43 protein-coding genes (2 of these 43 only partly in view) are annotated in these 57671 nt (G+C 46.3%); 33 read left to right on the top strand and 10 right to left on the bottom strand.

Annotated features, from left to right (window positions below; genetic code table 11):
- The 9 genes from JUB15_RS16865 to JUB15_RS16825 form a co-directional block, all read left to right on the top strand.
- Nucleotides 1-539 carry the end of a glycoside hydrolase family 88 protein gene (locus tag JUB15_RS16865; protein WP_242696384.1) on the top strand. It extends 760 nt beyond the left edge of the window, so only the last 539 of its 1299 coding nucleotides appear in the window; its start codon lies beyond the left edge, outside the window; it ends in the stop codon at nucleotides 537-539.
- Nucleotides 540-668: 129 nt separating this feature from the next.
- Nucleotides 669-2669 (top strand): polysaccharide lyase family 8 super-sandwich domain-containing protein, encoded by a 2001-nt coding sequence (locus JUB15_RS16860; RefSeq protein WP_207513667.1) that lies wholly within the window; start codon nucleotides 669-671, stop codon nucleotides 2667-2669.
- Nucleotides 2670-2857: 188 nt separating this feature from the next.
- Nucleotides 2858-5968 (top strand): SusC/RagA family TonB-linked outer membrane protein, encoded by a 3111-nt coding sequence (locus JUB15_RS16855; protein ID WP_207513666.1) that lies wholly within the window; start codon nucleotides 2858-2860, stop codon nucleotides 5966-5968.
- Nucleotides 5969-5996: 28 nt separating this feature from the next.
- Nucleotides 5997-7592: a RagB/SusD family nutrient uptake outer membrane protein gene (locus tag JUB15_RS16850; protein ID WP_207513665.1), complete on the top strand. Its 1596-nt coding sequence runs from the start codon at nucleotides 5997-5999 to the stop codon at nucleotides 7590-7592.
- A 289-nt stretch (nucleotides 7593-7881) separates the two neighbouring features.
- The gene (locus JUB15_RS16845; protein ID WP_207513664.1) at nucleotides 7882-9537 is read left to right on the top strand and encodes a glycoside hydrolase; all 1656 of its coding nucleotides are present in this window, start codon (nucleotides 7882-7884) and stop codon (nucleotides 9535-9537) included.
- A gap of 140 nt (nucleotides 9538-9677) precedes the next feature.
- Nucleotides 9678-12539, top strand: coding sequence for a DUF8487 domain-containing protein (locus JUB15_RS16840; protein WP_207513663.1), 2862 nt, complete (start codon nucleotides 9678-9680; stop codon nucleotides 12537-12539).
- A gap of 188 nt (nucleotides 12540-12727) precedes the next feature.
- Complete coding sequence (locus JUB15_RS16835; RefSeq protein WP_207513662.1) at nucleotides 12728-16069, top strand: DUF5107 domain-containing protein; 3342 nt, start codon at nucleotides 12728-12730, stop codon at nucleotides 16067-16069.
- Nucleotides 16070-16107: 38 nt separating this feature from the next.
- Entirely contained in the window at nucleotides 16108-18873 is a 2766-nt protein-coding gene (locus JUB15_RS16830; protein WP_207513661.1) for a DUF8487 domain-containing protein, read from the top strand.
- 238 nt (nucleotides 18874-19111) lie between these two features.
- Nucleotides 19112-20323 (top strand): glycoside hydrolase family 88 protein, encoded by a 1212-nt coding sequence (locus JUB15_RS16825; protein WP_207513660.1) that lies wholly within the window; start codon nucleotides 19112-19114, stop codon nucleotides 20321-20323.
- A gap of 122 nt (nucleotides 20324-20445) precedes the next feature.
- Here JUB15_RS16825 and JUB15_RS16820 read toward each other — a convergent pair whose 3' ends face one another.
- Nucleotides 20446-21552 (bottom strand): 3-keto-alpha-glucoside-1,2-lyase-like domain-containing protein, encoded by a 1107-nt coding sequence (locus JUB15_RS16820; RefSeq protein ID WP_207513659.1) that lies wholly within the window; start codon nucleotides 21550-21552, stop codon nucleotides 20446-20448.
- Between the two features lie 119 nt (nucleotides 21553-21671).
- Between JUB15_RS16820 and JUB15_RS16815 the strand changes: the two genes are divergently transcribed.
- Together JUB15_RS16815 and JUB15_RS16810 are read left to right on the top strand one after the other, a co-directional pair.
- Nucleotides 21672-22988 carry a hypothetical protein gene (locus tag JUB15_RS16815; protein ID WP_207513658.1) on the top strand — a complete coding sequence of 439 codons (1317 nt, stop codon included), beginning with the start codon at nucleotides 21672-21674 and terminating at the stop codon, nucleotides 22986-22988.
- Nucleotides 22989-23026: 38 nt separating this feature from the next.
- On the top strand, nucleotides 23027-23530 hold the full coding sequence (locus JUB15_RS16810) for an endonuclease V (RefSeq protein WP_207513657.1): 504 nt from the start codon (nucleotides 23027-23029) through the stop codon (nucleotides 23528-23530).
- A 9-nt stretch (nucleotides 23531-23539) separates the two neighbouring features.
- On the opposite strand, the gene JUB15_RS16805 is transcribed toward JUB15_RS16810, so the two are convergent.
- Entirely contained in the window at nucleotides 23540-23764 is a 225-nt protein-coding gene (locus JUB15_RS16805) for a hypothetical protein (RefSeq protein ID WP_207513656.1), read from the bottom strand.
- 252 nt (nucleotides 23765-24016) lie between these two features.
- Here JUB15_RS16805 and JUB15_RS16800 point away from each other — a divergent pair, with 252 nt between their 5' ends.
- Complete coding sequence (locus JUB15_RS16800) at nucleotides 24017-24775, top strand: superoxide dismutase (RefSeq protein ID WP_242696382.1); 759 nt, start codon at nucleotides 24017-24019, stop codon at nucleotides 24773-24775.
- Here the strand turns inward: JUB15_RS16800 and JUB15_RS16795 are convergent, their stop codons facing one another.
- From JUB15_RS16795 to JUB15_RS16780, 4 genes are all read right to left on the bottom strand, one after another.
- Nucleotides 24776-25690: a DUF4249 family protein gene (locus tag JUB15_RS16795; protein WP_207513655.1), complete on the bottom strand. Its 915-nt coding sequence runs from the start codon at nucleotides 25688-25690 to the stop codon at nucleotides 24776-24778.
- A gap of 4 nt (nucleotides 25691-25694) precedes the next feature.
- Nucleotides 25695-28082 (bottom strand): TonB-dependent receptor, encoded by a 2388-nt coding sequence (locus JUB15_RS16790; RefSeq protein WP_207513654.1) that lies wholly within the window; start codon nucleotides 28080-28082, stop codon nucleotides 25695-25697.
- Between the two features lie 126 nt (nucleotides 28083-28208).
- Nucleotides 28209-28907 carry a DUF2461 domain-containing protein gene (locus JUB15_RS16785; RefSeq protein WP_207513653.1) on the bottom strand — a complete coding sequence of 233 codons (699 nt, stop codon included), beginning with the start codon at nucleotides 28905-28907 and terminating at the stop codon, nucleotides 28209-28211.
- 22 nt (nucleotides 28908-28929) lie between these two features.
- Nucleotides 28930-29286 (bottom strand): winged helix-turn-helix transcriptional regulator, encoded by a 357-nt coding sequence (locus tag JUB15_RS16780; protein ID WP_207513652.1) that lies wholly within the window; start codon nucleotides 29284-29286, stop codon nucleotides 28930-28932.
- Nucleotides 29287-29448: 162 nt separating this feature from the next.
- Between JUB15_RS16780 and JUB15_RS16775 the strand changes: the two genes are divergently transcribed.
- The 7 genes from JUB15_RS16775 to JUB15_RS16745 all read left to right on the top strand — a co-directional run bounded on the left by JUB15_RS16775 (nucleotide 29449) and on the right by JUB15_RS16745 (nucleotide 41295).
- A complete protein-coding gene (locus tag JUB15_RS16775) occupies nucleotides 29449-30057 on the top strand; it encodes an FMN-dependent NADH-azoreductase (RefSeq protein WP_207513651.1) in 609 nt (202 codons plus the stop codon).
- Nucleotides 30058-30424: 367 nt separating this feature from the next.
- Nucleotides 30425-32470, top strand: coding sequence for a T9SS type A sorting domain-containing protein (locus JUB15_RS16770; RefSeq protein ID WP_207513650.1), 2046 nt, complete (start codon nucleotides 30425-30427; stop codon nucleotides 32468-32470).
- Nucleotides 32471-32713: 243 nt separating this feature from the next.
- Nucleotides 32714-33274: an RNA polymerase sigma factor gene (locus JUB15_RS16765; RefSeq protein ID WP_207513649.1), complete on the top strand. Its 561-nt coding sequence runs from the start codon at nucleotides 32714-32716 to the stop codon at nucleotides 33272-33274.
- 326 nt (nucleotides 33275-33600) lie between these two features.
- Complete coding sequence (locus JUB15_RS16760; RefSeq protein WP_207513648.1) at nucleotides 33601-34452, top strand: FecR family protein; 852 nt, start codon at nucleotides 33601-33603, stop codon at nucleotides 34450-34452.
- A gap of 79 nt (nucleotides 34453-34531) precedes the next feature.
- Complete coding sequence (locus JUB15_RS16755; RefSeq protein WP_242696381.1) at nucleotides 34532-38047, top strand: SusC/RagA family TonB-linked outer membrane protein; 3516 nt, start codon at nucleotides 34532-34534, stop codon at nucleotides 38045-38047.
- Between the two features lie 40 nt (nucleotides 38048-38087).
- Entirely contained in the window at nucleotides 38088-39665 is a 1578-nt protein-coding gene (locus JUB15_RS16750; RefSeq protein WP_207513647.1) for a SusD/RagB family nutrient-binding outer membrane lipoprotein, read from the top strand.
- A gap of 28 nt (nucleotides 39666-39693) precedes the next feature.
- Nucleotides 39694-41295 carry a DUF5689 domain-containing protein gene (locus JUB15_RS16745; RefSeq protein WP_207513646.1) on the top strand — a complete coding sequence of 534 codons (1602 nt, stop codon included), beginning with the start codon at nucleotides 39694-39696 and terminating at the stop codon, nucleotides 41293-41295.
- 108 nt (nucleotides 41296-41403) lie between these two features.
- Here JUB15_RS16745 and JUB15_RS16740 read toward each other — a convergent pair whose 3' ends face one another.
- The 3 genes from JUB15_RS16740 to JUB15_RS16730 form a co-directional block, all read right to left on the bottom strand.
- A complete protein-coding gene (locus JUB15_RS16740) occupies nucleotides 41404-41775 on the bottom strand; it encodes a cupin domain-containing protein (protein ID WP_207513645.1) in 372 nt (123 codons plus the stop codon).
- Between the two features lie 69 nt (nucleotides 41776-41844).
- A complete protein-coding gene (locus tag JUB15_RS16735; protein ID WP_207513644.1) occupies nucleotides 41845-42825 on the bottom strand; it encodes an NAD-dependent epimerase/dehydratase family protein in 981 nt (326 codons plus the stop codon).
- A gap of 157 nt (nucleotides 42826-42982) precedes the next feature.
- Complete coding sequence (locus tag JUB15_RS16730; RefSeq protein ID WP_207513643.1) at nucleotides 42983-43216, bottom strand: hypothetical protein; 234 nt, start codon at nucleotides 43214-43216, stop codon at nucleotides 42983-42985.
- A gap of 226 nt (nucleotides 43217-43442) precedes the next feature.
- Between JUB15_RS16730 and JUB15_RS16725 the strand changes: the two genes are divergently transcribed.
- The 10 genes from JUB15_RS16725 (at nucleotide 43443) to JUB15_RS16680 (ending at nucleotide 52798) form a co-directional block, all read left to right on the top strand.
- Nucleotides 43443-44393: a D-2-hydroxyacid dehydrogenase gene (locus tag JUB15_RS16725; RefSeq protein WP_207513642.1), complete on the top strand. Its 951-nt coding sequence runs from the start codon at nucleotides 43443-43445 to the stop codon at nucleotides 44391-44393.
- Between the two features lie 190 nt (nucleotides 44394-44583).
- Nucleotides 44584-45846, top strand: a complete 1263-nt coding sequence (locus JUB15_RS16720) for a dihydroorotase (protein WP_207513641.1) — start codon at nucleotides 44584-44586, stop codon at nucleotides 45844-45846.
- An 11-nt stretch (nucleotides 45847-45857) separates the two neighbouring features.
- Entirely contained in the window at nucleotides 45858-46412 is a 555-nt protein-coding gene (locus JUB15_RS16715; protein ID WP_207513640.1) for a DUF4199 domain-containing protein, read from the top strand.
- Between the two features lie 2 nt (nucleotides 46413-46414).
- Nucleotides 46415-47359, top strand: a complete 945-nt coding sequence (locus JUB15_RS16710; protein ID WP_207513639.1) for a glycosyltransferase family 2 protein — start codon at nucleotides 46415-46417, stop codon at nucleotides 47357-47359.
- Nucleotides 47359-48492 (top strand): glycosyltransferase, encoded by a 1134-nt coding sequence (locus JUB15_RS16705; protein WP_207513638.1) that lies wholly within the window; start codon nucleotides 47359-47361, stop codon nucleotides 48490-48492. The genes JUB15_RS16710 and JUB15_RS16705 overlap by 1 nt, the downstream gene beginning before the upstream one ends.
- 50 nt (nucleotides 48493-48542) lie before the next feature.
- Nucleotides 48543-49562 (top strand): GHMP family kinase ATP-binding protein, encoded by a 1020-nt coding sequence (locus JUB15_RS16700; RefSeq protein WP_207513637.1) that lies wholly within the window; start codon nucleotides 48543-48545, stop codon nucleotides 49560-49562.
- Nucleotides 49563-49718: 156 nt separating this feature from the next.
- Nucleotides 49719-50297 (top strand): D-sedoheptulose-7-phosphate isomerase, encoded by a 579-nt coding sequence (locus tag JUB15_RS16695; RefSeq protein ID WP_207513636.1) that lies wholly within the window; start codon nucleotides 49719-49721, stop codon nucleotides 50295-50297.
- Nucleotides 50298-50332: 35 nt separating this feature from the next.
- Entirely contained in the window at nucleotides 50333-51058 is a 726-nt protein-coding gene (locus JUB15_RS16690) for a nucleotidyltransferase family protein (RefSeq protein WP_207513635.1), read from the top strand.
- Between the two features lie 42 nt (nucleotides 51059-51100).
- Entirely contained in the window at nucleotides 51101-51658 is a 558-nt protein-coding gene (locus JUB15_RS16685; protein WP_207513634.1) for a D-glycero-alpha-D-manno-heptose-1,7-bisphosphate 7-phosphatase, read from the top strand.
- A 99-nt stretch (nucleotides 51659-51757) separates the two neighbouring features.
- On the top strand, nucleotides 51758-52798 hold the full coding sequence (locus JUB15_RS16680) for a hypothetical protein (RefSeq protein ID WP_207513633.1): 1041 nt from the start codon (nucleotides 51758-51760) through the stop codon (nucleotides 52796-52798).
- Between the two features lie 212 nt (nucleotides 52799-53010).
- Here JUB15_RS16680 and lepA read toward each other — a convergent pair whose 3' ends face one another.
- The gene (gene lepA, locus JUB15_RS16675) at nucleotides 53011-54804 is read right to left on the bottom strand and encodes a translation elongation factor 4 (protein WP_207513632.1); all 1794 of its coding nucleotides are present in this window, start codon (nucleotides 54802-54804) and stop codon (nucleotides 53011-53013) included.
- A gap of 113 nt (nucleotides 54805-54917) precedes the next feature.
- Here lepA and JUB15_RS16670 point away from each other — a divergent pair, with 113 nt between their 5' ends.
- From JUB15_RS16670 to JUB15_RS16655, 4 genes are all read left to right on the top strand, one after another.
- Nucleotides 54918-55757 carry a sigma-70 family RNA polymerase sigma factor gene (locus JUB15_RS16670; RefSeq protein ID WP_207513631.1) on the top strand — a complete coding sequence of 280 codons (840 nt, stop codon included), beginning with the start codon at nucleotides 54918-54920 and terminating at the stop codon, nucleotides 55755-55757.
- Nucleotides 55758-55827: 70 nt separating this feature from the next.
- Nucleotides 55828-56286 carry a carboxymuconolactone decarboxylase family protein gene (locus JUB15_RS16665; protein WP_242696379.1) on the top strand — a complete coding sequence of 153 codons (459 nt, stop codon included), beginning with the start codon at nucleotides 55828-55830 and terminating at the stop codon, nucleotides 56284-56286.
- Nucleotides 56287-56606: 320 nt separating this feature from the next.
- Entirely contained in the window at nucleotides 56607-56942 is a 336-nt protein-coding gene (locus tag JUB15_RS16660; protein ID WP_207513630.1) for a DUF6686 family protein, read from the top strand.
- 49 nt (nucleotides 56943-56991) lie between these two features.
- Nucleotides 56992-57671 carry the beginning of a TonB-dependent receptor gene (locus JUB15_RS16655; RefSeq protein ID WP_207513629.1) on the top strand. The gene runs 1804 nt beyond the window's last position, so 680 of the gene's 2484 nt are visible here — the first part of the coding sequence; it begins with the start codon at nucleotides 56992-56994; its stop codon lies beyond the right edge, outside the window.

Below are 57671 nucleotides of genomic sequence, written 5' to 3'. Positions count from 1 at the left end.
AACCCCTTAGTAAAGAAACCCAGCAGGGATTTTCAGACAACTCAACCTGGTCGCGCGGACAAGCGTGGGGTATTTATGGGTTTACCATGACTTATCGCGAAACAAAAGATAAAAAGTATTTAGACGTGGCGGCGAGGATGGCGGATTTCTTCCTGGATCATCCCAATCTGCCGAAAGATAAGGTTCCGTATTGGGATTTTAATGTAGGACAGCCGGGGTTCACGCCACCGTGGAATTATGATCCTAAGAAGTATCCGGTAACTCCCCGCGATGCATCGGCAGCAGCTATCGTTTCATCTGCCCTGTTCGAACTGGCCGATTATGTGGACGCCAGGCTCAAAAAGAAATATCTGGCGGCGGCGGAAACCATGCTTAGATCCCTGTCCTCGCCGCAATACCGCGCAGCAGTTGGTGAGAACGGCGGCTTCCTGTTAAAGCATAGCTGTGGTGGTGTACCAGGTAATGCGGAAGTTGATGTGCCGCTTACTTATGCTGATTATTATTACATTGAAGCGCTTCGGAGATATAATGCTCGTTAATAGTTTGAAAGTTGCTGATACAGGGATAACGGTTACCTGTTTCAGGTTACAGGTTCAGGGCATGCTGCTTCGTTTTCCCTGCAAAATGCAACTTGTAACAGCTTGCATTGACCATTTACCATTAATTGTATGAAATTCAAAATTACTTTCCTCCTCTCCTTTAAATTATTCCTGCTGCTTTCAACCCAGGCACAGTCAGACACTATATTGGATCGTTACAAGGCGTACCTGTTCCGCACGTCAGCACTTCAAATGACTTCTGGTGGCAGTTGGTCAGCCCCATTGAACGCACATGGACAATGGGCGGATATAAATTATGAAGACCGGGAACCGGCCGGATGGAAAGTTTCCCGCCACCTGCAACGCATAAAAGAAATGGCGCAGGTGTGGGTTACGCCAATGACTGTCCAATACCATGACAAACAGCTTTGGGAAAAAATAAACGTTGCGCTGGATCATTGGCTGCTGAAGCGCTACAAAAGCGACAACTGGTGGCACAATGAGATCGGTGTTCCCCGCTATATGCGTGATATTCTGGTGCTCTTACGAAATGATCTTTCTGCATTGCGCCTGAAGCAATCATTGGAAATACTGGCACAGCATAAGGTGCATGATGATTTTGTGGCGGGTAATCTCATCTGGTGCGCCGATCTGGGTTTGCATTATGGGGCGCTTACAAAGGATACCGTGTTGATGGATCGTTGCCGGAAATTGTTGATGCGGGAAATTCAGATCACCAGGGGGGAAGGCGTACAACCGGATCACAGTTTCCATCAGCATGGTAACCGCCTGCAGATGTACCAGTATGGTAAAGCGTATTTGTGGGAAGGGTTGCGGCTCGCCTGGCAGCTGCGGGAAACATCACTGGCCTTTCCGGAAGAAAAAGTGAATATCCTCACGAATGCAGTGCTCAATGGCTGGCAATGGATGGCGAGAGGCATTCATACAGTGCCGGGCACTATGGATCGTTCTTCTTCGAGGAAAGGAGAATTGCAGGCCGCTGATCTGCGGCCACTCATTCCATTTATAAGGGAACTGGATCCGGCAAAGGCCAATGCATTTAATACCATGGAAGCTATTCAAAACGGAAAAGGATCAATGAAGGGTTACCGTTATTATCCTTATTCGGATTTCGCAGCATATCATCGTCCTGGTTTTAGCTTTTTTCTGAAAACGATCTCTACCCGTACTCTCGCTACCGAATCTATCAACCGGGAAAACCTGAAAGGAAAACTGCTGAACAGCGGCGATGCTTACCTCGTTAAAAATGGCCGTGAATATTTCGACCTGATGCCCGTTTGGGATTATACACTATTGCCCGGCGTAACCACATTCGCCAATGCGCATCAGATCGATCGCCAGGCATTCGTGGGCGGCGTGGCCAGCGAAACCGAAGGGTTATTCGCTATGGACTATGTATTAAAAGACAAATCCGGAACGCAGACATTGACTGCCCGTAAATGCTGGGCCGCTTACCAGGATGTTGTGATCTGTTTATTGTCAGGTATGAAAGGCACTAATGTTTCCGGAAATATTTTTACGGCGCTTGATCAGTGCCGCTGGCAGAGCGATATAACTGTAAACAAACCGGGAAATGTCATTAAAGAGGGAATACATACGGTGAAGGACGTACACTGGATCCATCATGCCGGTTTTGCCTATATGCCTCTTTCGCCGGCGACCATTGACCTGCATGCGAAAGAAGTGACCGGTACCTGGACTTCCATCAATGCTTCCGAAACAACTGAAAAGGTAACTGAAAAAATGTTCATGCCTGTATTGGTTCATGATACAAGTAGGGCAACAGGTTATGCATTGGCCCTGTGTACAACACCTGGTGAGGCCAGGAAATTATTTAATAGGCCCAATTGGAATGTCTTACGCAACGATGACCAATGCCAGGCCATCCGTTTTAACGATGGTACAAAGATGGCAGCATTTTATGCACCGGGTAAATTAGATGAAATACAAACAGATAAACCCTGTCTCGTTCTGATAAAGAATGGGGTGTTATATGCCAGTGATCCTTCGCATACAGGAATTTCCGTTCGTTTCACTTTCTCCGGTAAATCATTTGAATTGTCGCTGCCTCCTGGTGGAATCACTGTTTGTAAGAAGCTACACCGTTGACGTTTAAGCCTGCCACTTGTAACATCTTAGATAGAACCGTTTCATCATTGACCATTCACTATTGACCATTGACCATTCACCATAAAATAGTCCATCTTTTTCATAAGAATTTCTATTGGCTTTCGGGCTTATAAATTCAAGATTTGCTTATTCAAAAATCTCCCACGCGGAATCAAACCAAACGCTTTATGAAAAAACGATTGCTGTTATATGCCTGCCTTCTATTCGCTATCGTTCCATGTTTTGCGCAAACTTCCACTGTGAAAGGGAAAGTAACAGGAAGTAATAATGAGCCGCTCTCTGGAGCCGGCGTCAGTATCAAAGGCCAGAACACGGGCGTTGTTACAAACGGAAGCGGTGAATTTACACTTGCCGTTGCTGATGATGCGGTGTTGGTTATTTCTCATATCGGATATTTATCCAGGGAAATACCTGTAGCCGGCAAAACATTTATCGAAGTGTCGCTTCAATCGCAAGAGGCACAAATGAATGAGGTCGTGGTCATCGGTTATCAATCCGTTTCACGTAAAAGTGTTACCACGGCGGTTTCTTCGTTAAGTTCGAAAGAGATCAAATCCTATGTAACGGGAAACGTGGCCAACGCCATCCAGGGTAAAATGGCCGGCGTGCAGGTTTTCTCGGGGAACGGTTTACCCGGTTCTCAGCCGACTATTTTGATCAGGGGTTTGAGCAGTCTTAGCAAGAACACCACTCCACTGGTGATAGTGGATGGTAATGAAATGGGTTACAATGCGCTTAATTTTTTGAATCCTGCCGATATTGAATCCATCGATGTATTGAAAGACGCTTCGGCTTCTGCGATATATGGTTCGCGTGCGGGCCAGGGCGTTATACTCGTCACTACTAAAAGAGGTAAAGGAAAACCCAGTGTCAGCTTTGAAGCTTCCTATGGTTGGGATAAAGTGCCCAAAGTGAAACTGGCCGATGCCAGCGAATATGTGCGCATCATGAACACCGTTGCTGCGAATAGCGGCGCTGCGCCTTATTTTCCAAACCCCGACAACGTAACTCATACAGATTACTGGAACAGTACGTTCGATGTGGGCAACCGCCAGAATTACAATTTAAGTGTCACCGGGGGTAAAGACGGATTGTCTATATATGGCAACCTGGGTTACTATAAACAAAACTCCTATTATGCTACTGACAAAGGCGGCGACTGGAGCAGGATCACCGCCCGCCTGAATATTGACTTTGCATTGAATAAGATCTTTAAAGTGGGTTTGCAGTTTGCGCCCCGTTTCGAAAAATGGCTGAACTCAGATGGCAGCAATCTTAGCCGGGCCTATATGATGGACCCTACTACGCTGCCATTTAAGTCTGCGGATTCTGTTCTTAGATCCATTCCCAATGGATTTATGGATATGACCGCTTTCAATCCATATTACAGTATGCCGAACCGCTCTCCTGTTAATGGGGTTGTTAATCCGGATTTTTATTTCAGGACCAATTTCAACAATAATGATGCCTGGGGTGCTCAATATTCATTGTATGCAGAGGCGAAGCCAGTGAAGAACCTGACGCTGAGAACCCAGTTGGAAGGATTTGGCACTGCCACCAGCAACACCAATTATACACCGAAATATTACCTGGCAACAAACAGTAATAACAGAGAAGACCAGGTGTACCAGGATAACCAGCAGAATATGCGCTGGAAGATCACCAATACAGCAAATTACAGATTGACACTTAATAAACACAATATTGATCTGCTGGCCGGTCAAAGCGCTGATGACTTTACGGTGAAGGGAACTTCGGTTACAAAGAAAGGAATACCATTTGAAGAGGAGCCGTATCAGTATGTTTCTGCGGCGCCAACGGTTGTAGGAGCAAGCGGCTGGTATCAGCCTGGTGCATCAACCGGCTCTACACCCTTTGGTAAAATGGTTTCTTACTTCGGATCTTTCCGGTATAATTTTAATGAACGTTATTACCTCACGGCAACCATGCGTGCAGATGGAACCTCGCTGGTAAATCCATTATACCGTTGGGGATATTTTCCAACCCTGTCTGCCGCCTGGGTGATCTCGGATGAGCCGTTCTTCGAGAAATTAAATAAGACCGTTAATTACTTAAAATTAAGAGCCAGCTGGGGTAAAGCCGGCGGCAACCTGCCCGGGTTAGGTTTGTATTACTCGACTGTTGGTCCCATCTCTTATCCCGATGCCAACGGTGCGGCCATCATTGGTTATACCACCAACTATATAGCCAATCCTGAGATCAAATGGGAAGAACAGGAAGATTATACGGTGGGACTGGATGGAAATTTATTCCAGAACAAATTAAATTTTACATTGGAGGGTTACATAAGAACACCCAGGAATTTACTGCTGAGCCTTCCTGTTGACCCGGTGCTGGGCTATGCCCAGGGATATATTCCTACCCAGGAGGCAAATGTGGGAAAATTAACTACCAAAGGTTGGGATATCAATATTGGCTATCGGGATAACATCACAAAGCAACTCCGCTTTGGTGTAGATCTCATTCTGAGCCATTTCAAATCAGTGGCTGATAACTTGGGTGCCAATGATCCTATCCGGTATGGCGTGAATAACGATGTGATCACCACTTTCCGCTCGCGGGTTACAAAAGGCCATGAGCCGGGCGCCTGGTATGGTTATGAAGTTTTAGGCGTATTTCAAACCGATGCAGAAGCCGCTGCTTATGTAAATAAAGACAATGTGCGTATGCAGCCGCTGGCAAAAGCAGGCGACCTCATATTCAAAGATATTGATGGCGATGGCGTAATTGATAACAAGGACCTTACTGACCTGGGTTCACCCTGGCCAAAATTAACCGGCGGCTTAACCCTTACGTTGAACTACAGCAATTTTGATTTCAGGGCAGAATTTTACGGCTCTTATGGTCAGAAATATAATAATGGTTACCGCCTATTAATGAATGGTTCGGGTAAATACAATTTCATGTCGGGCCTGGGCGATAAGTTCTGGCATGGCGAAGGTACTTCCAACAGCTTCCCTATTTTAAAAGCTACGGATCCGAATGGTAATTTCAGCAAAATGAATTCCTTCCTGGTTGAGGATGCTTCGTTTACCCGGTGCCGGTTGATACAGTTAGGTTATACGCTGCCCAGAGACCTGGTAAAAGCATTCAACAGCTTGAGGATTTATGCATCGGCGCAAAACCTGTTTACGCTTACGAACTACTCTGGTTTGAACCCCGAACTTCCTTTTCAGGGCATTGGTTTGAACGGTATCGACAACTTTCAACCCACACAGGCAAGAACCTATTTGCTAGGGCTTAGTGTAGGGCTGTAATTACTGCTAACATAATAAACCGGAAAAAATGAACAAGAAAATCTTTCTATATACATCTATCATTGTTGCTTCATTCACAAATGCAAGCTGTAAAAAAGAATTCTTAGATCAGCCTCCTTATAATTCCAACATAGTTGAATCGGAATTCTATACAACGTTCGACCAATGTAACAATGCAACGAAAGCCAGCTATCGCTATGTGGACTGGGACGCCTGGTGGCAAACACAGAACTGGCGCTTCTTATCAGGCGAAGCTGCCAGTGACAATGCCTGGATCGGAAATACCTATCAGTCGACCCATGCTTCCTGGGATGCCGTAGCGCACTATACCATCGATGCCGGGAACGACAGGGCGGAAGGCCACTGGATCATGTTGTACAAAGCAATCGGTATCTGGAATGCGGCTATCCAGGGAATAGAAAAAGCACCTATCGACGAAAACAGCAAGAACCAGTTTATTGCCGAATTGAAGTTTTTGCGTGCCTTCAACTATTTTGACCTCGTGCGGAACTGGGGCGGCGTTTCTATCGTTACGCGGATCCTTCCGCCTACCACCCATGTTGCCCGTTCCTCTGCCAAAGAAGTATATGATTTTATCATCAATGATCTGAAGGAATCCGCCGCAATACTGCCCCGGAGATCACAATACCCTGCTGCAGACAGGTTCCGGGCTTCGAAGGGCGCAGCACTTGCGTTGCTGGCCAAAACCTATTTGTATGCCGAAGACTGGGTAAATGCAGAAGCAACTGCCAAACAGGTGATCGACCTGGGTGATTATAGCCTGGAAAGCACATTCGGCACTTTATGGAATTACAATTATAAAAACGGCACCGAATCAATATTCGAAATCCAAAATGCATCTTCACAACAACCGGCCCTTCCTGCCAACGGGTATGTTATTCCGATGAACTCTGTAGCAGATGGCGGCTGGGGCTATATTTCCGTGACCAGCGATCTGGAAAAAGCGTTCATGGCTGAGGGTGACAGCATTCGCCTGCATTGGACCATCAACCGGCACGGGTTGCCGGTCGTGGGCGACCCCAATACGCCGAAGTTTGATGCCAGACCTTATACCGGTTCGGGAACCGCTTCTTCCAAATCAGGACGATTCAGCAGAAAGCGCTATGTGCCCAAAGCCCAGCGCCCGGCAAACGGTTTGTATGCTTTGAACGATATCATCTTACGCTTTGCCGATGTGCTGCTCATCCATGCAGAAGCAGCCGCCATGCACAACCATACGGCTGAAGCGCTATCATCTTTAAAAAGGATACGAGACCGCGTTAGCCTGACAACCGACATGAGCCTCAGTGGCTGGAACCTCACCAATGCCGTTCGGAAAGAAAGAAGGCTGGAGCTGGCGCTGGAAGGCGACCGGTTATATGATCTGCGCCGTTGGAAAGATCAAAGTGGAGCACCGGTCATTAACAGCGTTTTTGGCCCTAATGGAAGTTTTGTCAAATACAATACAACGGTGAGCACCGATTACTGGGAAGTAAATAATAAAACCGAGCCACAGAACAAAGGATTTCATTTCAATCCTGCGATCCACCTGGTTTGGCCCATCCCCAACAGTCAGGTTATTTCCTCTGAAGGTGTGGTGGAGCAGAACCCGGGATACTTTTAATGGGCAATGGTCAATGGGCAATGGTCAATGGGCAATAGTCAATGGGCAATGGTCAATGGGCAATAGTCAATGGGCAATGGTCAATGGGCAATGGTCAATGGATAATGGGCAATGGTCAATGGGCAATGGTCAATAGTCAATGGGCAATGGACAATAGTCAATGGTCAATAGTCAATGGGCAATAGTCAATGGGCTCTGCGAAAGTGCTGCAAGCCGAAAAGTAGCGTTTCTATTCACTATTCACCATTGACCATTCACCACATTCACGTTTCACAACCTTAATATTTCTATGAAGAAAAATAATCGTTCTCACATACTTATGTGGCTGTTGCTGTGTACTTGCTGGTTTTCCTGCAGCAAAAAAGGCGCTTCAGGCGGTGAGGAACCTCCCCCACCGCCTAACACCTGTGTATACCTGGGTGTAGACACCTGCCAGCAGCAACCCAAAACAATTGTTACCGTTAACCTTAACGAGGTGAAACAAACCATTCACAGCTTCGGTGCTTCTGATTGCTGGACGGCGAAGTACATTGGCAAATGGAATGATGTTCAGAAGAAGAATCAAATTGCCGATCTCCTGTTCAGCACCGATACGCTGCAGGATGGATCACCCAAAGGCATTGGTTTGACTTTATGGCGGTTCAATATCGGCGGCGGCAGTTTTGAACAGGGCACTTCCAGCAATATCGCCGATGAATGGCGAAGAGAGGAATGTTTTTTAAATGCCGATGGTTCCTACGATTGGACGAAACAAGCCGGTCAGCAATGGTTTCTGCAGGCCGCCAAACAACGCGGGATAAAATATACAGTCGGCTTTTCGCTTACCCCACCTGTTCATATGTCCAGAAATGGAAAAGCGTATAACAGCAGCGGTGGTATCGTAATGAACCTGCAGGATGGCAAGATGGACGCATACGCCGATTTTATGGCCGAGGTGACCAAACATTTTCAGTTTGACTATCTGAGCCCGGTGAATGAACCTCAGTGGACCTGGGGGCAGGCTACCAGCGCTGGCCAGGAAGGCACCCAGGCAACCAATGCAGAACTGGCCGCTTTGGTAAAAGCATTGTCGCCAAAATTGGCAGCTACTTCTTCTAAAGTGGTAATAGGCGAAGCAGCGCAATGGGATTTTTTAACCGGGCGCAACAATGATGGCAGAGGCGACCAGATCAATCAGTTCTTCACCCCCGCATCTGCCAATTATATTGGGAACCTCCCCGCTGTTGAAAAAGCCATCTCGGCTCATAGTTATTTTACCACCTGTCCTGATGATAACATGATCAATGTCCGGAAGCAGGTAGTGGCAAAGATCAACCAGGTTGATGCATCATTGCCCGTATGGCAGACCGAATTCGGTATTCTGGGCGATATCTGTGGTAAATACAATGGTTACCCGAGAAATACAAGCATCGATTATGGTTTATATGTGGCAAAAGTGCTGCATCACGACCTGGCCATTACCAATGTAACATCCTGGCACTGGTGGCTGGCTATCAGTCCGTATAATTACAGCGACGCGCTCGTGTACATAAACGATCCGGCTGGCCAGATGAATGTAAACAATTGCAAGCAGGATGGCATTGTGTTGGACTCAAAGCAACTATGGTCTTTTGGTAACTATGCCCGTTTTATCCGGCCCGGCATGAAACGTATTACCGCTAATGTGCAGGGAATAACAGATGCTGTTACTGCGGCCAACACTTTAATGATCTCTGCTTACAAAGATGAGACCAGTAAGAAATTGGTAGTGGTGGTTGTCAATCCCGAAGCAAAGGACAAGATCCTGGAGCTGAAGGGAGAGAATAGTTCATTGAATCTGACAGGCAATGCAGTAGCTGTTTATACCACCGATTTTGCCTATAATTTGAAAAGAACCGCCAACGCATTGAATAATATCGTTGTTCCTGCCCGTTCGGTAGTAACTTTAGCAGGTACAATTCAATAAACGCGAGACACTTGCCCGCCCGTATCCGCCAGCTGGCGGAAAAAGAGGGTAACGCAGACTAACCGTGCCACGGTGCCAAACGCAGTCGAAGGGCAATCCGTGGCACGGTTTGATATTACCATAAAAATATCTAAAGTGACATGATAAAGAAGATTCCCTGTTTCTTGTTGGTTCCCTTTTTGTTAATTAACTCAATTGTAAAGGCGCAGCCTCATCAGGAATTACAGAATACATTTAATTTATCGGGCCAATGGCGTTTTCAGGCTGATTCGCTGGATAAAGGCGTCGAACAGCAATGGTTTAACCGGAAGCTGCCGGATGCCATTACATTGCCCGGCTCTATGACCACGAATGGAAAAGGAAATGATATCGATGTGTTTACGCCCTGGACAGGAAGTATCTGGGACTCTTCCTGGTTCGTAAAACCTGAGTATGCTGCTTATCGTAAAAAGGGAAACGTTAAAGTGCCCTTCTGGTTGCAGCCTGTTAAATATTATAAAGGCCCTGCCTGGTACCAGAAAACAGTAACCGTTCCGGCGGCCTGGAAAGGCAAACAACTGGAATTGTTCATTGAACGCAGCCATTGGGAAACTACTGTTTGGGTAGATGGTGCAGCGGTTGGTATGCAGAACAGCCTGGGCACGCCACATGTTTTCGATCTTAGCAAAGTGCTTACGCCAGGCACCCATCAAATTACCATTCGCATAGATAACCGGGTCAAGGATGTTGATGTTGGCCAGAACTCACACAGCATCTCCGATCACACGCAGAGTAACTGGAATGGCATGATAGGCCGGTTAGCATTGAACGCCCGTTCACCAGTGTATGTAAAGGATGTGCAATTGTATCCGGATATAATGACCAAAGAAGTGTTAGCGAAAGTGACCATCGCGAATGCCACCGGCAAACCGGCTAAGGCCACCCTTCAATTGCAGGCAACCGCCCAACACTCCCCTGCAGAGAAATTAAAATCCCTGACAAAAGATATTGAGATAACGGGTGACAGCGCCACTCTGGAGATGCACTATTCAATGGGTACAAAGCCATTGCTGTGGGATGAGTTCGAACCCAACCTGTATACGTTGAAAGTACAGCTAATACAAAGCGGGGGTAAAGATGAAAAGCAGGTTCAGTTCGGCATGCGCGCATTCGCGGCGAATGGTACCCAATTCACCATCAACGGCCGGCCAGCTTTTTTACGGGGAACCCTGGAGTGTGCCATATTCCCGAAAACAGGCTACCCGCCCACGGACGTGGCTTCCTGGCTGCACATTTTCAAAGTAGCCCGTTCTTTTGGCCTGAACCATATGCGCTTTCATTCGTGGACGCCGCCTGCTGCCGCCTTTGACGCTGCAGACCGCATGGGTTTCTACCTGCAGGTAGAATGTTCCTCCTGGGCCAACCAGGGAGCTACCATTGGTGATGGCAAACCGCTTGACCAATATATGTATGAAGAAAGCGAACGGGTGGTGAAAGCCTATGGTAACCATCCCTCGTTTTGCCTGATGGCGTATGGGAATGAACCTAACGGCAAGAACCACGTTAAATACCTGACAGATTTTGTAGCCTACTGGAAAAATAAAGATCCCCGGCGCTTGTATACCACGGGCGCCGGTTGGCCGGTCATTGACAAACAGGACTTCAACAGCAGCCCTACGCCACGCATCCAACGCTGGGGCGAAGGGTTGAAAAGTATTATCAACGGTCAGCCGCCAAGAGCAGACTATAATTGGAGTAACCTCATATCTAAATGGCAACTGCCGACTGTAAGCCATGAGATCGGGCAATGGTGTGTGTACCCCGATTTTAAAGAAATTAAAAAGTATACCGGCGTATTAAAAGCAAAGAATTTTGAGATCTTCAGGGACAAGCTCAATAGCCATGGCATGAGCAAGCTGGCCGACAGCTTTTTGCTGGCTTCCGGCAAACTGCAGGTATTGTGTTATAAAGCCGATATAGAAGCCGCCCTGCGTACGCCTGGTTTTGCAGGTTTTCAGCTGCTTGATCTGCATGATTTCCCCGGACAGGGAACAGCGCTCGTGGGCGTGTTGAATCCTTTTTGGGAAGAAAAAGGGTATGTTACTGCTAAAGCGTATAGCCGTTTCTGTAATGCGGTGGTGCCCCTGGCAAAATTGCCTAAAATGATCTATCTTAATAATGAAGAGTTATCGGTGCCGGTGGAAGTGGCGCAATTTGGCCCAACTGTGCTTGACCAGGTAACGCCGGCCTGGGTAATCACCAATGAAAGGGGTAAAACACTATTCCAGGGACAATTGCCAACAACCAATATTCCTTTAGGAAATGCCATTCCGTTAGGAACGATCAGGTTATCCCTGCAAGCCGTACAACGGCCGGAAAGACTTACGCTAACGGTTTCTGTTGGGGCGTATCAAAATTCCTGGGACCTGTTTGTATATCCGGCTTCATTGTCAGACAACGCCCCGGACGTGCTCGTGACCGGGCAGCTGGATGCAAAGGCGCTGGAGACCCTTGACAAAGGAGGGAAAGTGTTGCTGAGCCTGAAAAAAGACACCCTGCAGCAAGGTAAACCGGGAAACATTGCCATCGGTTTTTCAAGTATTTTCTGGAATACAGCCTGGACAAGCAGTCAGCCCCCGGTTACCTTAGGAATATTATGTAATCCCCGGCATCCTGCGCTGGCTTCCTTTCCGACCCAATACCACAGCAACTGGCAATGGTGGGATGGCATGCGTCATTCGAGGGCCATTCAGCTCGACTCGCTTGCAAAGGGACTGCAACCAATTGTGCGGGTGATCGATGATTGGGTAACTGCCCGTCCCCTGGGCCTGATCGTAGAATGCAAAGTTGGAAAAGGCAGGTTGTTGTTGTCGGGCATTGATCTGCTAACAGACCAGCACAACCGGCCGGAAGCGAGGCAGTTATTGTACAGCCTGAAGCAGTATATGGGTGGGAATGCCTTTCAGCCAGCTACATCAGTGAGAGTAGACAAGCTAAAGTCATTGGTGAATGGTGAGTGGTGAATGGTGAGTGGTGAATGGTGAGTGGTCAATGGTGAATGGACAATGGTGAATTTTCTGAGAACTGCGAACTAAGAACTTTAAACTATGAACTGTAAACTCCATAAGATTGTCCATCTTTTTCGAAGTATTTTCCATTTTGCAGTCGTTGCTTCAAAACTAAGTTTGTTATAAAACTAATTCTAACGTAAATGAACAAATCAATTATACAGGTGTGGGAAGAAAAAGTAACGATTCCGACCTATGAAGTAGGTGAACCGGATAAAAATCCCATGTTCTTTGAAAAGCGGGTGTATCAGGGAAGCAGTGGCGTTGTATATCCTAACCCGGTTATTGAAAAGATCTATGATGAGAAAAAGGACAAGGAATACCAGGCGCTTTTCCTGGAGAACCAATACCTGAAGATCATGATCCTGCCGCAACTGGGCGGCCGCGTACAAATGGCGTATGACAAGATAAAGCAACGGCATTTTATCTATTATAACCAGGTTATTAAACCTGCGCTGGTTGGCTTGTGCGGCCCCTGGATCTCAGGAGGCATTGAATTTAACTGGCCGCAACACCACCGGCCCAGCACGTATGAGGCGGTAGATTACTCCATAGAAGAAAACGAAGACGGCAGCAAAACGGTTTGGGTAAATGAAGTAGAGCGCATGTTCCGTACAAAAGGAATGGCAGGGTTTACATTATATCCCGACAAAGCTTACCTGGAAATAAAAGTAAAATTGTACAACCGCACGCCCCTGCCCCAGACCTTTTTATGGTGGGCTAATCCGGCGGTGCGGGTGAACGATCATTATCAATCTGTATTTCCGCCAGACGTAAATGCCGTTTTTGACCATGGTAAAAGAGATGTGTCTACCTTTCCTATTGCTACCGGCACTTATTATAAAGTAGATTACTCGCCAGGTACCGATATTTCCCGCTATAAAAACATACCGGTGCCTACTTCTTACATGGCCGTCAATTCAGACTACGATTTTGTCGGTGGCTATGAGCATGACACCCAGGCGGGCGTTTTGCATGTTGCCAACCACCATGTATCACCCGGTAAAAAACAATGGACCTGGGGGCACAGCGACTTCGGCCAGGCCTGGGACCGGAACCTCACCGATGAAGATGGTCCTTATATTGAGCTCATGACCGGTGTGTTCACCGACAACCAGCCTGATTTCAGCTGGCTGATGCCCTATGAGGAAAAATCATTCACCCAATACTTTATGCCTTACCGTGAGTTGGGTGTGGTGAAGAACGCCACCAGGGATGTATTGATGAATGTAGAGAAAATCAACGGTGAACTGCAGGTGAAGGTGTTTGCTACTTCGGCCCAGGTACTGAAGATCCTATTGTCAAAAGATGACCAGGTTCTATTGAATGAAGTTATTCTGGCCAGTCCGGAAAAAGTATATACAAAATCATTGGCTGTTGCTGAAGAGATAACAGCCGATAATATTTTGTTCGTGCTCACGAACAAAGACGGGAAAGAAGTATTGCGGTATGAAAGCAAGGCCAATAAACAAAGTGACATTCCAGAGCCGGCCAAAGCAGCATTGGAACCAAAGGATGTGGAGAATAACGAGCAATTGTTTTTAACCGGCCTGCACCTGGAGCAATACCGCCATGCTACCTACAGCCCTGTGCCGTATTACGAAGAAGCATTACGCAGGGACCCGAAAGATATCCGCAACAATAATGCACTTGGATTATGGCTGCTTCGCAGAGGACAGTTTGCGAAGAGCGAACCCTATTTCCGGAAAGCGATTGAAACCCTCACTTCCCGCAATCCCAATCCATACGACGGGGAACCATATTATAATTTAGGCTTGTGCTTGAAAATGCAGGGCCGGTTAAAGGAAGCATACAATGCATTTTACAAATCAACCTGGAACAGTGCCTGGCAGGACAGTGGCTTTTTTTCAGTAGCCCAAATAGATTGTGCCCACGGTAATTTCGACCTGGCGCTTGAGCATATCGAAAGATCACTTGACCGGAATGCAAAGAACAGCAAGGCCATGGCGGTTAAAGTACTTGCCCTGCGAAAACTTGGATTGAATCAAACTGCTGTTAAAGCATGCGCATCGGCTTTGGAAAAAGATCTTTTTAATTTATCCATCCTCTTTGAACAGCACAAGCTGTTCAGCCATTTGGGCAATGCGGCTGCTGCAAAAAATTCCCTCGATCAATTGCTGCAGATCGCCAGGGGAAATGCACACAATTATTTGGAATACGCACTGGATTATATGGCTGTCGGGGCTTACCAGGAAGCAATAGAATTGCTGCAACTGGCAGTTGAACAGAATGCAGGGCCCGATTCGCCGATGCTCTGGTACTACCTGGGATGGGCGTATCAGCAGTTGGGTGAAGCAGAGAAGGCCATGACCCATTTTGTAAAAGGCGCACAGGCCGATCCGCGTTGTTGTTTTCCGAACCGGCTGGAAGATATTGCCGTATTGCAAATGGCTGCTACTGTAAATACAGCCGATGCCCGCGCGCCGTATTACCTCGGCAATCTCTGGTACGATAAACGCCAATATGAGGATGCCATCGCCGGCTGGGAATTGGCCGTGCACAGAGATGCTTCCTTCCCTACCGCATTCCGTAATCTGGGCATTGCATATTTCAATAAACGGAACGACCCAGAGAAAGCGCTGCACTGTTACGAAAACGCATTTGCATTGGATACAACGGATGCGCGGGTACTGATGGAGCTGGATCAATTGTACAAACGCCTGAACAGATCACCCAGGAAACGGCTGGCATTTTTGGAGGAACATGTAGCTGTTGTCGGTCAACGGGATGATCTTTACCTGGAAAGGGCTGCTTTGTACAATTTCCTGGGCGAATTTGAAAAGGCCTATGAACTGATCATGCAACGGCAATTCCATCCCTGGGAAGGCGGTGAAGGCAAGGTGTCAGGACAATATATTTATAGCCTGGTGGGAATGGCCCGTCAGCTGATCGAGGCTGCACAATTTGAAAAGGCTATTGCATTGCTTGAGCAGGCGCAGGTATATCCGCCTGGTTTGGGCGAAGGCAAACTGCATGGCGCCCAGGAAAATGATATTTTCTATTGGTTGGCTTCCGCATACGAAGGTTTGGGCAATACGAAAAAAGCGACTGCTTTTCTGCATAAAGCCACCGAGGGACTGGCCGAACCAACCGCTGCCATGTTCTATAACGATCAGCAGCCCGACAAGATCTTTTACCAGGGCCTGGCCTGGAACGCGCTGGGCGAAAAAGATAAAGCCCACCAGATATTTACCCGGCTGGTAGAATATGGAGAAACACATTTGCAGGATGTGGTGAAGATCGATTATTTCGCGGTATCGCTGCCCGATCTGTTGATCTTCGAAGATGACCTGCAACTGCGCAATCAAACGCATTGCTATTACATGATGGGACTTGGCTATCTTGGATTACATAAAGAAGAAGCAGGCGCCTGTTTGAAAAAAGCGCTGGATCATGACGCCATGCATTTTGGCGCACAAACCCATCTTGAAATGGTGAAAAAAGTTGAAAAGTTAATAAGCTAACATGAACCGTGGCACGGTTTGGTCTCACATAACGAACTATGCATTATAAATTTAAACGAACGCTTTCTATATTAGGTCTCCTATGTTTTTGTCTACACCTGTATGCCCAACAAACCGTCTCGCTGGCTGGGCAATGGCAGGTGCGACTGGATTCACTGAATAAGGGGTTGAATGAGCAATGGTATAATCAACATACGGGTACCGCTATCCGTTTGCCGGGTACGCTTGACGATGCAGGCCTCGGCCGCAAATCGACCCTTACCGCCAATAAACTGGAAAAAGCAGTCCTGCTGCAACTTACAAGGAAACACTCGTATATTGGCCCCGCATGGTACAGTAAGGAGATCGTTATACCACAAGGCTGGGCAAAGAAACATCTTGAGCTGTACCTGGAGCGGGTGATCTGGAAAACACGGGTATGGTTAGATGGGCAGGAGATCGGCAGCGAAGAAAGTTTATCAGCCCCGCAACGGTTTCAACTAGGCGCCCTGCAGAAACCAGGCAGGCATTTACTGGTGATTCGTATCGACAACAGCAAACAGTATGATATCAGTCACAAGGATTATGCCCATGCCTACACCGATGGTACGCAGATCATCTGGAACGGTGTGATCGGAAAGCTGCAATTAAGGGCGAGAGATCCTTTGTACATTGATCACATTCAAACCTGTCCCGATGTAAAGGGCCGGTCGGTAACCGTGTCCCCTGCCCTGCAAAACAATTTTCCGCATACAGTGAATGCCGCGCTGGAAGTGCAGGTACGTGACAAAAATAACAGAATAGTGGCTACCCGCAGGGAAACGGTAACGATCGATACGGGCGTTTCCAAAAAAGAAATAAAACTGTCGTTCGGAAATAACATCCAGCTGTGGGACGAGTTCCACCCCGATCTTTATCGTGTTCAGGTACTGCTTACGGCACAAAAGCCGGCAGTAAATGACAAGGCAGCCACCTCATTCGGAATGCGTGAAGTGACCAATGACAACGGTCTGTTGCAGGTGAATGGCCGGCGGATATTCCTGCGGGGAACCCTGGAATGTAATATATTTCCATTAACAGGGCATCCGCCGATGGAGAAAGCAGGGTGGTTCAAAGTATTTCGAACAGCCAAAATATATGGATTAAACCATTTACGTTTTCACTCCTGGTGCCCGCCCAAAGCAGCTTTTGAGATAGCAGATTCGATGGGTTTTTATTTACAGGTAGAATTACCGCTGTGGAGTATGACCGTTGGTGAAGATAAAAATACCAACCGTTTTCTGCAGGAAGAAGCAGTGCGCATCATCAGGGAGTATGGCAATCATCCGTCTTTTGTGTTTTGGTCGCTGGGCAATGAATTACAGGGCGATTTTCAATGGCTGGCCCAATTGCTGCAACAACTGAAAGCCGCTGATAACCGTCATTTGTACACCACTACTACGTTTACTTTTCAAAAAGGACATGGCACCTGGCCGGAACCCGGCGATGAGTATTTTATTACGCAATACACGAAGAAGGGCTGGGTGCGCGGCCAGGGTATTTTCAACACTTATCCGCCTAACTTTTCTACCGATTATTCAAAGGCCATGGACAGTTTGACGGTGCCCCTGATCACCCACGAGATCGGACAGTATTCCGTTTATCCCAATCTGCAGGAAATTAAAAAATACACGGGTGTTTTGGATCCCCTGAACTTCAAAGCCATTCAGCAAGATCTGGCGCGTAAAGGCCTGTTGAACCTGGCGCCGGCTTACACCATAGCCAGTGGCAGGTTCTCAGCGAATCTTTACAAAGAAGAAATAGAACGGGCTTTAAAAACAAAAGGGCTCAGCGGCTTTGAACTGCTCGATCTGCACGACTTTCCAGGCCAGGGTACTGCCCTGGTAGGTATACTGGATGCTTTCTGGGACAGCAAAGGATTGGTAACACCGGCAGAACACCGGATGTATTGCGGCGAAGTAGTGCCCCTGCTTCGTTTTGAAAAGGCAACCTATACCAACAACGAATCACTGGCAGCAACAGCCGAAGTGGCTAATTTCAGCAGTGGTGAATTAAAGAAAGTGGTACCGGTATGGACGGTCACCGACCAGCAGGGTAAGAAATGGTTCAGCGGCCGGCTCAATGCAAAAGACATTCCTATAGATAATGGAATTGAGCTGGGTACGATCAATCTTGATCTACGATCCATCACTATGGCCACACAACTTACCATTGAATTACGGCTGGAAGGCACAGCCTATAAAAACAAATGGACATTTTGGGTATATCCTGCTACGGTGCCATCAAACAATAACAATATAACATTTACTACTTCCGCAAAAGAGGCGCTGGAATTATTGCAGCAGGGGAAGCGCGTGTTGTTGAATCCGGATACCGCTCAGCTGAAAGGCGTGGAAGGGCGGTTTGCACCTGTGTTCTGGAGCCCGGTACATTTTCCCGACCAGCCAGGTACCATGGGTATCCTGTGTGATCCGAAACATCCGGCCTTACAGCATTTTCCAACCGACGCTTTCAGCAATTGGCAATGGTGGCACCTGATCACTTCGTCCAAAACAATGGTACTGGATTCATTGCCCCACCTCTCTCCCATTGTGACCGTCATTGACAATTTTTACAAGAATCGCCGGATGGCCAATGTGATCGAGGCGAAAGCAGGAAAAGGTAAACTGATCATCAGTAGCATCGATCTCTCGCACGACCTGGATAAGCGCCCGGCTGCACGACAGTTGCGCTACAGTTTGGAACAGTACATGAATAGTAGCTCTTTCAATCCGGTTACAGAAATTACTTACGAGCAGGTCAATCATTTATTAAAGGTTAATTGAAGAAATCTCAAATTACAAATCTCAAGATCCAAATAAAGAAATCTCAAATTACAAATCGCAAGAACCAAACAAACTTCAGATCACAACACATTCGACATTTTAAATCTTAAATTTTGGGATCTATATGGTACCTGGTATTTGGTTCTTGGAATTTATTATTTGGATCTTGGTATTTGGTTCTTGGAATTTATTGTTTGGATCTTGGTATTTGGTTCCTGGAATTTATTAAACACATTATATGTTTCGTTTGGTCTGGAAAGTTTTCTTCTTAGTGTTGTTCGTAGTGCCAGGCGCTGATAGCCGGGCGCAACAGCATGGGAGAAAAGCGCATAAGGGTTTATTGAATGAGATTGACAAAAGCCTGACAGCGTCGGTGGGGCAATATAAGCTTCTGGCGCAGCACCTGCCTGAAGACCGCTTTCCGGTCACTTATTATGAAGCCAGTAAAAAATGGGTCACCAGTGGTTCAGAGCCCTGGGTGGGTGGTTTTTATCCGGGTGGTTTGCTCTATTTATATGAAGCCACAAAGGATAGTTTTGTATATGCCGAAGCGCTGCGCAAATTAAAGGTCCTGGAGAAAGAGCAATTCAATAAGACCACACATGACCTGGGTTTTATGATGTATTGTTCTTTTGGCAATGCAAAACGCCTGGCCCCGCGGCCGGAATATGATACCGTTATCATCAACAGTGCAAGATCTCTGGCAAGCCGGTTCAACAAACAGGTGGGCTGCATCCGCTCCTGGGATTCCGATCCCGGCCGGTTTATGGTCATTATAGACAATATGATGAACCTCGAACTTTTATTCGCGGCTACGCGGCTCACCGGCGATTCCACTTATTACAAGATCGCAGTGACCCATGCCAATACCACGCTCAAACATCATTTCAGATCCGATTACAGTTCTTATCATCTGGTGATCTATGATCCCAAGGATGGAAGCATACTAAAAAAGCAGACGGTGCAGGGCGCAGCAGATCAATCGGCCTGGTCTAGGGGACAGGCATGGGGGTTATACGGGTATACGTTGATGTATCGCGAGACAAAAGATCCGGTATATCTGCAACAGGCGAACCGGATAGCGCAATATTTGTTAAACCATCCGAATTTACCGGCAGACAAGATCCCCTATTGGGATTTTAATGCGCCTGGTATTCCCGCAACCGCCCGCGACGTGTCAGCCGGCGCTGTTATTTGTTCAGCTTTGCTGGAGCTGTCGGGTCATGTGAACGGCAAAACCGCCAAAACCTATTTTACCGCAGCGGAAACCATGCTTCGCTCGCTTTGTTCGCCTGCCTACCTGGCTTCTGTAGGGGAAAACGGTGGATTTATTCTGAAACATGGCGTGGGTAATTATCCCAAGAACGCCGATATAGATGTGCCGCTGATCTATGCCGATTATTATTACCTGGAAGCGATGCTGCGGTATAAAAAGGCTAGCAGGCGTTAAGGTTATACCTGCAGCAATGCATTATGTTGGGTGTCTTGTCAGCGATTCGTCGTTAATCGCTTATGTTCATAAAATAACAGGGAGGTCTCCGTTTTTCCGGAGACCCGCCTGCTCCTTTCATCTCATCGCAACGAAATCTTTTCCATATTCTCCAGCTTTGCTTTCACACCCCAGCCGCCAAAGATCTCTCCTACCACAAACCACAGCTCATTCCTGCCTTTTTTTAGCGGTAAACAAAGCATGTCATAAAAGCCAATTGTCCCCAGAAAACGGTAATCACGCGACATAAACGCATCACTGCCGCCATATAGCGCCCGGTCATTCAAATACACTAATACATGATCGCTAAAACCGAATGAGATATTTTTAACCTGGTCAGTTGTTGATTCAATGACCAGTTTGGCCACCATTACTTTATTGGTATCTTTTGGTTGGGTAAATTTTGCCAGGTTGAGGGTGCCCGAGGGTTCACTGCTTTGGGTTTGCCAGTTAAGTTTCGATTTAATATCTGCGGTCAGTTGCGTTCTGTTGGCAAACAATTGCTGGCTTACCTGGTTGCTTACCTGCCATTGGGTAATAAGACCATCGGTTCCATTGGCCGGCACTGGCATAGCGGCTTGCGTGACCGGCGTCTTTATCGTGTATTGCAGATTGGCAAACCTGGCGGCAATGCCGCCCCCATACACAGAAATAGTCCCGGCTTTCGGATCACGCTTCAGCTCGGTAACTTTTGTCAAAGGCTTTTGCATATCATCGATGTAAATATCCGCCTGCCGGCCATGCACGTCGATCTTTATATGATGCCATTGCCCGAATTTGAATTGGGTGGCTTTTGAATACCCTTCACCATGATACAACTGCCAGCCAGCGCTGCCATTAAATACCGGTGTGTACTGGGTTGCGTCGGGATTGCCTGACTGGTGTGGCCGTACATAAAAGTTTTCGCCATTGCCGGCATCAAGCATGCGGAAGATAATACCGGGAAAACCACGCTCCTGCGCAAAACTCAGATCCACTTCAATAATGCCGTCCTGCAATTGCAGGTCTTTTATATATATAGAACCTTTTTTTAACAGGATACACTCTTTTCCCTGGTAGGTTTCTATCGTGCTCTCCGCTCCTTCTTTACTCCAACGGTCTGAAGTGAATGGAACGGAAACCGCCTGGCTATTGGCAGCCCAGCTGGTGGTTAGTAACGCGACGGTCAACAGGCTATAAAACTTTTTCATATATGTGTGATTTTTATCAGCCTGCAAGGAACAACAACACATAAAAACTTCATTCTCAATTAGCGTTCAATTTCCAGTCATTTATAATCCAAATAGGCATTTATGCGTAATTTAACGGCATGGATCGTTCTGAACAAGATCATATAGGCCGTTGTAAACGCCTGATCGAAGCGAAGCTTCAGTTCGGGAACGAACATGGCGAAGTACGTCAGCGCGATCTGGAATACCTTGCCGAAAGTATAGAAGAAAGTTCCGGGATCAGGATAAGTCTGTCGACCCTGAAGCGGTTATGGAAAAAGGATTACGATAAAATGCCGCATCCTGCCACGCTGCAGGCGCTGGTTTCGGTGCTGGGTTACAAAGACTGGCAAACGTTTAAACAGCAGGAAACGACAATGCCGACGGCTGTAGTTACACCTGCGCCATCAACGCCGGCAACGCCTCTTGTTGAGAACCGCCATCAACGCCGCCGCCAGTTCAATCCGTGGTTATGGGCGGCCGTAGTTGCGGCTGTTGCAGTAGGTTGCTGGCTGATCGCTTTCCGTTCAGGACCGGTCGGCAAAAAGCCTGTGATAAAAGGACCGGTTACATTTACAGGCAACAAGACCGTATCGCAGGGCGTTCCAAATACGGTTATATTCAATTATGATGTTTCTAAAGTGGCGGCCGACAGTTTCTTTTTTCAGCAATCATGGAATCCGCAGGATAAGGTGCGGATCGATCCTGGCCATCATGTGTACTCCACTATTTATTATTACCCTGGCTTTCACCGGGCTAAATTAATCGCTAACGACTCCATCATAAAACGTTTCCGGGTTCATATCACTACAGACGGTTGGTTTCCGCTTACCCGTTATGCGAAGACCGAGGGCAATCCGATCTACATCAGAAAAAATGATCCGGTGCAAAACGGCGCCCTGCATATTATGCGGGATGACCTGCCTGCCGCCGGTGTGAACATGGAAAAAGAGGTGCTGCTGGGATATTATAATATCCGCGAGTTTGACAATACGTCGAGTGACGATTTTTCGATCGATACGCGCATAAAATGTGATAGTTTGCAAACAGTCGCCTGTCCGGGTATGGAATTAACGATCGTATGTGAAGAACATATCTATTTTGTACGCATGATGGGCAAAGGTTGCGAGCGCGACATTGCTGTTAAAATGGGCGAAGTATTTCATGATGGCATTAATAAAGATCTGTCTGTTTTTGGCCGTAACATATATGAGTGGCAACGGCTGCAAATAAAAGTGGCTGATAAAAAGGCGACCATCTACCTCGATGAGCAACCCGTTTATTCAATTACGTATAAAAACGATTTCGGCAGAATTGTCGGGCTCATTTATAATTTCAGCGGCACCGGCGCAGTCGATTATATCCGGTTAACAAATGGTGATAACAAGACTGTGTATGCAGATGAGTTCAATAAATAGCTTATGCATCTTTTTGATGTTCATTCATAATACCAATCATGATCCTCGCGATAGACGTACATTATAAAGCAAATACGGCAAAAGCGGTTGGCGCTTTGATCCAGCATTGGAAAGATGCGGCTGCCCGGCAGCATGTGATAAAGTATATTGATGGTGTAGAAGAATATGAGCCCGGTTCTTTTTACAAGCGGGAGCTGCCTTGTATTATGGAGATCTTAAAGAACCTCGATTTGAATGTGCTCAGCTATCTGGTTATAGACGGGTTTGTCGTTTTGGATGATACCGGTAAACCAGGCCTGGGCGCCTACGTATATGAGAATAGTCCGCTAAAGATACCGGTGATTGGCGTGGCAAAAAGCAATTTTCATCAAAATCAGCAACATGTTGTTCCCATACTGCGAGGTGAAAGCGCCAATCCTTTATACGTAACCGCTATCGGCATGGATGTTCAACAGGCTGCAGATCACATAAAGAATATGCATGGCGATTTCCGGTTGCCTACTGTTCTGAAGGAGTTGGACAGGATCACCAAAGAACCTTAATTACCTGCGTTACAGCGGATCATGTGTTTTGTATTTGAAGCAAACACAGAACGGATATTCCTTAGCAATACGGTTCAAATAATTTACCAGGTCTTCCGACGGCTGTGGTACTGCTTTTTTAGCCGGCCGGCTCTTCAGCTCTTCTTTTAATTTATAATGATAACGCGTCTCTTTGCCGGGAAATACAGTTGTTTTAAAACGTATCCCGGCTACCATTGCCGATCTGTTTTTCATTCGATATACATTTAGCCGCGTTTCAGGCGGCCTGATTTAATTCCAAACCATTAACATTTCCTGTCCGTAAAAGTTCCGCTGTACTTTAATCCTCACTCATTGAAATGAGAACACAACATTACTAATTTATTCTATTCATGCAAGTTGATGACATTAATAGTTCGTTAATGTTAAGGCCCAAAAATTGCATTGCATACTGGCACATTATGTATTAACCTGTTACGCTTATTCCCCGCTTTAAAAAATAGTGTTATGAAGAAAGAAAACACGATGAGCCGCCGCCACTTTATCAGTAATACCGGTAAGGCCGGGCTCGCCACGGTGCTAACCGTGCCTGCGCTGCTGTCAATGGCCGCTGAGGAAAGTTCATTCGCCCTGGGAGGTGACAATAACGATATAGGGTGGACGCAACAACCGCTGGGCTACGACTATAAGGCCATAGAACCAGCCATCGATGCCCAAACCATGGAGATCCATTATACCAAACATGCTGCTTCGTATGCCAAGAACCTGGCAGAAGCTGTAAAAGCAGAGCAGGTAAATACTTCCTCTATGCGCATAGAGCAATTACTGCAGAACATTTCAAAATATTCAGCAAAAATGCGCAACAACGCCGGTGGACATTATAATCATGAGCTGTTCTGGAAAACCTTAAAAGCGCCTGCCGAAGGCAATAATGTATCCGGTAAACTGAAGGACCTGATCACACGTGATTTTGGTTCCGTAGAGGCATTTAAGAACAAATTTACCGAAGAAGCCGAGACCAGGTTCGGCAGCGGCTGGGCATGGCTCATTTACACCAGAGATAAAAAGCTGATAGTGAGTTCAACACCTAATCAGGATAATCCACTAATGAGCGTGGCAGACGTAAAAGGCTTGCCTGTGCTTGGCCTGGATGTTTGGGAGCATGCTTACTATTTAAAGTATCAGAACAAACGCCCTGAGTACATCAACGCCTGGTGGAATACCATCAACTGGGATTATGTACAGAAACGGTTTGCGCAGATGTGATCATTTAATGACGAGGCTTTTGGTACTGAGACTAAAGCCGCTGAAACAGCCGATCACATTGTCGCCACTAACCGTATTCTGTAACCTTACTGGTGTAGAGAAAGGGCCGCCGTTCGATCTGGCCTTGTTAAAGCTGTCCCAGAAATTGTACACTTTCCTTTCAACACTGGCCATGTAATAATTTACCGAGTCGCCAATAGCGAAGCCATTTGAAAGGGTTAAATGAATGTATTCGCCATTCACCAGGTCATCGGTGCCGGGTGTAAAGCGGTTAGTGCCCATAGCGCCCCAGCCAAAATTCTGTCTTGAATCTATGGTGCTCCAATAATACAGCTGGGTATTACCAACGGTATCCGGGTCTTTATAATGAACCGTCAACCGCGCTTTCTCCTGTGTGGTATCATCATCTTCATCAATATAATGAAAGCCGGTGGTTACACTGTCTAACGGAACGATGGGTAACAAGGTGGTGATGGCTGAATATTGTTTTCCTTCAGCATCTATTTCAAGCAGGTAATGTTTACCGGGCGTTCCTTTTAATGCATTGGACTGATTGGTTAATAGCTCCGGATCGAAATAAACACCCGGCAGCAGCTGATTACCGAATTGCGGGAGCCTGCCTTCTTTTAACTGTCTTTTTGACGCCAGATCCCAGTTGTAAGTATTGTTGGTCAGCAGGGTGCCTTCGGTAATGGTCACGGTGGCGCCGCTTACCGAAATGTTTTCAAAGCCCGGCTCAAAATAGCTTTGACTGCGGCCGAGGATCACATAATTATAAAATGGCAATTCATTGTTTATATAGGCCTCTACGATCAGTTGCGGCTGGTTGTTCTTCAATGCTATATCAAAATCCCGTTCGCACGAAGCAAATGCCACCAGCGTCATGATCAGGAAATAGGTGCTCGCTTTTTTCATTCGTTTAAAATTTGAAATTCCAGGTAATACCGGGCAATATGGGAAACAGGAATACCTGCTTGCCTTTAATGGTGCGTTCATCTTCATCGGCATCTATGTAAATAAAATAAGGATTGCGCCGGTTATATACATTATATAAACTGAATACCCAGTTGCTTTTAAAACGTTTGGTGCTCCGTGGCCGGGGCGTATAGGTAAAGGCAATATCCATCCGGTGATAGGCCGGCATCCGGTAGTCGTTGATCTTGTCGTATTGACTGATATTTGTAAAAATAGGCTCCCGGTCCTGCACATTATATCCCAGGTTGTATACAAACCGGCCGGTAGGCATGGTCAACGCATTACCTGTTCCATAAACAAACACCGCGGACGCTTCCCATTTCTTATTAATGTTATAATTGGCCACCAGGCTGATATCGTGCGTACGGTCGTACCGGTAAGGAAACGCCTTGCCTTCATTCATATCGGCAAAGGTGCGTTCAGCGCGGCTGAGTGTATAACCGATCCAGCCGGTGAGTTTTCCGGTCTTCTTTTGCAGGAACAGTTCAAGTCCATAGGCCCTGCCGCTGCCAAAGATCATTTCCCCTTCTATATTCTGATTTAACAATAACCTGGCCCCAGGTTTGAATTCCAGTTGATTGTTCATCGTTTTGTAATAGGTTTCCACACTGGCTTCATACCGGCCATTGCCGAAACCTTTAAAGAAGCCGGCTGCCACCTGTTCTGCTTTGCCTGGTTTAATAAGCCGGCTGGCAGGTACCCACAGGTCGCTGGGAAAAGTAGCCGCGCTGGTAGTGGCCAGGTGCAGGTACTGAATGGTACGGGTATACGATAGTTTAAGACTGGCTGCGTTTGGCAGTTTGTACAATAAATTAATGCGGGGTTCCGGATAATGATACCGCGCAATGCTTTCTCCTCTTTTGTAATAGGCGGTTTCGCCCGTTGGTGCGCCGTCGGGCCCATAAATAACGTGCTCGGTTGGCCCTACCTGGTTAAAATAACTATAGCGTAAACCAGCCACCAGGTTCAACCGCGTCGTAATATCAACATCAGCACTTACATAGGCTGCCGCTTCACGTGCATACTGGTCATTGATCTGTGCCTCGAACTCCTGGAAACCCGCACTGGCGCTTCCGGCGCCGGGCCTGAACTTATGCCAGGTATATTGGAAACCGCCTTTCCATCTCAGCCAGCTTGCCGGTGTATATACCCAGTCGTCTTTTACCGTATGATCGGTGAGGCCCGATGAAAATATAAAGCCGTTGGTAGAAAAAACTACCTGGCTGTTTAAATTAAAGTCGTTTCGCACAATTGACAGTTCATGCCGCCATTTTCTGTGCAGTTGTTGTTTCCAGGTGAGTCCTGCAATAGTATTCCCCCAAATGGCATTAAACTCCCGCCGGGGGCCATCTTCATCATCATCTGAGAACGTGAAATCGTCTTTCCCAAGATAGAAAGTAAGATACAGGCTGTTTTTACTGTCGATGATAAAGTCAGCTTTGGCGTTAATGTCGTAAAAGAAATAACCGTTGTTACCAATGCTGTCAGGAGCGATTAATTTGGCTACCTGGTCAATATAGGTGCGGCGGGCGCTGATCACGAAAGAAGATCTTTTTTTAAGCAATGGGCCTTCCAGGGAAAGCCGGGAAGAGATGAGACCAATACCGCCGCCGAATTTCAAAGAGTCTTTATTGCCATCCCGTGTATTTACCGAAATAACACTGCTTAAACGGCCGCCGTATTCGGCCGGCATGCCGCCTTTTATTACTTCAATATTTTTTACAGCATCTCCGTTGAAGACGCTGAAAAAGCCGAGCAGGTGATTGGGATTATATACCGGTATTCCGTCGAGTAAAACGAGGTTCTGGTCGGGGCCACCGCCTCGTACATAAATGCCGGCGCTGGCTTCGCCCCCATTTTTAATGCCAGGCAGCAGGGTAATCGTCTTCATAGGATCCACTTCACCGAGGATCACGGGCAGTTTTTGGATTTGCGCCATTTCCAGACTGTGCACACTCATTTGGTTCCGCAGAATATTACGGCTGCCGGTTACAATTACGTTTTGTAACAAACTTTCCCGGGAGCGTAAATACACGGTTACCGTAGTATCGTTGTTTAAAAAAAGGAATTTGGTGGTGTTGAAATGGCCTACAGCACTCACCACAATACGGTACCTGCCCCTGGGTAAAGTTGTCGAGGTGATGCCGGTGGAATCGGCTAAACGTTCTTTCTGATTGATCCTGATCGTTGCATTACTTACCGGTAGCTGAACGCTATCGAGGACTCTTAAGGTAAGTGTACGGCTTTGTGAATAAATGTTCAGGTTTGTTATTATGAGGATCACAAACACTAAAAAACCGGTTATTATGCTATCGGGTTTCTCCACTTTCATCACCGGTAAATTAATATATATCCGGCAAAGAACGCCTATTTTGGCTGGGAAAAACTAAGTAAAGCAGGCATGTAAATGATATTAATGAACCTGATCTGCATCAGCATTTAATGGGCCAGGTGATTTTCAGATTTCAAGACCATTCGTATCGGTTGTTAAGACCTCGCTCATGTAATCGAAGAAGGGGCGCATATTTTTAAAAGTTAAACTGGCTTCTTTCAAAAACTGATCGCTCAGCACTTCTTTATCGGAAAAATGCCTTATTAGCAGAAATTGTTTGTAGCGCAACAGGTCAATGGCCTCGTGACCGGCTTCGTATCCTTTAGGTGTTGTTTTAACCTGTTCACCTTTCAGGGCGCCAAATGTGGTGATAAAGGTTTTGTTTTTTAATATTTTGCGCAGGGGTTTATCGTCAAACGCAATTTCATCCCTGATGCGTTTCAGATCCTGTGTATTGGGGCCCCAGAAGCCGCCTGCAATATAACTGCTGCCTGGCTCCAGGTGAAAATAGTAACCTCCACGGCGGTATTTGGTGGCTCGTTTAAAATTACCGCTCCAGTTTGTTTTATAGGGTGTTTTATCTTTTGAGAACCGGATGTCGCGGTATATGCGATGCAGGCTCTTTTTACCTGAAGGCGTTTCAATAACATCGTGTTTATTAAGTTCCCTTAGCAGTGCTTCGGCAAATATTTCCAGCTGTTCCTGCTCCTGTTGGTACCTGTCTTTGTGAGCATTGAACCAGTCGCGGTGATTGTTTTTTTTCAATGCCAGTAAAAAATCGAAGCCCGATTGCAGGATGGTTGGATATTGCTGGTGTTTGGCCATGTGGCTAGAGGTTTTTAAACAGTTAATCTTTTGCCATGATCTTTTTACGGTGTTTGGTGCCCCACTTATATAATTCCTGTATGAGATCGTCGAGCGATTCGCCATATTCAGTGAGAGAGTATTCCACCACTACAGGAACGGCATCGTACACCGTTCTTTTTATCAATTTGTTCATTTCCAGGTCCCGCAACTCTTTCGAGAGCATGCGATCGGTGATTTTGGGAATATCCTTAGCTATTTCGCTGAACCGTTTGTTACCAAATTGCAATGAAATGATGATGGGCAATTTCCATTTGCCGCTCAGAATATGTATAGCATCTGATACCGGGAGAATTATCCCCAGGCATTTGTGGTGCTCCCTCTCTTCCTTTTTTAGCATGTTCTATTTTTTTTAAGTTACTATACCGTTGTATAGCGCTATACATCTGTATAGAGCTATACAGATGTATAGTACTTACTAATGTATAGTAAAGGTAAGTAGCTTTGTTGTGAAAACAAAAACACAATTACAAGCTCAAACAACTATTCAAAATTAATTACAATGAAAAAGATACTGAATATAGTTTCAAGTGCAAAAGGTGAACATTCGTACAGTAATAAGCTATCGAACGCCATCATTGACAAATTATTAACAGTTTACCCCGACAGTCATGTAAAAACACATGACCTTACCAAAAATCCGTTGCCGCATTTGCATCCCGAACACGTAACTGCTTTCTTTACGCCCGAGGAGCAGCGTACACAGGATCACAAAGAGCTGGTCAGCTATTCCGACCAGGCTATCAGCGATCTGAAGGAAGCCGATATCATTGTGATCGGTGTGCCTTTATACAATTTTAGTATTCCTTCTTCATTAAAAGCCTGGATAGACCATATTGTACGGGCCGGTGTTACCTTCAATTATGTAGACGGTGCGCCCAAAGGACTGGTGACCAATAAAAAAGTGTACCTGGCGATGGCTACCGGCGGCGTTTATTCCGACGGTCCTATGAAGCCCTATGATTTTGCAGAACCATTTTTAAAGTTCATCCTTAATTTCATCGGTTTGAATGATGTTACCACCTTCCGGGTTGAAGGAACTGCGTTACCTCACCTAAAAGATGCCGCTTTTCCAAAAGCAGTGGAAACAGTGCAGGAGTTCGCCTTTTAACTGTTTTTTTTGTCATTTATAAAAGCCGGAGTATGTTCAGTTTGCCCTGAGTATACTCCGTTTTATTGTAAGGGGTGTAGTATTTTATGTTGCTGGCGGGTAGTATTTATTCTACAAGGTGTTTGGGTAAACTCATGTTAATGGCATAGGTATAAAGGTAATCCCTTAGAAAAATGTAAAGTTTGGTCTTATCTTTACGGTTTTTGATCTGAATCCCTAACCTCTCAACCAAACCCAGTAGAATGCGATGAAAACAATTTTAATCCGGTCCTTCCTATCCCTGGCCTTGATTTATTTGCACAGTCCTTCATACAGTCAATGCGGAATTGCTCCTACGAGCGGGATAACGACCATCAACGCTGCGAATATGATAGTGAACTCCTACTATCGCGGTACAGGCAACCCGGTTACGGGTGCTACAAGTTTAACAGTTGGTACATTAGATGCCAGGGGTAATGCAGCTCCCGTTGCCAATGGCGACATGATATTAATTATCCAGATGCAGGGAGCTGAATTCAATACCTCCAATAACAGCCGTTATGGCGATGGCATAAATGGTGGCAATGCCAGCGGTTACCTCACCAGCAACCTGGTGGCAGGAAGGTACGAGTACAATATTGTAAGCAGTGTTAGCGGCAACACCCTGAACTTATCGTATACGCTTGCTAATAATTATTATACCCGTGCCTATAGTGCGGGCGGCGGCACACAAGCCTATCAGGTGATCAGGGTGCCCAGATATTACGATGTAACTATCAGTTCAGGTGCCTCTATTACAGCGCCAGCATGGGATGGAAGCACCGGTGGCATTGTAGTGATTGAAGCAGCCAATCTAGTTACATTAAACGGTTCAGTTACTGCCAATGCTTTAGGTTTCAGAGGTGGTGGTGGTAAACGTTTTCTCGGCATTGGCCCCAATAGCAACAGCGGCAGCGGCGCCGCTATCACCCGCACAGATTATCGCTGGCCATCCCCCGTTTCCACAGCCGACAATACTACCGGTGGCGCGAAAGGGGAAGGTATTGCCGGAACACCTGTATATTATTTAACGAATGGCGCCACCAACGCTACAACCGGTACGCTGGAAGGTTATATTGGCGGTTCAATGGGAAGAGGTGCCCCGGGCAATGCCGGTGGCGGTGGTACTGATGGCGATCCTAATGGAAACCAGTACAATCCCGGTGGCGGTGGTGGCGGTAATGGCGGCGCCGGCGGCAGAGGCGGCAGTGGCTGGGATGGTGGTGATGGTAATGCCAGCACATATAATACCGGCGGTTATGGTGGCGCTGCATTTGCAGAGGCTTCTTTGCAACGATTTGTAATGGGTGGCGGCGGTGGCGCCGGTACCGGTAACAACAGCACGGCCGGAACGACAGACTATTTGTCGAGTGGCGCCAGTGGCGGCGGAATCATTATCATACGCGCCAGATCGTACAGCGGCAATGGAACGGTTACTGCCAATGGTGGCGCCTCTCATAATGTTTCTTTAAATTCTGTAACCGATGCTGCGGGTGGCGGTGGCGCCGGTGGTACCATTATTGTGGCTACCAACCAGCCAGGTAGTGTAGGTACGCATTCCATTACAGCTTCAGCCAATGGTGGTAAGGGCGGCGATATGACGGCTTATTACGCGCATGGCCCCGGTGGCGGAGGTGGTGGCGGTGTTGTGATATCTAATGTAATACCGGCGAATGCGATTACTGTTAATGGCGGGGCGAACGGGCTTACCCGTACCGGTTCAACCAACGGTCCGGTAAACAATGTTTACAATTCAACATCCGGTTCAGCGGGAATAGAACTAATATTGTCCCTGCCTGTAACATTCCGCAATAGTAACAATGCTGCTTCTCAATGTGGCGTGCTTCCTATTACCCTTTATTCGTGGAAAGGTGTATTCAACAATAATAGAACCTATCTAAACTGGCAAACCGATGCCGGGGTGAACTTCTCTCATTTTGTAATAGAACATAGTACTGATGGCGCTCATTTCTCTTCATTGGCCCAGGTAACAGGCGCTACTACCAATGCGCTCACACAGCAATACGCATTTGTTGATGCCTCTCCGGCCAGCGGTATTAATTATTATCGCCTGAAAATGGTAGACAAAGACGGTCAGTTTACATACAGCGCCATAATTACTATCCGAACCGATGTGAAAGCGTTCCAGGTAACTGTTTCGCCCAACCCATTCAACAAACATGTTGTGATTGCTGTACAAAGCGATACAGATGAAGCAGTTCAATTCAGGGTGTTCAATAGCGATGGTAAACTTATGTGGCGAAAAACAGGTTTCGTCAGTGCTGGTAACAATGCCCAGTATTTTAATGACCTGCAATCCTTACCCGCGGGCATATACGTTTTGAAGGTTACCCGGAAGGAAACTACTACAGCGTTCAAATTAATAAAGCAATAAACGGGCATATTCTCAGCGAAATTCTGAAAAGAGACTGTCATCTTGTTACGATGACAGTCTCTTTTTGTTTCGAACCGGCTCCATTTGTTTCGGTTTGCGGGTTTTTGCGTGTTACAGATTGTTAATAACTTTAATGCAAACGTTTGCATAAGATAGTGAGCTTAAACTTTCTTAAAAAAACTTAAACATTTAGTAAAACAACTTCTTTTATGGTAGTACATTTGGTTGTTAAGTTTGCGCCATATGAATTTTCAGCCAATTGTTCCCGACGACGGCGAATTATTGCTGCAACTGAAACAGGGGGACAGAATTGCTTTTGATGAGATTTTTAACCGCTTTGCCGATCCCATTCTTACGTACATCCGGTTACGGTTGAATGGATCTGAAGAGGCCGATGACGTGCTGCAGGAAGTATTTATACGCCTGTGGAAAAAACGTCAATCGATCGTTATCCATACTTCTTTCCGCAATTATCTATACACCATTGTTCAGCATTGCATCAGCGATCACCTGCGGGCTTCCAAAAGAAAGAGATACACCCTGCCAGCCGAAATGCCAGAGCGTACCGAAGGCCGCCCCCTGCCCGACGAACAATATCAATACAAGCAGGCATATCATATCTGGAAAAATGCCACCAATAAATTGCCCGGGCAAATGCGCAGGATCTATGCCATGAAAAATGAAGATCAACTATCAGTAAAAGAGATCGCTTCCGAATTGCAACTGAGCGAACAAACGGTGAAGAACCAATTACATACTGCCGGACAGCGCATTGTAAAGATGTTGCGGCAGGTATACTTTTAAAAATCTCAAATCACAAATCTCAAGAACCAAAAAAGCAAAACCCAAATCACAATCTTAGGAACTCAAAAAACAAAACCCACGAATCACAAATCTCAGGAACCAAAAAGCATAACTCCGACAATCTTGGGAACCCACTAAACAAAAGACAAATCACGACAGTTTTTGGTCCTTTGGAGCTGAATTTTTGAGATTTATCTGGTTCTTGTAATTTGGGATTTGGAATTTTTTGTTCAATATGACCAAATTGTTAACGCCCGTTTTTTTCTGCAATCACTCTAGTACCAGTTCCTTTTAACCAACGTCTATTAACCAAAGCTGTTCAGGCCATGCCCCGTAAGTCGAAGCGAAATAATGATACCAATGGTAAATCCTCAGATGAGCAATGGCTTAAGGCATGGCAGGCACCCGAGGCCATGGGTGCACAAAAGAAACAAACCTTATTAAACAGCATTAATGATCGGCTTGATAACAAGCGACGCCGGAAAAAGCAGCTCTTTTTTATTGGATTAAGCGCGGCGGCTGCCATTTTGGTAGCCATTTTTATAAAACTACCAGGCAGTGATTCACCTGAGATCACAAATCCCTGGCAGGAGGTGGCCAGTGCCGACAGCGCAAAAGAGATCAAACTCCTGGATGGCTCTGTAGTATGGCTGGCGCCCTATTCATCAGTAAAGGTGTATACCGATTTTTTGAATCAGCGTAAGACCGAGCTGTTGAAGGGAACTGTTTTTTTCAGCGTGGCCAAAGATGCGCAACATCCCTTTATTATCGGTGTAAACCGGCAACAGGTCACTGTATTGGGTACGGCGTTCACTATTCGCAGACTTGATTCTGTCGACCTGCAACTGACCGTCAAAGAAGGTAAAGTGGCGCTGAATAATGCCGGCGGCCATACCTTGTTAACTGCCGGACAACAGGTGGTTACTGCTCAGTCGGTAACACAACAGGTATTACCTGTAAATCCGGCTGCCGCTGACTGGTGGTTACAGCAACAGATCAGGTTACATAACATTCCATTGGAAGAATTGCTCAATCGCATTGAAACATATTACCAGGTTAAGCTAACGCATGGCGCTATTGACAGAGAATACAAAGTAACACTTACCTGGGATCTGACCATTTCATTGCAGGAAAATTTAAAGGTGCTGAATACATTGACTGGCTTTAATATTCACTAAGCATTCCTTATCAATATTGGTTGTTTTTAGCTGCTGAAAAGCGGACAGGTATTGTATTGTTTATAATGTAAATGAATATATGGAGTACGCAAAACTAACTAAAGCTTTCACTGCATTATTACTGCTGCTGATGACAGGTATAAAAAACCTGCATGCGCAATCGGGCCCGTTGCATTACCGGCATGGGGCCAATAACCTTGCTGCTATTGTCGAAGATTTTGGCCGGTTATTCAAAGTACAACTCGCATATGCAAATGAGGAGCTGTCGGCGGTAAAAGTGCCGCCTGCCTCTTATGAAGCGGGTAGTGTGGGTGAGTTATTAAATAAAGTGCTGGCGCCCGGTGGTTTCGATGCAACGGCCAGTGGCACCAACTGGGTGATCAAAAAAAGCAATGTCCCTAAAAAAGCGCCCACCATGGTAGTGAAGGGTACTATCATGGAGGGCGGCCTTCCTGTTCCCGGTGCCACCATCATTATTAAGCAGGATGGACAGAAAAATGTGATGGCCATTGCCGATGACAATGGCCGTTTCAGCAAAACCCTCTCTACTTTGTCGGAAGGAACAGTTGAGATCACTGCTGTTGGCTACCAGCCGTTGAGAAAAAGATTCGCTGCTGAAGCGCAACAGTCATTAAGCATTGTGCTACAAAAAGATGATCAGCAGATGCAGAATGTAGTAGTAACTGCATTAGGTATCAAAAAATCAGAACGGTCGCTGGGGTATGCGCTTACAAAAGTGGATAGCACACAGCTTACCCAGGCAGCAAGTACAAACTGGACAGATGCGCTCTCAGGTAAAGTAGCCGGGTTGAACCTTGTGCGTTCGGGTTCGGGACCCGCCGCCTCCAGCAAGATCATCCTTCGCGGCGAAAACAACCTTACAGGTGATAATGAAGCCCTCATTGTAGTGGACGGTGTGGTGATCAATAATGGTAGTGGTAAACGTTCCGGCAACAGAGGCGACGCGGTGTATGCAACGAACTCAGACAATCTGCCGGCTGACTATGGAAGTTCATTGAATGATATCAACCCACAGGATATAGAAAGCGTATCTATCCTGAAAGGACCTGCGGCTGCTGCATTGTATGGTCAGCGGGCGGCAAACGGTGCTGTCATTATCACCACCAAATCAGCAGCGCAAAAAAAGAAAGGCCGCTTTAATTTTCGCTATACAGCCAGCGGTAACATAGAGCAGGTAAACAGATATCCTGATCTGCAATACGAATATGGTCAGGGTTTGGGCGGGGCAACGCATTACTCTTTTGGCGCAAGCGAGGACGGCGCCAGCACCAGCGGCACCAGCTCTGCTTATGGCCCGAAATTCGACGGACAAATGTTCTATCAATACGACCCTGTGCGTCAGACAGTAGGTTTGGAGCGCACGCCCTGGGTGGCTTACGATAATATCGACGATATATGGGATGTAGGAAAAGACATGAAGCACAACCTCACCGTAGATGGCAGACTGGGTACAACTGGTATTCGGGTGAATTTTGGCACAGAAAACAACAAATGGATTGTGCCCAACACAGGTTTCGATCGTAGAAATGTCGGATTGACCACCAATTCGGACATTGGCAAAAAATTAAAACTTTCTACCAAAATAAACTATGGTTTCAGGAAAAGCGATAACCTGCCGGCAGCAGGATATGGCAACCAGTCCTTAATGTACTGGTACATTTTCTGGCAGCCAAACGCCGATGTAAACTGGCTAAGGAACTACTGGGCGGGCGGCGAAGGCAGCGTATATGACAGCCTTTACAAATTTATTCGTTACCCCTTTTCTGGTTTTCCCGAAAACCCATTTGCCATAGCCTATGAGTTCCTCAACAAAACCAGAAGAAATAACGTGACCGGCAATGTTACCCTGAATTTTCAGGCTACGAAAGATCTAAGCTTCATGTTGCGCGGCAACCTCGACTGGATGAATGATAAACGGGAGCAGGACCGGCCTTACGATGCAGGCACCCGCCTCATCTATGGTTCTGTAAGAAAACAAAATATCTATTCGCAGGAAAAGAGCTTCGACTTCATGGCCAGGTACTCCAAACAGGTGAATAAAAACGCAAAGCTCGGCGTAACCCTGGGGGGAAGCCAGTTGAAAAATAATTATGACAAATCCGATGTCAGGGCCGACGGTTTAAAGTATCCGGATTCATTGGATGGCGCCTCCCCCTACCCCCGGATATATGACCTGAACAACAGTTTGTATGGATTGACCTATTATCCTGATACAAGCAGTTACCAGATAAACAGTATATATGGGGTTGTTAATCTCAGCTATAAAAATTACCTGTTTGTTGAAATTACCGGCCGCCAGGACTGGAACAGCGTACTGGCCACCAAGGGAAGAACAGACAATGTAGGTTTTTTCTATCCTTCAATCAACACCAGTTTTGTTCTGTCGGATGTAGTAAAGCTGCCAACCGTCATCAACTATACCAAGGTTAGGGCGTCCTATGCCCAGGTAGGCAGCGGCGGCACCACTCCTTACAGAACTGCTTATACGTATGGCCTCGCAAGCGCAGGTATTTATCCCGATAGCGCCCTTGTAAGCCCCACTACCCTGCCGAACATCAATTTAAAACCACTGCTTACCTCAACATTCGAGCTGGGTACAGAAGTGCAGTTCTTCAATGGCAGATTAGGGTTAGACCTGGCAGTATATTTTGGAAATACCAGGAACCAGATCTTCACAAGAACGGTAGATGCCTCTTCAGGTTACAGTTCTGCCATCATCAATGCCGGAAAAGTAAGGAACAATGGTGTGGAAATACAGCTTAATGCCAGACCCATTGCCAGTGCAACGGGCTTTAACTGGAGCCTGTTTGGAACTTTTGCGCGCAACCAAAACAAGATCATTTCCATGCCGGATAGCTCCGTGCTGCTGAGGGCCGGCCAGATCGCCAGCAGCCAGATTGTGGCATCTGTAGGTGGCAGCATGGGCGATCTGTATGGCCTGGGTTATGTGCGCAGTCCGGACGGGCAAGTCGTTTTTGACGCTAATACCGGATTTCCAAGGATCACGGATAGCATTATTTACCTGGGAAACACCATACCTAAATACAAATTCAGCCTTGGTAATAATTTTCGCTTTAAGAACTTTAGTTTGAACCTGCTGTTCGATGCACAGGTGGGTGCTGTGGCCTACTCGCTATCTCATTACAAACTGGCAGAGCAGGGCAAACTTAAAAGTACACTACCGGGCCGGTACAACGGGATCATCGGTAATGGTGTGGTACAAAACCAGGATGGTTCTTACCGTAAAAATGATGTGGTGGCTTACGATATCGATCAGTATTATCAATATAGCATGGGTAGCTACAATGCCGAGGGAAGCACCTTTAGCACCGATTTTTTAAAATTCCGTGAAGCTTCTTTAAGCTATGCCTTTAAGCCAACCTTGCTTAAGAAGATCGGTTTAAGCTCGGCAAGCATCGGGATTTACGGGCGCGACCTGTTCATCTGGTCACCCTGGCCAATATTCGATCCCGAGTTTGGAACCCTGGCCGGGTCAGACATTGTAACCGGTTTTGAAACGGGACAGTTTCCTTCTACCCGTAGCATGGGTTTTAATTTATCAATCGGGTTTTAATTATTGTGTAAAAGATCTGATAATAACAAAAGAAAAACGGATGAGAAAGCAATTATTTATAGCATGTTTGGTTCTGATGGCTGGGCCAACACTCTATTCATGCAAAAAGGGATTTGAGGAATTGAACGTAGATCCTATTAATATCGTCAGCACTACTTCAGACAAGTTGCTGGCGCCTGCACTGGTAAATGCTATCTGGCCTGGTATGAGCCGTAACAGGAACTTTAACAACGAATTGATGCAGGTAACCGTAGGACAAAGCGATGGCGATAATACCGTATTCCGTTATGCTTTCAGAGCTAACGTATCGGACTATTTATGGAATGCCTGGTATGTACAATTAACGAACTTCAAACAGGTAGACAGCCTGTCTCGCGAACGCGCGGATGGCGAGAAAGCCCCCAATGCCACTTATCAGGCCATTGGAAAAGTATGCAAGGTATGGCTGTTCTCTAATTTGACAGATACTTATGGTGATATTCCATATTTCAATGCACTGCAAGGTGATCAACAAAACGTAGCGCCGGCTTTTGACAGGCAGAAAGACATTTATCTTGATCTGTTTAAACAGTTGGAAGAAGCCAATACCCTGCTTGCCAAAGGCGATACAATCGTGGCTACCAGTGATCCCGTGTACAATGGAAACGTAGGCCAATGGAGAAAATTTGTGAATTCATTATACCTGCGGCTTTTGTTGCGCGTATCAGGTAAAACTGATGTACAACAGCAATGTATTGCAAAAATAAAACAGATAGTAGAAAACCCTTCTGAATATCCCATCTTCCAAAGCAATGCTGACGGAGCCAGAATACTTTGGAGCGGTGGTATCAGTACTACTGATCCATATACTTCCCCTTATGTAAATGGGATACGTGCGCAGGATTTTCGTGGCCCGGCGCTTTGCGCTTTCTTTTTAGACAATTTGATTGCGTGGTCTGACCCGCGTTATGTTTCTTCTACTCCGTATGGATCGGGTAGCATAGGCCGTTTGGGCATTGCCCAGGCGAGTACCGGCGGATGGTACGGGGTAAAAAGCGGTTACCTGCCAGGCCAGGGCGAACCAAAAGGTTGTTTTTTTCAAAGCTATGATAATGCCAGCACAGGCGGTACCTGGTCGCTCCAGCAAAATCCGCGGACGGGTATCATTATGCAATATGCAGAACTACAGTTCATACTTGCCGAAGCGGCTGCCAAAGGATGGATCACCGGCGATACAAAAACCTATTTTTACCAGGGCATAGCATCTGCCATCAATTACTGGGTGCCCAACTTTCCTGAAAATATCAGTTCCACCGAGTTTACCACCCATCTTACAAATCTTGATGCTGCCAGTGAAACCTGGGATGATAATCTTCCGCTAGAAGATAAAATGGAATTGATCCACTTACAGAAATACTATGCACTGTTTTTGACCGATCTGCAGCAGTGGTTTGAACACAGACGCACAGGCCATCCAGTTTTGCCTAAAGGGCCTGGATTGTCGAACAACGGCGTAATGCCGGCGCGCATGGTATACCCTGTGTACGTACAGGCTGCCAACCCGGTAAATTACAAAGCTGCAGTAGCCGCACAGGGCCCCGACGAAATATTTACCAATGTATGGTGGCAGCAGCCTTAATTGTTTCAATAATTAAAAAATCAGGAAGATGAGATATTTATTGAATCTTTTTTTCATAACGATCATAGCTGTAGCTATAAACAGTTGTACTAAGGATACCTACGAAAAATATTTCGGAGCTACGCCTAACGATATAATTTCCATTCTGGATGTTCGCCCAATTTATAAGGGGGAGGATGTTGTGCTTACTCAGGAGAATCTCTATGGTGCTTCCAAACTGGCGGCGGTAGTTGTATCTGACCATACCGAAAAAAATCTTCCTGAAGGCCTGCTGGTAGTGCAGGATAACCGCCGGCTGCAAACGCTGCGGGGTATTTCTATTGAGTTGGGTGCAGATGCAGCGAACTACCACCCTGGTGATTCGGTAGTGATAGATATTGTTGGCAGTACTTTGACCCGTAAAAATGGCATTTTAACAATTACCGGCCTAACAACAGCCAACATTACCGCTGCTGGTAAAGGTACGGTTAACGTAAACGCGATAACTATAGCGCAGCTGCATGCCAAACCTGACTATGAAAGTTCGCTTTGCCTCATTAATAAAGGCAGTTTCAATCCCGGCCCTCAACCAGGAGATGTGATAAGTGGTTCGAAAGTAATAAATGATGGTTTTGGCGACCTTGTTCTTTATACAAATCCGGCTGTAAGTTATGCTCAAAATGCACCTTATGTTCTGGCTGCATATGTAGGCATTCCTTTTAGCACTATCGAGGGATCTGTACAGCTCAGAACAAGGAACGGAGATGATATCGTGAATATGGGATCTATGGCCCAGGACCTTCTGATAACCGGGTTCATGGGCGATCCCAGAGGAGGCGATGGCGGGCATGAATACGTACAGATGCTGGCTACTAAAGATATAGACTTTACTGCCACTCCTTATAGCATTCTATTTTGTGTCAATAGTGGCACTGCCAGTTCTGCTACGCCGCTCGATGCCGGATGGGCTACCGGTGGCCAGCGTACCATCAAATGGAACATTACAACGGGTGGTGTACAAAAAGGACAGTTCTTTTATTTTGGCTTCCAGGGCAAAAAGATCAATGGTTCAGGAGGTGCTCATTCATTTCCGGCTTCAACAAACTGGTATCAAAAAACCTACGCTACGAGTGGTACAAATCGGGGCGATGGAGGGCTTGTTCGCGCGAGTTCGTTTGGCACCTCAGGCCCCTGGCCCAACAACGGCAATACATGTGGTGTAGCCATATTCAAAGGAACTACGGTTACCGAAAAGTCAGTACCCGAAGATGTATTGTTCGTGGCTACTGGTGGAGCCGCCGCCGTTTATGACCCCGGCAAAACGCCCATTTTAGGTTACAGGATCTGTAATAACGACTGGTATTCGATGTATTCGGTAGTTATTGATCAAAATACTTATAAGCCTATTGTGGTTCCCTATCTGTATTACCGTTCTCCCGGCAATACCGCCAATATGCCTTACGCGGTAAATGAAAACTACCCAAGTGTACCTGCAGATGCCGGCTTGTATAATTTGATGGGCGGTGTATACAATGTTACCCTTGGCAGATGGACAACTGCTCGTAAGCAGGTGGTTGTGGAACTGGTACAGGCTACTGCTACGATTGACAGTTTAGAAAAGCACCCCAGTGTAACCAAACTGGTTGAGTAATAAAAGATTTCTGATTTTGAGATTTCGTGATTTAGAGATTTTAAAATTTGTCAGAAAGCAGAACCTGATTAAATCTTAAAATCTCTAAATCTCAAAATCAGAAATTAGCTAATCACCGGTAGGTACAATATCACTGGTCTCTACCATTAAGATCACCGTCTTTTTAGGCGCCCGTGTTCTGTGCGTGATGCCCTTTGTAATGGTAAATCCTTCCCAGGGATTTAATGTTATGGTTTTGTCTTCAAGGTCAATGAGCAACTGTCCATCCAGTACAAAGAAGAATTCATCATCGTTATCGTGTTTATGCCAGTGGTACTCCCCTTCTATAATGGCCACCCGCACCACACTGCTGTTTACTTTCGTTAGCGTTTGGTTAAACCATTTGTGCTGATTGGCCTTCACAATAGCGGGAATATCAATGATCTCAAGATGATCATATTTAATATCAAGCCTTGTGTCATAAGGATAGTTGTTTTCCATACGTAGTCTTTTCAGTAAATGTAAACAACATTTTCGCTTATAGTTTGTTCGGAAGGCGTACGTTTAGCCTCAATCAACAGGATATGGTCCTTCGGTAAATTTTTCTGTATGATACCCTTTAACGCCAATTTGTTTGGCCAGTTGACTCCGCAGTTCGTTGGTATGTTTTATTTGTTCAAGAATATATTTGAAATCATATTTCGGTGCCCAGCCCAGTTCGGTGCGCGCCAGTTCGTTCACATAAACCCTGTCAATTGAGGGGAACATTTTCCAGCCACGTTGTTCATAAATGGCCAGGTATTCGGGGTAAAGCCGTTTTACCACTTCATGCGCATGGGCGCGTAAATCCCACAGATCAGTCTGCTGAAAGGGAGTGGTAGCACTGATGATGTAGGTACCAAATCCGATAGACTTAGCCCGCTCCATCGCCGCCAGGTGAGCGCTTACCACGTCTTCGATCTCTGCGCGGCGATACAGGAATTCATTGGCTTTGAGGTTTGAATCGGGATAGATCTCGCGCATTTTCCGGTTGTCATCTTCTTCCGGAAAAAAACGGGATGTACGCAGTACGATACAGGGCAACCCGGCGTTCCGGTAATACAGTTGACAAAGATTTTCTGCCGCTGTCTTTGTAACACCATATATATTTTTAGGTACCGGGGTAACTGATTCTGTTATCCAGGCGGCCGGAGCACCTGGCGGTGGCACGAGGGCATCGCCGAATACGCTGGTCGTACTGGTAAATACAAATACTTCAACGCCGGCTGCAACGGCTTCCTGTAATAAGTTGAGGGTGCCTGTTATATTGGTGTCAACAAATTGCTGCGGCGTATGTGTTGCCACATGTGGTTTATGCAAAGTGGCCGTGTGCAAAACGACCTTTACGCCCTGCATACATTGTTTTACCAGATCCCGATCAGTTATGGAGCCGGTATGTGTATTAAAAAGCGATGGTTTTATGTCCAATGCTACCACCTCATGATCTTTTCTTAATGTTCGCACCAGGGCTTCTCCCAAATGTCCGGCAGTGCCAGTAACCAGTACTTTCATATTTCCCATTTTAAATAAGGTAATAGCTAAAATTAGGCTTTTAGATTTTTAGGCGAGTTTTTACGCTTAACGCAGAACGCTGAAAGCTGAAAGCTTGTAAGACAATGGAAGCATGTCTGTATCCTGTTCAGGCGTTTAGCGTTTCGCATTTAGCGTGTTAGTCTTCTTTTACGTATTTATATACATTCTTTTTGTATTCGTTCAGGTCTTCCAGGGTAGAGATCTCTTCGAACCGGTACGACTCACCATTCGACGTCTTGCGCACCAGCGCCACTACTTCTCCCCCAACAACTGCGCTTTGGGCCCGCCGAAAGATCGCATCCAGCGATTGGCGGTCGTTCAGCATCTGGTACTCCTCTATCTGATTGACATATATCGTATACTCTGCCATACAAATGTTTGAAGCGAAGGTAGAATAATGGCGGCAATGGTCAATAGATGGGCGATTAGTGGTGAATTATGAAACCGTTCCAGGTTACATGTTCCAGGTTTCAGGACCCTATAATTCTGATCTCGACCAATTGTTCAGCAGTCTGCAAGGCCAGCCCTGTAACGTGAAACTTGTAACCTGTAACTGCCTTATTTTTGCCGTTCCCAAAGTAGTATAAAACATGGCAATGACTAAGATTGTAGTAACCGATGGCTATACCCTGAATCCCGGTGATCTGAGCTGGAAACCGGTTGAACAATTTGGTGAGGTAACAGTGTATGACAGAACCCAACCGCAGGAGATCATTGACAGATGCAGGGATGCTCAGATCGTACTTACCAATAAAGTGCCATTTAATGAAGCTACACTCGCAGAGCTGCCTCAGCTGAAAATGATCGCTGTTACGGCAACCGGTTACAATATAATAGATGTGCAGGCGGCAACAAAAAAGAACATAATAGTGTGCAATGTGCCGGCCTATGGAGTTGCATCGGTTGCCCAGCATACCATTGCTTTATTGCTCGAATTGACCAACCAGGTGGGCAAACATGCGGCTTCGGTTGCCGCCGGTGAGTGGACGAAGTCTCCCGATTTCAGTTATCAGAAGGCGCCTCTTACCGAACTGGCCGGCAAAACCATGGGTATTGTTGGCTGGGGAAACATCGGGCAACAGACCGCCCGTATCGCCCAGGCGCTCGGTATGGAGCTTTGTTACCATAATCCCAGGAAGAAAGAAAATGCATTTGCACCCTGGCTGCCGCTACCGGAATTGTTTGCAAAATCCGATGTGGTTTCGCTGCATTGCCCGCTGACGCCCGACAATACCGGTTTTGTAAATGCCGAACTCATCGCGAGGATGAAACCATCGGCTTATATTATCAATACAGCCCGCGGCCCACTGATCAACGAGCAGGACCTGGCCGATGCCCTGAACACAGGCCGGATTGCCGGCGCCGGGCTGGATGTGTTATCAGCCGAACCGCCTTCAGCGCAAAATCCGCTGCTCAGCGCCAAAAACTGTATAATTACGCCGCATAATGCCTGGGTAAGCAAAGAAGCAAGGCAAAGAGTAATGGATATTACCATTAATAATATTGCTGCATTTTTAAATGGCGTACCTGTTAATAAAGTGATTTAGCGGAAGAGTTGTCTGTTTCCGGTTACAGGACTTTGGTGTCAAGCTTCCCAACAAGTAGCCGGTTCGCTAATTTTTTGCCCCCCGGAATACGGAAACCGGGAGCCGGTAACAGTGAAGGACCTTGCAACTCATTAATAACGAGAACGAAAACTTAAAACAGAAAACCGTATCTTCGCTCAACTTTTTGAGAATGAAGATTCTAATTCAACAGGTTACAATAACTGACCCATCATCCCCATTTAACGGAACAAAGCAGGATGTCCTTATAGAATCAGGTATTATCAAGGATATTCAACCTGCTATTTCAGTAGAAGCAGATAAAGTTATTACAGGCAACCAGCTGCACCTGTCGCCCGGATGGGTGGATGTATTTGCGCATTTTGCCGATCCCGGTTACGAATTCAAGGAAACCCTCGAAACAGGCGCCCGTGCCGCAGCAGCCGGCGGTTATACCGATGTGTTCGTGATCCCCAACACCAAACCGGTAGTGGATAGCAAAACCCAGGCGGAATACATCAGCCAGAAATCCCGGTCCCTACCGGTGAATGTGCATCCCATCGGCGCAATTTCGAAAGGCACCGAAGGAAAAGACCTGGCCGAAATGTACGACATGCGTACCAGTGGCGCCGTAGCTTTCAGCGATGGTTTGAACCCGATTCAATCTGCCGGTCTGTTGCTGAAAGCGCTCCAATATGTAAAAGCTTTCGAAGGAACCATTATACAAATACCCGACGATAAAAGTGTTGGCGCCAACGGCCTCATGCATGAAGGTATTGTGAGTACCAGACTTGGTTTGCCCGGCAAACCCATGATGGCAGAGGAGCTGCAGGTGGCCCGCGACATCAAACTGGTGCGGTATTCCGATTCAAAACTGCATTTCACCGGCGTAAGCGCCCCCAAATCGCTGGAATATATCCGCCGTGCGAAAGATGCCGGCCTGGCGGTGACCTGCTCGGTTACTCCCTATCATCTTTTCTTCACCGATGAAGACCTGATCGATTACGATACCAACCTGAAGGTATATCCTCCCCTGCGCACCAAAAGCGACGTGGAAATATTAAGGCAGGCTGTACTCGATGGAACCATCGATTGTATAGCATCACATCATCTGCCGCATGAATACGATAGCAAGGTGCTGGAGTTCGAATACGCCAAATACGGCATGACGGGACTGGAGACTTCTTATAGTGCAATAAAGACCATACTCCCCGCACTTACCGAAAGCCGCTGGGTGGAGCTGGTGAGCATCAATCCCCGGAAAATATTTGGATTGGACTGTCCGGTGATCAAAAAGGAGGCGCAGGCCTGCTTTACCCTTTTTGAGCCCGGTGTGCCGGTAACATTTACAACGGCTTCTTTCCGGTCGAAATCAAAGAACTCGGCCTTTACCGGTAAAACCCTGAACGGTGCTGTGAAAGGCATCATCAACAAGGAGACCTTATTTCTAAATTAATATCGTATTGTATGACTGTCGCATCATCCTCCTCTCCCAAAAACCTGGGGGTTCTTTATGGACTTATTAACGCCGGTGTAGCAATTGTATTTACAGTAATATTATATCTTGGCGGCGCAGAAACCTTTGTAAGCCCGGTTGCCTATGTAGGTATGGTTTTACCCATCGCAGTTTGTATAATCGGCGGAGTGCAGATCAGAAAGCAACAGGGTGGTTACTTAGAGTTTTCTGAAGCTTTGAAGGCAACCTTTCTGATACTGGTATTAGGATCACTGATCGCAACCGTTTTTCAATATATTTTGTTTAATTACATTGATGTGTCCTTCAGGCAGGCGCTGGCCCAGGTAACAGCCGACCAGGCGGAAAAACTGATGCGCAGGTTTGGCGCGCCGGAAGACAAGATCGACGAAGCTGTAGAACAGACCTTAAGCCAAAACAACTACACCATCGGGAGATTGCTCATGGGTTTTGTTTTTGGCTGCATCTGGTGGTTCATAGTCGCCCTGATCATATCGGCGATCATCAAAAGAAAACGGCCTCCGTTCGAAAATACTTTTAACCAATAACTATGGATATTTCCATTGTAGTGCCTTTGTTGAATGAAGAAGAATCCCTGCCCGAATTGTGTGCATGGATTGAGCGGGTAGTTACTGCCAATGATCTTTCCTATGAGATCATTATGATCGATGACGGCAGCACCGATAATTCGTGGCTGGTGATTGAACAGTTGCGTGCAAAGAACCCTAATATTAAAGGGATCAAGTTCCAGCGTAATTATGGTAAATCTGCTGCACTGAACGAGGGTTTCAAAGCCGCTATGGGTAAAGTGGTGATCACAATGGATGCCGATATGCAGGACAGTCCGGATGAAATTCCCGAATTGCGAAGAATGATCATTGAAGATGGCTATGACCTGGTAAGCGGCTGGAAAAAGAAACGTTTTGATAATACCCTCACTAAAAATATTCCGAGCAAGTTCTTTAACTGGGCTACCCGGCGTATGTCGAAGATCTATTTACACGATTTTAATTGCGGTCTCAAAGCTTACAAGTATAAAGTAGTTAAAAGCATTGAAGTGTATGGCGAAATGCATCGTTATATACCGGTGCTGGCAAAATGGGCCGGTTTTAAAAAGATCGGCGAAAAAGTGGTGGAGCACCGCAAGCGCAAATACGGTATTACCAAATTTGGCTGGGAGCGTTTCGTTAATGGCTTTCTCGACCTGGCATCTATTACATTTGTAGGTAAATATGGCAAACGGCCCATGCACTTTTTTGGATTGTGGGGTTCTGCCGTGCTGGTGTTGAGTGTTCTGATGGTGTTGTACCTGATCATTTCAAAGATTATTGAACCGGAATATGCCATTACCAACCGGCCGGTTTTTTATATTTCCTTAACGCTTATGGTCATGGGTACGTTGATGTTCATTGCCGGGTTCCTCGGCGAACTGATTACGCGTAATGCAGCCGGCCGCAACCATTATTTAATTGAGCAGAAAACAGGTATCGAATAATGGCTGTAAAAAAAATCGTCATCATAGGCCCCGGGCATCCGTTGCGGGGTGGCCTGGCCACCTTCAACCAGCGGCTGTGCAAGCAGTTTATTGATGAAGGCCATACCTGCAGCATCTACTCTTTCTCCCTGCAATACCCTTCTTTCTTATTTCCCGGTACAACGCAATATTCAACAGAACCTGCGCCTGCTGATCTGGAGATTTATTCTGTGATCAATTCGGTACATCCGATAAACTGGCTGCAGGTAGGAAATGAATTGAAGCGTATCAAACCCGATATCATTGTGGTGCGCTACTGGTTGCCGTTTATGGGGCCTGCCCTGGGCACTATTTTGCGCAGGGCGCGAAAAAACCGTCATACCCGCATTATTGCGATCACTGATAATATTATTCCCCACGAAAAAAGACCCGGCGATGTAGCGTTCACCCGCTACTTCCTGAATAGTTGTGATGCTTTTATCACTATGAGTGAAAAGGTAATGACCGACCTGCGTCAGTTTGAAAAGAACAAACCCGCGCAACAGGTATTACATCCCCTGTACGACAATTTTGGCGAACCGGTAACAAAGGAAGAGGCCCGCAAAAAACTGGGACTTCCGGCCGGTGAAAAGATCATACTGTTCTTTGGCTTTATCCGGAAATATAAAGGGCTTGATATCCTGTATGAAGCCATGGCATTGTTGAAACAACCAGCCCAAACGTCAACGCCAAAGTTATTGGTGGCTGGTGAATTTTATGAAGATGAGAAACCGTTCCAGGACCAGATAAAGCGATTGGGGATCGGGGATAGCCTGATCTTGAGAACAGATTTTATTCCCGACAGTGAAGTGAAATATTATCTGTGTGCCGCGGATATGGTCATACAGCCCTACCGCAGTGCTACCCAAAGCGGGGTTACGCCCCTGGCCTATCATTTCGAAAAACCGATGGTGGTAACCAATGTTGGAAGTTTGCCTACCCTGGTGCCCCACGAAAAAGTTGGCTTGGTTTGCGAACCTGAACCAGCCTCACTGGCCGCCGCTATTAACCGTTATTTTGAACTTGGAGAACAGCATTTTATACCACATCTTCGCGTCGAAAAAGAAAAATATTCCTGGCATAACCTGGTCAATACGATCCTGGCAATGAGTTAAAATGAGGCAGGTTTATTTAGTTAATTTCAAGACCTTTTATAATAAAATAGATGATCTACAGAAGCAAAGCACCCTTACGTATTGGTTTGGCCGGCGGTGGTACGGATGTAAGTCCGTATAGTGACTTGTATGGCGGGGCAATTCTTAATGCTACGGTGTCGTTGTATGCCTATGCCAATATTGAACCGCTTGCCGAAAAGACCATTCAACTGCAGGCTATGGACAGGCAGGAAACACAGCAATTCAGCTGGTCGGCCCAATTGCCCATAGATGGCCACCTCGACCTGTTAAAAGGCGTTTATAACCGTATTCAAAAGCAATACGGCATACCTGAAGCGGGGTTCAGATTGTCGACATTTGTTGACGCCCCCGCAGGCTCCGGTTTGGGAACTTCTTCTACGCTGGTGGTTGCCATTGTAGGCGCTTTTGCCGAAATGCTGCGATTACCCCTGGGCGAATATGATGTTGCCCAGCTGGCCTATGATATTGAGCGCAACGACCTGAAATGGGCCGGTGGCAGACAGGATCAGTATGCGGCTACATTTGGCGGCGTTAACTATATGGAGTTTTATGGCGAAAATGTGGTGGTAAACCCGTTACGCATAAAACAACAATACCTGTTCGAACTGGAGAACAACCTGGTGTTGTATTATACAGCCACCAGCCGCGAGTCGGCGAAGATCATTGAAAAGCAAAGCGAGAATGTGGTTTCGAAAAAAGAGAAACCGATCGATGCCATGCATCAGTTGAAACGCCAGGCCCAATTAATGAAAGAAGCCCTGTTAAAAGGGAGATTGCATGAAATTGGCGAGATACTTGATTTTGGTTTTCAACAAAAAAAGCAAATGGCCGAAGGCATCTCCAACACCCTCATGGATGAGATCTATGAAGCCGCTAAGAAAGCAGGCGCTACAGGAGGAAAGATCTCCGGCGCAGGCGGCGGTGGGTTTATGACATTCTATTGTCCGGGAAACGCCAAGTACCAGGTGATAGATTGCCTTTCGAAATTTGGTGGCTTTGTAAAGAACTACCAGTTTGTTGATCATGGAATGACCTCCTGGACAATATAGTCAATTAGCTAATGAGATAATTAGCTAATGTGATAATGCTTTAAGGCCGGACAGTTCCGATAAAAGCGAAGCTCGCGCCAAAAGCAGATCTTGTGGTTTGTATTTAATTATCACATCATCGAATTTTCACATTATCACATTTTTTAATTAAAATCTATGACAAATAAGATAACAGACATTATTAAGGCATCGATCAGTACCAAAGAAAGCATTTTGAAAGACCCCGTGTTGCTCGGTACAATCGACCAACTGGCTACTATTATTACGGCAGCATTACGCAACGGCAACCGCGTGTATTTCTGCGGTAATGGCGGCAGTGCAGCTGATGCGCAGCACCTGGCCGCTGAATTCTCCGGCCGTTTTTATACCGACCGCGATGCGCTGCCTGCAGAAGCTTTACATTGCAATACCTCGTATTTAACCGCTGTGGCCAACGATTACAGCTATGATGTAGTATATGCCCGGTTAATTAAAGGCATCGGTTTACAAGGAGACGTGCTTATTGGCTTATCTACTTCCGGTGATTCAGCCAATATTGTAAAGGCATTTGAAGTCGCCCGCGAAAAAGGCATTATAACCGTAGGATTTACCGGCGACAATGGTGGCAAAATGAAATTATTGAGCGATCACCTGGTGAATGTACCATCAAAAGATACTCCCCGTATTCAGGAAAGCCATATCATGCTGGGGCATATTATTTGTCAACTGGTAGAAGAACAGTATTTCGGAAAATAAAAGTGGGTTCCCTCACCAGCGGAACTGTTTACTATATGATTAAAGAGTGCATCATTCTCGCCGGTGGATTAGGCACCCGGTTACGCAGTGCAGTACCCGATCTGCCGAAATGTATGGCGCCGGTGGCAGGAAAGCCATTTCTTGCCCATGTTATCAACTATTTCAGGGAACAGGGCATTGAAAAGTTCATATTCTCATTGGGCTATAAATCTAAAGTGATTCAGCAGTTCCTGGATGCGTCGTATGCCGGCCTCAGCAAACAATATGTTATAGAAAAAGAACCGCTGGGAACCGGTGGAGCCATTCAACTCGCCTGTAGACAGGCTACGGAACGGCATGTGCTGATCCTGAACGGTGATACCATGTTCTCGATTCAGGTATCTGCCCTGGCTGCATTTCATTTGCAACACCAGGCACATTGTACACTGGCCTTAAAACCCATGCAGCGATTCGACCGGTACGGCGTGGTTGAAATAGCAGATAATGGCGCTATTACCAGTTTCAGGGAAAAGCAGTTCTACGAGAACGGCCTTATCAATGGCGGCATTTATGCATTGCAGGTAAACACGTTCCTCCATGAAGCTTTGCCGGAAAAATTCTCTTTTGAAAAAGATTACCTGGAAAAGTTATATACGGCCCGGCCCATGTATGGCATTGTTCAGGACGCCTATTTTATTGACATTGGTATTCCGGAAGATTTTGAAAGGGCGAATAAGGAATTGCATGCCCGCTCGAACGACGTTCAAACTGACGGCGTTTGATGCTGAAGCAGCCTTGCGATTAGGTAAGTAATAATTTAAGAAATGTTAGACCTTAAACAGATCGATAAAACCTGGACTTTATTTCTCGACCGGGACGGTGTTCTCAATGAAGAGAAATACCAGGATTACGTGTATAATTACGATGAGTTTATTTTTTATGATGGTGTGCTGGATGCATTAAGATCATTGACCGAAATTTTTGGTCTGGTAATAATTACGACCAATCAGCGTGGTGTGGGACGTGGTTTAATGACAGAAGCAGATCTATTGCATATCCATACCTGCATGACTGCTGACATCATAAAAAACGGCGGCCGCATCGACCGCATATATTATTGTGTAGCGAATGACGCCAGCCACCCCAACCGAAAGCCTAATCCCGGCATGATCTTCGACGCGAAAAAGGATTTCCCGGAGATCGACCTGCAAAAATCGTTGATCGTGGGTAACAATATGAGTGATATGGAATTTGGCCGGAATGCCGGCATTCACACCGTTTTTGTAAAGACAACCAACCCGGAACAGGAGCTTCCCCACCCTGCTATTGACCTGGCGTTTAATTCATTAGCCGATTTTGCAAAAGCTTTGCAAAAAGCATAAAATTTTATCAACCCTTTCACGTTCCTGTTGGGGATGGCGCAAAACGGCATCGTAACTTTGTCGCGGCCTGTCAGGTTGTAAGCATTTAGCATATAAACTATGAATTACCACTATATAAAATACTGTTTTACCAGTTGGTTATTGATCGTCGGTTTATTGATCGCAACGTCGGCATCGGCGCAACGCATAAGCCAGGCAGATAGTAAGGAATTGGAACGTAAAGAGGATACTTTAACGAAGCTATCGGGCAAAATGGTTTTCAGTGAAAGTGCCGCTGACCGTTTTCGGTCAGACAGTCTGTTCACCCGCACTTTTGTGCGAGCCCTGAAAATAAAGAACGCTTTTTATTATCCGTTCGATTCGCTGAATATTTCAAAACTGTATGCACCTGACAGTACCTTCCGCATCTTTACCTGGCAATTGAAAAAGGATGAATATGTTTATTTGCAGAAAGGGGCGATACAAATGAATACACCCGACGGATCGCTGAAACTGTTTCCCCTGTTCGACTATTCCATGTTCACCCCCAAACCGCTTGATTCGGTGCGCAGTCGTAACAACTGGATCGGCGCTATTTATTACCGCATAATAGCCAAGGAATATAATGGTAAAAAGTACTACACCCTTTTGGGGTTCGATGATTTCAGTGTGAGCAGTAACCGGAAATGGATGGAAGTATTACATTTCAATGAGCGCGGAGAACCGGTATTCGGCGGCGCTATGGTATCCTTCAAAGAAGATTCTGTAAAGAGGCCGGTACAGGCGCGCTTTAATATTGAATATAAAAAAGAAGCCAAGACCTTTTTCAATTATGATCCTGAAAAAGATCTGATCGTATTTGATCACCTGATCTCTGAAACCAATGAGCCGGAAAGAAAGTCAACCTATATACCTGATGGCGATTTTGAAGCATTCAAATGGCAAAATGGCCAGTGGGTACATGTACCGCGGCTCGAATTTGACATGAAACTGAAAGATGGCCAGTTCCCCCAGGAATCAACCATTTTAGATGATGCCGGTAACGCCAATGAGCAGCGGCTGGAAGAAGCTTCCCGGAAGACTATGGAACGGGAAAAAGGAGTACAACCGGCAACAACTGCTCCTCCTAAAAAAAGCGCATCGCCCAGGAAGAAACAATAAGGGTCAGTTTATAAAAGACGACGGCTGCCTTTCAAGAAATGGCCTGGGAATAATGAAGGAGAAACTGTTGATGCAGGGGTTGCTGAAAGATCAATGTCCGTTGATCTTTACTAATATTTTTGGTTAACATAGTTCCAATAATTATTCAATTATTGGAATCCCCCATGCATATCGAGGCTTCGTTTTGTATACGCAGGATCGCTTGATAATGCTTAATCATCAAGTTTCAAAACGGCCAGGAATGCTTCCTGCGGAACTTCCACATTACCTATCTGGCGCATACGTTTTTTACCCTCTTTTTGTTTCTCCAACAGTTTACGTTTACGGCTGATGTCACCACCATAACATTTGGCAGTAACGTCTTTACGCATGGCGCTGATATTTTCGCGGGCCAGTACTTTGGCGCCAACGGCAGCCTGTATGGCTATCTGGAATTGTTGGCGGGGCAGCAGCTCCTTCAGTTTTTCGCAAAGCTTGCGGCCAAAATCCTGGGATCTACTCCGGTGAATAAGCGCGCTGAGGGCATCCACTTTATCGCCATTCAGCAGGATATCCATCTTAACGATATCGCTTTCGCGATAGCCGATAGGATGGTAGTCGAAGGACGCATAGCCACGGGTCTGGCTTTTTAGTTTATCGTAGAAGTCGAACACGATCTCTGTCAGCGGCATCTCAAACTGCAGTTCCACGCGCGTTGTGGTCAGGTAGCTTTGGTTCAACAGGATGCCGCGTTTGCCGAGGCAAAGCGTCATGATATTACCAATATATTCAGGCTTTGTAATGATCTGGGCTTTAATATATGGTTCTTCTATCCTGTCTGTCTTTACAGGATCAGGGAATTCTGTAGGGTTGTTCACGATGATCTTTTCGCCCTTGGTGGTATAGGCGATAAAACTTACGTTGGGAACGGTGGTGATCACTGTTTGGTTAAACTCCCGCTCAAGCCTTTCCTGGATGATCTCCATGTGCAGCATACCCAGGAAGCCGCATCGGAAACCAAAGCCAAGGGCCTGTGAGGTTTCCAGTTCATACGTAAGTGAAGCGTCATTCAGCTGGAGTTTGTCCATACAGTCACGCAGTTCTTCAAACTCATCAGTATTTACAGGAAAGATGCCTGCAAATACCATCGGTTTCACTTCCTGGAAACCTTTGATCATTTCCTGCGTTGGATTATTCCTGAGGGTGATGGTATCACCCACTTTTACTTCTTTTGCGTTCTTGATACCGGTAATAAGATAACCTACATCGCCTGCACTTACTTCCTTCTTTTCCGTCATCTTCAGTTTGAGGATACCTACTTCAGCGGCTTCATAATCCATGTCGGTAGACACAAATTTTACGATATCGCCCTTGCGGATGGTGCCGTTGAGTACGCGGAAGTATACGATGATACCGCGGAAGCTGTTAAACACGCTATCGAAGATCAGGGCTTGCAGCGGCTCTTCGGGGTTTCCTTTGGGAGCCGGAATGCGTTCCACGATCGCTTGCAGAATGCCGTCTACGCCAATACCCGTACGGCCACTGGCCAGCAGGATATCCTCCGGTTTACAGCCAATGAGCTCAATGATCTGGTCCTTAACTTCTTCGATCATGGCGCCGTCCATATCAATTTTATTGATAACCGGGATGATCTCCAGGTCATTATCAATGGCGAGGTACAGGTTACTGATAGTTTGGGCCTGAATACCCTGGGTAGCGTCTACCAGCAACAGGGCGCCCTCACAGGCAGCCAGTGCACGGCTCACTTCGTAGCTGAAATCCACGTGGCCCGGGGTGTCGATCAGGTTCAGTATATATTCCTGTCCGTCAGTATGTTTATAATTGATTTGAATGGCGTGGCTCTTGATGGTAATACCTTTTTCCCGCTCCAGGTCCATATCGTCCAGGACCTGGTCCATCATTTCCCGTTCACTGATGGTATTGGTGGATTGTAACAGTCTGTCTGCCAGGGTACTTTTACCATGGTCGATATGCGCTATGATGCAAAAATTGCGGATATTCTTCATTAAGTCGATTGTCCTTTAAATACCGGCAAAAGTAACTGATTTTGGCGGCATTACAGAGAGAAAGTGAATGTGTTTTTAGGGGTTGGAAAAATCCTCTTCCCTACCTTTGCACCATGGATTCCCTTCGACCGATGCTTACTTCCTACGCCTATAACATCCTCGGGTCTTACGAGGAGGCCAAAGACGTAGTGCAGGACGTTATGCTGGAAATGATCAACCGCACCGGTTCCGACATTCAAAATGAAAAGGCCTACCTTACGCGGTCGGTGATCAACCGCGCCATCAATGCCCGCAACAGGTTGCAGAAGATGCAAGCCGGTTATCCCGGTAACTGGTTGCCCGAACCCGTAGCCACTGAAACGGCTGATGCTGAATTGAATCAAAAAGACATTCTCTCCTATTCCCTCATGGTATTGCTTGAAAAGCTGGATGCCAAACAACGGGCAGTTTTTATTCTGAAAGAAGCATTCTCTTATGAACATGAAGAGATCGCGGAAGTCTTGGACATCAGCATAGAAAATTCAAGAAAAATACTCAGTCGCGCCCGAAAAGAGCTTCAAAACGTGACTGTTAACGAAAACGTTAAAACGCCCACCGAATACCTCGATAAGTACCTGGATGTTATCCGCAGTGGTGATATTAAGAAGCTGGAACAACTACTGAGCAAGGATATCGTACTGGTTTCTGATGGTGGTGGCAAGGCAGCAGCAGCCCTGAACCCGCTGATCGGGGTGGAAAATGCCTCATTGTTCTTAGCCGGTATTTTCAACAAATTTTACCATGACAGGCATTTTGAATATGGAGAAGTGAACCACCACCCTGCTATCTTCTACTATGAAAATGAAGAGCTGGTGAACTGCCAGATCTTTGAGTTCCGGAATGGATTGATCCGCCGGGTTTATTTTATGAGAAATCCGGATAAACTGGCGACGCTTGCAGGAACAAAGAAGTAAAAAGAAAAACCTAGATACTGTCACGCGGAAGTCCCCTTCTTTGTCATTACGCCACAAAATTTTATCTATCATGGAAAGAATCACCTTTAAGGAGGCTTCCGGCGTTTACAATGCATTAAAGCAGGGACAAAATTATGTAGAGAGTTGCGGACTGGATCATAAACTGATTGAGTTGATCTACCTGCGGGTATCCCAGATCAACAGTTGTGCGTATTGCCTCGACATGCACTATAAAAAAGCCATTCATGCCGGCGAATCACCACTTCGCCTGATCTCGATCTCTGCCTGGCGTGAAACAGATTACTATTCACCCCAGGAACAGGCAGCGCTGGCTTTTGCAGAATTACTCACGCATATGCCCGCAGAAGTAAACAGTGATGCCATACATGAAGATCTGGAGAAGCACTTCAGTAAGGAGGAGATCGCCAACCTTACTTTGGCTGTCATTCAGATCAATTCCTGGAACCGGCTGGTTCGTTCATTCGGACCAAAACCCGGACAGTATAAAGTGCCTGCTGCTACTGTGTAAGTGTATTGCTAATAGTTTACGGTTTATAGCTTATCGATAATAGTTATATTTAATAAAGGTTTAAAGTGATTCCCCGCTTTAAACCTTTATTTTTTTTATAATAATACTTCACTCGTTGACTGTCAGTAGAGATCCGGCTTTGCGCAGCCTGCCCCCGAAATAAAACATCTAAGAACTATACAGTTAAAACATAGAACTTTTTCTGATCGCGTAAATGGATTTCCCTTATTTGAAACTGCCGCGCACACAGTGGGGCTAGTTTTGCTTTCCCGAAACCGATACCTAAGTATTAGAATGTTAATTAAAATCATTAATACCTTATGTGTTCTTACCAGACCTTGTTTCACGACGACGAAAGTGGCTATGTGATCCTTTGCCGGGGATGCGATTCTATTCAGGTGGCTTTTGGCAATTTGCTGCTCACCTGGAGCCGTGCCGATTTCTACGATTTTTTCCGGTTCATAAAGCGGATTTTCCTTGAAACGCCCATAGATGTAACAGGCATTAATAGAAAAACACTGGCGATCCCTGTTCCGTGTGACGGCGTTCGAATGCTGCTGAGTACCCGCGAATTGCAACAGCTGCATCACATGCTCGACCTGGCCGAATCAGAATTACAGTCACAGCAGTTAATGAGTCTTTTGAGCGGAGAATAGTGCATTACAAAGCGGTTTCACGATTCAATTTTGAAAAATTAAGATCCCAATGAATAGGTTATCTTTTGTTCTGGCTTTATTATTATTTGCCGTTAACCCGGCGTTGGCCAATGATCCCGAAGATGGGTTTGGCACTATTAAAGGACGTATTACAACGGCCGATGGCAAACCGGCTCCGGCTGTTACAGTGGTGCTTAAGGGCACGAAAAAAGCAGCTGTTACAGAAGAGAACGGTAATTTCTCCCTGCATCATGTAAAAGCAGGAAATTATGAGCTCGAGATCACACAGGTAGGTTATGAGACCATCGTGCATGCAATACAGGTAGATGGCAATGCAGTAACCGCAGTTGCTATTCAATTGAAAATATCTTCTAAAGAATTACGTGAAGTTGTAGTAACCGGTGGTCGTAACCGCTTTGGTGCCACCAGCAGCGATTATGTGTCAAAGATGCCGTTAAAGAACATCGAGAATCCACAGGTGTATACCAGCATTTCGAAAAACCTGCTTAATGAGCAGCTCGTGTTTTCAGTGGACGATGCCTTACGAAACGCCCCTGGCGTACAGAAAATGTGGGATGCTACCGGCCGCAGCGGTGATGGCGGCGGCTTTTACAATATGCGTGGTTTTATTGTACAAAGCACCGTACGGAATGGCATCGCCGGCAATGTTTCCGGGCTCACCGATGCTGCCAACCTCGAAAAACTGGAAGTCATCAAGGGACCATCAGC

This window comes from Longitalea luteola, assembly GCF_017356035.1.
GTDB classification, from domain to species: domain Bacteria; phylum Bacteroidota; class Bacteroidia; order Chitinophagales; family Chitinophagaceae; genus Niastella; species Niastella luteola.
Note: the sequence above shows the minus strand (reverse complement) of the source record. Positions and strands in the feature narration are given on the sequence as shown.

Coding starts and splice junctions, on each gene's coding strand:
- JUB15_RS16860 (WP_207513667.1), top strand. CDS start 669: ATGAAATTCAAAATTACTTTCCTCCTCTCCTTTAAATTATTCCTGCTG.
- JUB15_RS16855 (WP_207513666.1), top strand. CDS start 2,858: ATGAAAAAACGATTGCTGTTATATGCCTGCCTTCTATTCGCTATCGTT.
- JUB15_RS16850 (WP_207513665.1), top strand. CDS start 5,997: ATGAACAAGAAAATCTTTCTATATACATCTATCATTGTTGCTTCATTC.
- JUB15_RS16845 (WP_207513664.1), top strand. CDS start 7,882: ATGAAGAAAAATAATCGTTCTCACATACTTATGTGGCTGTTGCTGTGT.
- JUB15_RS16840 (WP_207513663.1), top strand. CDS start 9,678: ATGATAAAGAAGATTCCCTGTTTCTTGTTGGTTCCCTTTTTGTTAATT.
- JUB15_RS16835 (WP_207513662.1), top strand. CDS start 12,728: ATGAACAAATCAATTATACAGGTGTGGGAAGAAAAAGTAACGATTCCG.
- JUB15_RS16830 (WP_207513661.1), top strand. CDS start 16,108: ATGCATTATAAATTTAAACGAACGCTTTCTATATTAGGTCTCCTATGT.
- JUB15_RS16825 (WP_207513660.1), top strand. CDS start 19,112: ATGTTTCGTTTGGTCTGGAAAGTTTTCTTCTTAGTGTTGTTCGTAGTG.
- JUB15_RS16820 (WP_207513659.1), bottom strand. CDS start 21,552: ATGAAAAAGTTTTATAGCCTGTTGACCGTCGCGTTACTAACCACCAGC.
- JUB15_RS16815 (WP_207513658.1), top strand. CDS start 21,672: ATGGATCGTTCTGAACAAGATCATATAGGCCGTTGTAAACGCCTGATC.
- JUB15_RS16810 (WP_207513657.1), top strand. CDS start 23,027: ATGATCCTCGCGATAGACGTACATTATAAAGCAAATACGGCAAAAGCG.
- JUB15_RS16805 (WP_207513656.1), bottom strand. CDS start 23,764: ATGAAAAACAGATCGGCAATGGTAGCCGGGATACGTTTTAAAACAACT.
- JUB15_RS16800 (WP_242696382.1), top strand. CDS start 24,017: ATGAAGAAAGAAAACACGATGAGCCGCCGCCACTTTATCAGTAATACC.
- JUB15_RS16795 (WP_207513655.1), bottom strand. CDS start 25,690: ATGAAAAAAGCGAGCACCTATTTCCTGATCATGACGCTGGTGGCATTT.
- JUB15_RS16790 (WP_207513654.1), bottom strand. CDS start 28,082: ATGAAAGTGGAGAAACCCGATAGCATAATAACCGGTTTTTTAGTGTTT.
- JUB15_RS16785 (WP_207513653.1), bottom strand. CDS start 28,907: ATGGCCAAACACCAGCAATATCCAACCATCCTGCAATCGGGCTTCGAT.
- JUB15_RS16780 (WP_207513652.1), bottom strand. CDS start 29,286: ATGCTAAAAAAGGAAGAGAGGGAGCACCACAAATGCCTGGGGATAATT.
- JUB15_RS16775 (WP_207513651.1), top strand. CDS start 29,449: ATGAAAAAGATACTGAATATAGTTTCAAGTGCAAAAGGTGAACATTCG.
- JUB15_RS16770 (WP_207513650.1), top strand. CDS start 30,425: ATGATAGTGAACTCCTACTATCGCGGTACAGGCAACCCGGTTACGGGT.
- JUB15_RS16765 (WP_207513649.1), top strand. CDS start 32,714: ATGAATTTTCAGCCAATTGTTCCCGACGACGGCGAATTATTGCTGCAA.
- JUB15_RS16760 (WP_207513648.1), top strand. CDS start 33,601: ATGCCCCGTAAGTCGAAGCGAAATAATGATACCAATGGTAAATCCTCA.
- JUB15_RS16755 (WP_242696381.1), top strand. CDS start 34,532: ATGGAGTACGCAAAACTAACTAAAGCTTTCACTGCATTATTACTGCTG.
- JUB15_RS16750 (WP_207513647.1), top strand. CDS start 38,088: ATGAGAAAGCAATTATTTATAGCATGTTTGGTTCTGATGGCTGGGCCA.
- JUB15_RS16745 (WP_207513646.1), top strand. CDS start 39,694: ATGAGATATTTATTGAATCTTTTTTTCATAACGATCATAGCTGTAGCT.
- JUB15_RS16740 (WP_207513645.1), bottom strand. CDS start 41,775: ATGGAAAACAACTATCCTTATGACACAAGGCTTGATATTAAATATGAT.
- JUB15_RS16735 (WP_207513644.1), bottom strand. CDS start 42,825: ATGAAAGTACTGGTTACTGGCACTGCCGGACATTTGGGAGAAGCCCTG.
- JUB15_RS16730 (WP_207513643.1), bottom strand. CDS start 43,216: ATGGCAGAGTATACGATATATGTCAATCAGATAGAGGAGTACCAGATG.
- JUB15_RS16725 (WP_207513642.1), top strand. CDS start 43,443: ATGACTAAGATTGTAGTAACCGATGGCTATACCCTGAATCCCGGTGAT.
- JUB15_RS16720 (WP_207513641.1), top strand. CDS start 44,584: ATGAAGATTCTAATTCAACAGGTTACAATAACTGACCCATCATCCCCA.
- JUB15_RS16715 (WP_207513640.1), top strand. CDS start 45,858: ATGACTGTCGCATCATCCTCCTCTCCCAAAAACCTGGGGGTTCTTTAT.
- JUB15_RS16710 (WP_207513639.1), top strand. CDS start 46,415: ATGGATATTTCCATTGTAGTGCCTTTGTTGAATGAAGAAGAATCCCTG.
- JUB15_RS16705 (WP_207513638.1), top strand. CDS start 47,359: ATGGCTGTAAAAAAAATCGTCATCATAGGCCCCGGGCATCCGTTGCGG.
- JUB15_RS16700 (WP_207513637.1), top strand. CDS start 48,543: ATGATCTACAGAAGCAAAGCACCCTTACGTATTGGTTTGGCCGGCGGT.
- JUB15_RS16695 (WP_207513636.1), top strand. CDS start 49,719: ATGACAAATAAGATAACAGACATTATTAAGGCATCGATCAGTACCAAA.
- JUB15_RS16690 (WP_207513635.1), top strand. CDS start 50,333: ATGATTAAAGAGTGCATCATTCTCGCCGGTGGATTAGGCACCCGGTTA.
- JUB15_RS16685 (WP_207513634.1), top strand. CDS start 51,101: ATGTTAGACCTTAAACAGATCGATAAAACCTGGACTTTATTTCTCGAC.
- JUB15_RS16680 (WP_207513633.1), top strand. CDS start 51,758: ATGAATTACCACTATATAAAATACTGTTTTACCAGTTGGTTATTGATC.
- lepA (WP_207513632.1), bottom strand. CDS start 54,804: ATGAAGAATATCCGCAATTTTTGCATCATAGCGCATATCGACCATGGT.
- JUB15_RS16670 (WP_207513631.1), top strand. CDS start 54,918: ATGGATTCCCTTCGACCGATGCTTACTTCCTACGCCTATAACATCCTC.
- JUB15_RS16665 (WP_242696379.1), top strand. CDS start 55,828: ATGGAAAGAATCACCTTTAAGGAGGCTTCCGGCGTTTACAATGCATTA.
- JUB15_RS16660 (WP_207513630.1), top strand. CDS start 56,607: ATGTGTTCTTACCAGACCTTGTTTCACGACGACGAAAGTGGCTATGTG.